Source organism: Pseudoalteromonas sp. L21 (assembly GCF_021728035.1).
In the GTDB taxonomy this organism is placed as follows: domain Bacteria; phylum Pseudomonadota; class Gammaproteobacteria; order Enterobacterales; family Alteromonadaceae; genus Pseudoalteromonas; species Pseudoalteromonas arabiensis.
The window spans coordinates 288,358-346,028 of the sequence record NZ_JAKKCV010000003.1; the positions used below are offsets into that span (position 1 = coordinate 288,358).

Consider the following 57,671-nt stretch of genomic DNA (forward strand, 5'->3'; position numbering starts at 1 on the left):
CGATGACTGACACAATGACTAGACTAAATTTCGCCCCATTTTGGTTAGATTTCATAACGCCTCTTCTTATTATTGTTTATTGTACTTACCCAGCATAACAAAGTTACAGATGTTAACAAGACGTTTGATAAATTAATTCACACTTTGTCAATAACCTTTTGCTCTATCAACCTTATTAATTAGCTCTTCCCCGCAAATTAATCTTTTAACATTAGTCGCGATTTGTTTAACTACACTGTTAATATCAGATAAAGCAGCGCAATGGGGCGTTAACGTAATCTTGTCATGAGACCAGTATGGATGCTTTTTATCTAGAGGCTCCTGAGTGAATACATCCAATGTGGCTGCACGTATTTTATTACTATCTAGCGCCGAAATTAAATCTGTATCAATAACATGCTTACCTCTTGCCACATTAATGACAACCGCATGAGGAGGCAACATCGCTAATAGATCTTCATTAATAATACCCGCTGTATGCTGATTCAATGGTAATAAACATACTAGATAGTCAACCAAAGGAAGCATCTCATTAAGCCCTTGCTGTGTGTGATAGCAGCTAACCTCTGGATGCTGCTTTTCACTGTTTGACCATGCACTCACTTTAAAGCCATTTGCTACTAACTTCATCGCTGCCGCCTTGCCTAACTCGCCGAAGCCTAAAATACCCACATGTTGATGTGCATACGCGCGCTTTGGCTTCCAAGTGCTGGCTGATTGTTTTAAATAATATTCTTTGAGCCTAAGCTTGTGTGCCAATACATGGGTCAACACATACTCTGCCATATCATTTGCAAGATTATCATCAACAATTCTAACAACGGGAACATGCGCTGCTATCGCTGACAAATCGATGCTATCGACACCAGCCCCAAATGAAGACACGGCTTTTAAATTTACCAGCTTAGGCCATAAATCAGAAGGTGCATTCCAGGCAAGCACAAACTCTACTGCTTCATAGTTGGAACACTCAGACCAAAGCTGCACGTCAACCTCAGGTAATAACGCTTGTAATCGAGCAATTAATTGGCTGCAATCTCGACCTGTTACAGCTACAAGTAAAATCATTGTATTCTCCATATTTTGAACCGCTCTCAAAGCGCTCTTTAAAAAGTCACACAACTGCAACCTAACTGTCACAGCGAACTCTTACTCTAACCTCATCGCTGAATGCGTTTATGTTGAGGTTTGTATGATCAGTGTCGATAAAGTAATAGAAGCAAATTTACCACAGTTAGAAAATTCACCAAAAGTAAAAGGCTTAGTTAAAAAAGGCCTCGGTTACTTGCTACACGAGCAGGAATTTGTTGCCTTTGGTGATGCATACCCACATTTACAAGGGCTTGAATTTGTTGAGCAGGTTCTTGATGAGCTAGACTTTGACACACGCTACAAGCCAAAGCAAATAGAACACATTCCCAGTGAGGGTAACGTCGTTATTGTGGCAAATCACCCTATCGGCTCACTCGATGCATTAGCATTAGTTAAGGTTTTATCAAGCGTGCGACCAGATTTAAAAGTGGTTGCCAACCGCATGCTGATGTCTATCACCCCTATGCACTCTTTACTACTCCCTGTTGATAACCTTTCTGGCACCAGTAAAAAGAAAGAACTGGCTAATATCCAACAGCATTTAAAGTCGGATGGTGCGCTATTAATTTTCCCAGCAGGCGAAGTATCTCGCTTAAGCCCCACAGGAATTAAGGACTGTAAGTGGAACAGTGGCTTTTTACGCATGGCCAAAAAAGCCAACGCCCCTATTTTGCCGATTTACATTAAAGCGAAAAATAGTCCTTTGTTTTACGGCACTTCCATGATTTATAAACCGTTAGCGAGTTTGTTGTTAGTAAAAGAAATGTTCAAACAACGTCAAAAATCATTAGAGTTTGAAATTGGTGCTTCAATTCCACCTGAATCATATTTAATTGAAAATTTAAAAGATAAAGAAATCGCGCAGCTAATAAGAAAGCAATTATATCGACTTGTCACTAAAAAACCGCTGCCTTTGAAAACTCAAACACCTATAGCAAGCCCAGAAGCAACTAAAGATCTAAAAAAGGCCATCGAAGAGTGTGAATTATTGGGTGAAACATCAGATGGTATGAAAATTTACTTATATCAATACTGTGGTAGCTCGCCGATTTTCCGTGAGCTAGGACGACTGCGCGAAATTGCGTTTCGGGCAGTCGGGGAAGGCAGTGGTAAACGTCGAGATATAGATAAATACGACATGGATTATCAGCATCTTGTTTTATGGGATGCAAAGCAGCTTGAATTAGTGGGTGCATATAGACTCGCCTGTGCACAAGACATCATTGAGAAACATGGCCGCAAAGGTCTATACACTGACAGCCTATTTAACTACAGCGATGACATGGCACCTTATTTTGAAAAAGGCATTGAACTTGGCCGTAGCTTCGTGCAACCAAAGTACTGGGGTAGAAAGAGCCTTGATTATTTATGGTTCGGCATTGGTGCATTTGTGAATCGCTACCCACAATACCGTTATTTATTTGGTGCAGTGAGTGTGTCAAACGCACTCCCCGAGCAAGCAAAGTCGCTACTGGTTCATTATTACCAACATTATTATGGGGCAGAGCAACTATTGGCGATTCCTAATAATGAATTTCGTCATACCGAACAACAAAAAGAGCAATGTGCTCAGCTATTTATGGGTAATGATATTAAAGAGGACTTTGTTGAGTTAAAACATGTACTCGCCAATATTGGCGCCCAAGTCCCGACCTTGTTCAAACAATATACCGAGCTTTGTGAGCCAGGTGGTGTGCAGTTTTTAAGCTTTAGTATCGACCCTGAATTTAACAATTGTATTGATGGTTTAGTGCTTGTTGATTTAGATAAAGTTAAACCGAGTAAGGCCAAGCGATACTTAGGTCAGTCACGCTAAAAATAATTCCTACCATATTATAAAAACAAAGAAGTCGGCATTTATTGCCGGCTTCTTTGTTTTAAAAATGAGTCTTCAGCTAAAAATATTGCGAAGTGCTGCGTAATAAATTTTTTCAATACACAGTAAATCAGTGATGGGAACATGTTCATTGACTTGGTGGATCGTGTTGTTACAAACCCCACACTCTATAACTTGGGTGTGCTCATTGGCAAAAAATCGCCCATCCGAAGTCCCCCCACTGGTACTGAGTAATGGAAAGTTACCTGTCACTTCAAGCACAGCTTGTTCCAGTTTATTCAATAAACAATCTTGTGATTGATAAGCAGTGTAATAAGACTCACAAGGACGTTCCCATTGAATTTTTATCGTATCGGCAAGATCTGTAAGTGCAAATTGAATTTCTTTTTTCACATCAGTACTTTTATAGCCATGACTATAGCGTACATTAAAAGTCAACTCGCATCTGGCGGGAACTAAATTATCGACTACGTTCGCAATATTAATACCGGTGACTTGGAGAGTAGTCGCTGAGCTAGCTTCATCTTTGTGCCAGCATATTGCAGTTAATCGTTTGACGACTTCGGCGCTTAAGTGTGCAGCATTGACTGTATTATCCGGGTAAGCGACATGCCCTGCTTTACCTTGGATTGATAAACGTGCCGATAAAGCACCACGACGACCATTCTTAATCGTATCCCCAACATGAAGGTGGCTTGTTGGCTCACCCACTAAGCAACCATCGAGCACAATGCCTTGTTTTGCTAATCGCTCAGCGATAAGCAACGATCCATATTCAGCTTCCCCTTCTTCATCCGAAGTAATTAGCCAATAGAAAGTTCCTTGCTTATCCTCGCTTTGAGTAACAAGTTTTTCTGTAGCGCATAGCATAGCCGCCACACCGCCTTTCATATCAGCAGCGCCACGACCATACACAGCACCATCAACAACGTGACCAGAAAAAGGAGCAACTCGCCAATCCCCTTCGGCTGCGGGCACCACATCAATATGCCCAGAAAACGCCACCACAGGGCCGCTACCAAATGAAACTTTAGCAATTAAGTTAGTGACTTGGTTGAAAGTAAACACCTCACACTCGAACCCAAGTTGAGTCAGCTTTGTCGCAAGCCAATCAATCGCCCCCGCCTGTTGGGGAGTGACTGACTTAAATTGGATTAATGTTTGTAATGCTTTAACCACATCGCTGTGTGGCTGTAACTTTGGCGCGAGCTCTGTACTCATAATAACCCCAGCTTTTTCACTATGTAGGGTTATTACAACTCGAAATTATGACTGCTGTGTGAAGATTAAATTAATGATTTCCTTCTTCTATTAAGGTCTCTTGCGTCACTTTAGCAATATCTTTGTCTTCTTCCGTTAATTTTGTACGTTGCCAACGTCCTGTTAAGAACCATGCATAGGTTATGAGTGCCACAAGTACATTCGTTAGAGCAAACGAGTACCAGATCCCTTGCGGACCAAGCGCCGTATGTTTTGATAAAATATACGCAGCTGGGAACTGAATAACACACTGCGCTAACAAAGAAACGATCATTGCATTGAGCATATTTCCTGATGCTCTAAAGGTTGCAACAACACAAAGTTGCACACCGATCCCGCCCCAAGTTAAACACATTTTACGAATGAACTCAGCACCACCTTTAATGACAGACGGATCATCAGGAATGAAAAAGGCAACTAAATATTCAGCAAATAAATAAGCAATTCCTCCCACCAGCGACAACCCAGTTAAGCCCCATATACAAGCAAGTCGCGTTATTTGTGCTGCTCGCTTTGGATTTCCAGCTCCCATGTTTTGACCTACCAAAGTAGACACCGCCATCGACAACCCCATTGCAAGGATCATCACCATTTGCAAAATATTCGAACCTACCCCATAAGAGGCCAATGTGTAGGTGCCAAAGCTGGCAACCAAAAATGACATGATTATCAGCCCAAATGCCCGTGCTGATAACTCAACGGAGCCTGGTGCTCCTAACAAGAAGGCTTGTTTCATATATTGCCAGTCAGGCTTAAAGCTCGACAATTTTAATTGAATACCATGACGGCCCCGCAAAAAGACCCATACGCCAATTAGTGCCGCAAGACTCTGAGTAATAAGTGTTGCTAATGCAGCCCCCATCACCCCAAATCCTGAAAAACGGCCCCAGCCAAAAATCAACAATGGGTCAAGGGCAAAATTAAGTAATACAGTGCCACTAACAATAATAAGCGGAATTTTAGTTTGGCCAATTCCGCGCATTAACGCTTGAAACATTGCGTAAATGAATACAAAAACAACCCCTATAAAAGAGACATGCATAAACTTCAAAGCGTCACCATAAACAGCCTGTTCAACACCAAGTAAAACTAAAAAATATGGGGACAGAAAATAACCAATCAAACCTAACACTGTTGCAGTGACTGTGACCATCAACATTGTTTGTGCAGCAACGTGGTTCACCTTATCCTGTAAGCCTGCTCCCATATACTGAGCGGATAAAATAGCCCCTGCCATTGCAAGACCTGAACCGATGGCTATCACTAAAAATGTGACAGGCATGCTCACAGACACAGCAGCGACTTGATCGGCGCCAAGTCGGCCAACCCAAAAGGCATCAGTAAGCTGATAAGCAGATTGCAAAATATTGATTAAGATGATCGGGATACCCAATTTCAACAGTGCTTTTGCTATTGAACCATGAAGAAATAAATGTTGAGTATCTGTCATTAAACACACCTAAAATTTTAAAAGCAGCTTATTGTATCAGACCTGCCTGAGTTTAAAGTGAACTCGAGTCAACCTTTTTTCTATGTACCTAATTAAAAACTTAATCTAAATCAAAAAATAGCTTCACTTTATTCAAACATTTTTGAAACTTTGATCTAGAACAGGTTTTGTCTTAGCAAGCTCGGTAATAATAGCCTCAACCAAACAAGACAAGTAGTTCGTGGAGAACAGCATGAAAACTAAATTAAGCATTGCATTACTGACTTCATTATTAGCACTCTCTCCTGTTGCAAACGCAAATTTAAGCGTTAACGTGGGTGCGATTAATGTAAACCCAGATAACGACAGCTCAAAAATAAACGAAGCACCGACATTAGGTTTACGTGGCGATGATAATACACAATTAGGTCTTACCATCGACTATGCATTTGATGATAATTGGGTACTTGAATTAGTTGCTGCGACACCATTTAGTCACGACATCCAAGGTACTGGCGGTCTTGCTGGTAACAAAATTGCAGACATCAAGCAGCTACCACCTTCTTTAATTGCGCAGTACCACTTTTTAGACTCAACTTATAAGTTCCGCCCATTTATTGGCGTAGGTATTAACTATACGACTTTCTTTGATGAGCAACCATCAGCAGCTTTAAAAGCAACGCTAGGTACTGATGATGTTGAAGTGAAACTAGACGACTCATTTGGTTTTGCAGCGCAAGCGGGCTTCAACTACATGATGAACGAGAACTGGGGTCTACACGGCATGGTTGCATTAATTGATATTGATACAGATGCAACTGTTTACGCTAATGGCACAAAAGCACTTACATCAACTGTCGAAATCGACCCTGTTGTAGCTATGTTTGGCGTTAAATATAAATTCTAACTTCTTTCACTTAGTGAAAGCCCATACGCACAAAAAGGCCTTTACGGCCTTTTTTTATTTATTGGTTAATTTTTTCTGTTCTAGCATTTCTTTCCAGTGCATAACCTCGGCAGGCAAAATAGGTGCAACCCCTTTAAAGCCAGCAACTTCAAGCATTTCTTCAACACTGACAACACCTTTTTTTCGTTTAAAAACGCCGCGTACATAAGCAATTGCGTGCAAACCTCTATCCGAATGAAACTTTTGTTCAATATAAAAGTATTTGTGATCCCAGCCAACTAAGCGAGTACTTACAGTGTATTTTTGCATTGGCTTGATATCACGAATGTATGTGATAGCTGTGGCATTAACGATCGGGAACCAACGGCGTTTCATTATGTGTTTTAATAAACCCACACGCTCGGTCATCCAAGTGCGAGCTATATCCATCATTGCCAAATAACGTGAATTAGTTAGGTGAAAATTGATATCACAATCGCTCGGTAAGGCTTTGAAATCAATATCAATTGTATCGAGTAACTGTTGATAATCACGATTACGTTTAATTTTAAAAAATAATAAGATAAGTCGAAAGTAGAGATTCACGGTAAAGGTCTAACCAGTTGATAATAACCAAAGTGTATCACAGCATATTGCTAAGGCGAATATTCTGCTCTAATCTGTGCATAAATCAGTATAAAAAAGAATAATCTAATGAAATTGTTAAATTTAGTGTTCCTAATGGCGGCAAGCTTATTCTCTCACTCAGCTTTTGCAGATTTTAGCTACCAAGGGCAAGGCGCATTAAGCTATCCAACCGGCGTAGAAAAAGCGTTTGAATTTGGCTTTGCATGGCAACAAGATGCTGAAAAGTTCACTATTGGCAACAAAACTTATGATATGCCACTCCCTGAATCTTACTCGGTAGCGATTACATTAAGTAAAGATGAAAAACAGATATGGGTTCAAGAGTTTAATAACGGCTTTTTTGAAGGGTTTAATTGGCAAATTGGTGAACACATACTGACACTTAAAAAACGTGACTTTACTGATTCAGTGAAAGGAAACTATGTTATTAGTTTAGACAACCGCGATTATTTCTTCGCCCGTAATAACATCAGCATTGTCATTAAATTTGACGATAATGGCATCAGTAACCTTGTTCTTGATGGTGTAACCAAGGATATGGGCACAAAACAATAAGGCTTAAAAGCAAGCCGCAATAAATGCAGCTTGCTGATTGTCTCTATATACCAGTTTATTAGATAATATTGAAATTGGTATTAGACCTTTACGGTTTTACGATTTATACCGTAATCTCTTAGCTTATTAGCAACCGCAGTATGACTTAGACCTAAACGTTTAGCCAACTGTCGGGAGCTTGGATAAGCAGGGTACAATTTTCGCAATAATGTGGCCTCAAAGCGTTTAACCGCTTGATCTAACGTTCCTTCAAAGTCTGACTCCAAATAACCTAGATCATGAGTGAATGTAGGCAGCTGCAAATGCTCAATTCTAAGTTCGTTGTCATCTAACAACGAGACGGCACGGTAAATCGCATTTTCTAACTGACGCACATTGCCAGGCCATGGATAGTCTTGCAAAAAGCTTAAACAATCATCCGATAAAACAGGCACTGAGTGGCCATTCTGCTGTGCATATTTTTGGATAAAGTGCTCAGCCAATGGGCCTACATCCGCCTTTCTATCACGAAGTGGTGCTATCTCAAGGGTTAGCACATTGATTCGATAATAAAGATCTTCTCTAAATGTGCCCTCTTGCACCATGGCTGGTAAATCTTTTTGTGTCGCTGCAATAATACGCACGTTCACTTTTACTTCGTTTTCATCTCCAACCTTGCGAAAAGTACCGTCTTGTAAAAAGCGCAGTAATTTCGTTTGTAGTTGCGTCGACATCTCGCCAACTTCATCTAAGAATACCGTACCGCCATCAGCCTGCTCTAAAACACCACGTTTAGGGGCGGCATTTTCTTCATAGCCAGCGTAACCAAACAGCTCAGATTCAGCGACGTCATCCGGTAAAGATGCACACGATAAAGCAATAAAAGGTTTAACCGAGCGATTAGATGCATAGTGACAAGCACGTGCCAGCAACTCTTTACCAGTGCCTGTTTCACCGGTAATTAATATCGGCGCTTCAAGTTGTGCCATCTTGCGCGCTTCTCTAACCACACGACGCATAGCAGTACTAAAGTTATGAATAGTCGCGAAACTTTCTTGACCATAACGTCGAAACGCGCTCACTTGCTGGCCTAAGCGACTTTGTGATTTGATATTTATAACCGCACCGGCGAGTACATCTCCCTCAGCTCCTTGTGGAACAGAAATAGGTAGTATGTCAGCAATGAAATCTTCACCTGCCACTTCTACACGGGTTGTTTGGCCAAGTACTTCTTTGCCCTCAAGCCAACGCGTAAAGTTAAATCCTTTCAATAAATTATTGATGTTTGCGCCAATCACTTCATTTTCAGACAACTGTAAGTCGCGACACGCAGCATCATTACATAAACGCACCCACCCTTTCGCATCAATCGAAATGACGCCATCTGGCAGGGCTCTTAATAATGTATTTAGCTCATTATGCTCACGCTCAGAAGGTAAAAATGCGGTTGTTCGGACATCCTTCACACCATCAATTAATCGAATTGATGGCATAATCTTTTGAAATTGCTCAAACTCTATTGGCGGGAAACTGACATACATTCGGCAATTAACCGAATCTACTTCGATACCTTTTAAATCAACCTGATAACTAACCAAAATATTGAGAATCTCTTGGGCGATACCAATTCGGTCGGCACAGTGAATATCTAAACGCATACATCCTCAAAGAACGGGAACCTATAGTAAGCGAATAATACGCTAACTCCCCATGCGAGGGTAGTCTATTGTAAAGATTTTTGGACAAATATACCCAAACGCATTAGTTGTTTGGGTATTTAGTCCACTCAGCACCATCTAATTGTATGTAAGGTTGCCCTTTGATATACATCATTACTGTGTCTTGATTCTCTGCAACTTTGGCTGCGCTCGGTAGGCTGGCAATTAAACGTTGAACACTCACCACACCTGAAAAAACATCCCATTTCATTGCATTACTAATTAATTCAGACAACGCAAAGTAACTCACTGTTTTATCTACTTCATGTAATTCACTGTGCTTTATATCAGGGCCAATAAACTTAACAGCAGCCGGTACAGATACAATCGCTGGGCTGGGTATTTCTCGAAGCCCTGCAAACTGTAACTTATCTCCTTTTAGTGCCGCACCATGCTCTGGTACAACAACTAACATTACATTTCGACCTTCACGTTCAAGCCGTGAAATAAACTGTGCAATATCTGAGAACAACCTTTGCTGCCTAGCAGGATAACTTTCAAGACTATTCATGCGTGAACGTCCAGCTAACTGATTACCATCATGTAAACTAATCGAATTATAATAGAGTGCTCTTGGCTGCGACTGTTCTGCTGCTTGTTCATTTAACCAAGCAGACAAAACCTCACCATCAGAGTAAATAGGCTTACCATCAAACCCATACTGAGCGGGACTAAACTGACTAAAATCGAGTTTAGGAACTGAGACCCCCCCATACTGTCTAATTAAGCCAATAAAATCATCAAAATGACCATCGTGGTTTAAAGCGACAGAGGTCTTAAACCCTAACTCAGCGAGATTACTGAACAACTTACATTGTTTATCAACAGGTTCAAATAGCTCATCTTGGCTGGTTTGGCCACAACTGGCTCGTAAAAGCCGAATAGCAGCAGGGCCACTGTATGACGTAGCTGAATTGAAATCGTTGAACAATATATCAAAATCATTAAAGAGATTACGCGGCTCAACACCAATAGCATTTAAATCAGCCGTAGCGAGGGAGCATATATTAAGCACCACGACATCAAAAGGACGGCCATTGAAAGATGCTGGAAACTGAGTTTTTAACTGTGCTTGCTGCTGATAAAAAGCCTGTAATTGTTGATCTGGCGTTTCAACTATTGATGCATCTGATGCGGCTGTCTTTTCTCCAAGTAAAGGGGACTGGTTTTGTACAACTATCGGTGTACTTAAGCCTTCACTAGGCACTGACATACTCAGCCAATAAGCGTACGCAAACCCAAGCACAGACAAGCTCGTGTACCTGAGCCACTTAGCGCTATACCAGTACACTATACACAGCACAAATAATGCCAAAACTAGCTCAATATTGACCACCCGTGAGACTATTTCAAAAAAGTAACCTAAACTAAAATCTTGAACATTCCCAGCTTGCTTGGTTAATCGTGATATCGGGGGCAGCCATGAATCATGATAAAACAGCGCGATGCCCACGATAACACCTACAATGTGCTTAATACGCGTCAACCATTGCTGCTGAAAAGATACAGCCAAAAAAGCAAAGAAAGCTAAGTTAGCTAAAAAGTCAAATGAGATATCTGAACGACTATATAGAAAAAACTTTATAAGGAAATATAAGTTCCAAACACCTAAACCTGAGAGCCTCACTGGGTATCCTTTTTCTGCTTTTTGGGAGTATACGGGGTCAGTAGTACATGCCTGAATGTTAGTTTTCGATAAACATGCACTATTTTTTTTAGTAATACCTTGCCTACATTACTGAGTAAAACACCGAGTATTAGCGCGATTACAAAGGTAATTAAAAACTGGTTTAAGCTCATGTTTTATCACTTTTAAATTCAACTGAAACAGGTGTTGATAGCGGTCTAATGACTTTTTTAAATTCAGGGGTTTCAGTATTTAAATTAGTAATATCAGCTACTTTGGCATCAAAAATATAGCTAACATTTTCTTTCAATTGCTCTGTGTAGTCTGGTACTTCCTGTTGATTGTAGTCACGTTGAATTCGTCGACACTCTTGCTGTATGTAAAAATGATCAGCAATAATATTTTTCGATGTAAAGAAATCACTCACTTGTAATTTAAACAAGTGTTTAATTGCACTTTCGACATCATGCTCACGGCACGCATGCAAATATAAATAGATATAGCCATCGGCATAACTAAATAGATCCCCCTCTCGTTTTACGTGGAATAAATGCAAGGGGTGAATCGCTTCAATGCGCGGTAAAAGCTGCAACATGACCAACACCCCACTAACACCTAAGTTAGCTGCTGAGTCACTGTGTTTTGACACTTGCTCTGCAAAACGCAGAATAGGTAAATACCCTTTGCTTAATGCACTTTCACTATATTTTAATACATCATCAATTGAATCGGGTAAGGGCCTTGAGAATTGAAACCCCTGTATAGACTGAATTTGTGATAACAGTCTAGATGGCTCCGAAAAGCTATACAAAATCAGGTTTACACCCAAGGCTAAAAACAAACACTCATCTTGATGGCGAATAATGCCATCCACATTCTGAATAACTAATTTTAATTTACGCCCGCATTGTTTACGAAGCAAAAAACACTCTTGTGCTAAAGCAGATAAATCAGTGTAGCGTGTTACTGAAAAAACCAGCGTGGCAGCTTTTCGAGTCAGCGCTGTTTTATATAGTGTGTCGTTATCTTCAACAACTTTGTAAAGAGCAGGAAGCTTAGTGCCTTGTGGTACCGCACTTCGTACTACCCATACTTCATCTTCATCAAGCTCCTGGTGCATTGAACGCTTATCAGCGTGTGCATCTACATCACTCTCAAACACCGATAATTGCTTATTAAGCAACTGTAAATTAATACTTTTAGCTGCAATAACCCCTTCGCTGTGACTCCAAAAATCATATTCTAAGGTACGAATTGAGGCTTCTTGACTCATAAAAATCATGCCATCAAAAAGTGTATTCATACCCAAAAACTGTCGTCGCACACTACTTACATCAGCACCCGAAATTAAAAAGATGACAGTTGCACTTTGAGATATGGCCAGTTCACGATAACAACTTACCTTTTTTATTAACTGCGCTTCGTTGAGCATTGAAATTCGTTCACTATGTAAATGCACAATAACTGTACTACCTTTAAGTTCGTCATAGTGTTTTAGCTCATTAATCACCCGACGTGAAAAATGTAATTTTTTTGCTAGAATTGGATCATAGTGTAAACAAAATGGATATAAGCGACCCTGCTCAAATAACTGATAAAAAACATCACCTTGCTCACTATTAAAGAACATATCGACGTGTTCAGAAAGCAAGAATACAGAGCCTTTGTTATTAGCAAGAATATGCCTAGCTAACTCTAATAACTGATTGTCTAAAGGTGCCAGTAGTGCATAATTTGCACTGCTTTTTAACACCGAATAGGCTGTCATTAACCCTGTAATATTTAAATAAGGCACCAATAAACCCTTGAAAAAGATACTTTAGTACTAGTTTTGGCCGCTATTCTATATATAATGCAGCCCATGTCCACGCTTTATAAACACTTCAAATCTAGTTTTGTCGTAGCGGATACTTTAAATGAATGATTATGCAGTAAAAAAATCAACTATTTTAACTCAATATGACATTGACAATTTGCTCCATCAATTTGGTGGAAAAAACCAAACATATATAGAAATAGTTGATGTAGAAAAAAATCGCCAAACAATCGAAAAATATCCTTTAATTAAAGATATCGCTTTATCCGTTAAAGATACACAACAAGTTAAAAATATTAACAAAAGTACATACTAAATAATGAAAAGAGTTTTTGTAAAAGGTATTAAAGGTGGAACAGGTACAACATCCGTTGTCGCTAATCTTGCTTGCGCCTTAAGAAAATCTAACGAAAACGTATACGTTATTGACCTTGATCCCAAAGGCGATATTGGCTTGCATCTAGGTCTATCGTGGGAACACCAATTAGGGTGGAGTGATTATTCAAGCTTTCATGCTGCCAGCTGCCAATTCCATCAAGATGATGATGGTATTAAATTTTTACCTTATGGCAGTGCTAGCCTCAGTAATTTAAACTTTACCTCAATCATAGAAAGCTGCAAGCAATTAAAAGAATCTGAAAACGCCTGGTTTTTATTTGACTGCCCTGCTCATATTGATGTGGTTGATTACCCCACAACAAAAGAAGATATTTTCCTAGAAATTGTAAACTGCGATGCTATTTGTCACAGTTTTATCTATAAGCGCTTAAATGCACTTAAACACACTACTTCCCGTTGGCAACATTACTTTTTAATAAATCGATTTAACTCTGCCTCTGAGCTTGAATCTGATCTGCTGCAATTATGGCAGTCAGAACTTCCTTTACTCGCGCCATTGTATATCAACCAAGATGAAGTGATAAAAGAAGCAACAGCATTTCGTAATGTCGCCATTAATTGTGCTCCTTACAGTGTTGCCAATGACGACTTTGAAACATTAGCGGGCTGGTTGGTAAGTCGAGCGAGTAATAATGACTAATAAGGTTCGGGTAAGTAACACTGAGCGTATTATGAAATTATGCTTAGGACTTATTTTTACAAAGAGAATTGTTCGCTTTGTATTTTTTAAATTTCATGGTTATTTCAATCAACATAAGATGAGTTTGCTTGGGGCATTCATGATGCCCTTTATAGTGTTATTTTTATCCCTATTTTTTAGGCTTGATAAAAACTGTAAAAACAACATAAAAAAGACGATAAAATATTTCTATCCCCATGTTACACAGCCAATTTTAACGCCATCAAATTGCGTTAGAATCGTGCTACAAAGCTGTTACTTGGTTTTATTTAACACAACCACCACTTCTCAGGCCCACATTGCCCAAGAGCAGCGTAAAACATGGCGTAAGATAATACGCTCAGCACGTATCGTTCGCGTGATGGACAGCAAGCTAGTGCGCTTTTTTAGGCGAGCTTGGCTTATAACGAAGAAGCAGCAGAAATCAAAAGTGTATCAACAAATAAGCACTTCAAGTCTGTGGAAAAATAGCACCTTAAAAGTGACATTTTTCACACTTTTAATATTCGCTGTCGCCATTTTTGTCACTGTGCCTTTTAGTGTAGAAGCACAAGCCGTGTTTATTAGTCTTATTTTGTTGGTTGCCTACTCTTTGCGTCGTGTTGAAGGACAAATGGCAACAATTGCAATGATCACCCTGTCTGTCACCACCTCTACTCGCTATTTATGGTGGCGTTACACAGAAACACTCAACTGGGGAGATCCACTTGCATTAGCATTAGGGTTTGGACTTTTATTAGCAGAAACTTACGCTTGGCTGGTACTAATTTTAGGCTTCTTTCAAACAATTAACCCATTAAGTAGAAAACCAATTCCACTTAGTGAAGATACATCAACATGGCCAACTGTTGATATCTATATTCCAACCTACAATGAACCGTTGAATGTGGTTAAACCAACAACCATTGCTGCACAAAGTATTGACTGGCCGGCTGACAAACTTAACATCTATATTCTAGATGACGGTAAACGCCCCGAGTTTGCTGAGTTTGCAGAAAAAATTGGCGTTGGCTATTTAACTCGGCCAGATAATAATCACGCCAAAGCTGGCAATATGAACCATGCTATGCAAGTGACAAATGGCCAATATATCGCGATTTTTGATTGTGACCATATTCCTGCGCGGTCGTTTTTACAAATGACCATGGGGCAATTTATTAATGACAGCAAAGTGTGCTTAGTACAAACACCACACCACTTTTTTTCTGCGGATCCCTTTGAACGTAATTTAAAAAACCATCGTAAAATTCCTAACGAAAACATGCTATTTTATGGTCTGATCCAAGACGGTAATGACATGTGGGATGCCACCTTTTTCTGTGGTTCTTGTGCAGTATTAAAGCGCAGTGCCCTTGAAGAAATTGGCGGATTTGCGGTAGAAACTGTCACCGAAGATGCGCACACAGCACTGAGAATGCAGCGTGCCGGATATAAAACCACCTATATTAATATTCCACAAGCTGCCGGCCTTGCCACTGACAGTTTATCGGCTCATGTTGGTCAACGGATCCGTTGGGCTCGAGGGATGGCACAAATTTTTCGTTTAGATAATCCATTACTCGGCAAAGGCTTAAATATTGCCCAACGATTATGCTATCTCAATGCCATGCTGCACTTTTTATCGGGAATACCACGTATTGTATTTTTAACCGCACCTTTGGCGCTTATCTACCTGAACGCACAAATTATTTACGCTCCTTTTATCGCTATTTTCTTATATATTGTACCCACCTTGCTGCAAGTGAAAATAACCAATTCACGAGTTCAAGGGAAATACCGTTACTCATTCTGGGGGGAAGTATATGAATCAGTTTTAGCTTGGTACATTTTAAAGCCAACCACAGTTGCACTTATAAGCCCCAACAAAGGTAAGTTTAATGTTACTGAAAAAGGTGGATTAAATAGTACTGACCACTATGACTGGATGATTTCAAAGCCCTATATAATACTGTTATTAGTAAATGTTGTCGGTATGACGTATGGCATCATCAGATTATTATTCGGTGATACGTCTCATATAGGCGTATTGCTAATTAGTATGTTGTGGGCCAGCTACAATATAGTGATCTTAGGCGCAGCAGTCGCGGTAGCAGCCGAAGCAAAGCAAGTACGTAGCTCGCATAGAATAAAAGCTAACTTCCCTGCCGCAATTCGCCTTGCGAACGGACGCACCATCAAAGTTAAAATAACGGATTACTCAGACAATGGAGTCGGCTTAGAAACCGAACACAGTCACTTATGTCGAGTCAACGATAAAGTTGAACTCCTTATGAGTCGTGGCTTTAAGCAGTTTTCATTTGCGACCTACATCTGTAACACCCGTGATAAGCAAATCGGCTTAACTCTTAGAGATTTAAATTTAGAAAAACAAAAGGCATTTATTCAATGCACATTCTCACGCGCAGATGCTTGGCTTGATTGGCAAGAAAACTTTAAACACGATAAACCTTCATACAGTTTTTCGAAAGTGTTTTATACTAGCCTCAGAGGCTTTAAGAATTTGATTTTCCACGCACCAAGTGAGTTGAGACCCTTAATTAATTTTATAACGAAGGTACTACACTTTGTCGTGTCTTTATTACCTAAAAAACCAACAAAAGTATTTACACCATCATGATAAAACCACTACTAACACTATTACTCGCTGCAATATCACTGAGCCTGCCACACTGGGCTATGGGTGCTGAGCCGCTGTCTAATAAAGCTATTTTTGATGATGGTTACCCTGAACAAGCACCTGTAGAGAGCCTAACCTTAAGTTTTGAACGTTTAGGCTTAAAAAAGTTTAAGCTAGACGGTGTTAGCCAAAGCACTCGCATCGACTTTACAAACCGACTAGACAAGCTGGGTAAACAGTTGATGCTTAACTTTTCATACACGCCCTCCCCTTCATTGATTAGCCGCGTGTCACATTTAAAAGTTTTCTTCAATGAAAACCTCGTAACCGTATTACCCATTGATGATAAAACTAATCCAATTAAGGTAAAAACCGAACATAGCGTGCCGCTCAACCCAAAACTGATTAAAGATTTTAATCAAATTCGTTTTGAGCTAGTTGGTTACTATGACTTGGCATGTCAAGATGATTTCAGTAAAGCTATTTGGGCTGAATTAGATAAAAGCAGTTCCATCACACTGGGCCGCCAATCACTTGCACTCGAAAGCTTACTTGAATATTTTCCCGCACCTTTTTTTGATAAACGAGATTACACTCAGCTTAATTTACCCTTTATTTTTGCCTCCCAGCCAAATGAAGAGACGCTTGAGGCAGCCGTTGCACTTTCAAGCTTTTTTGGTGCCCAAGCCAAGTGGCGTTATGCTGGATTTCCAGTGCAAATAAATGCAACGCCTGTTGAGCACAGTGTAGTGTTTGCAACCAATACAAACAAACCAGACTTCTTATTAAATTACCCTAATGTTGAAAAACCAACGGTTGAGATTATCAGTAGTCCAACACATAGATACGCCAAAGTGTTACTAATTCTAGGCAAAGACGCTGCACAACTAAAGGAAGCTGTGGTCGGTTTAATGTTTGGCCACAAAGTGATGACAGGACGTAGTGCAACCATTGATGCCATTGATAGTTTACCGCTTCGAAAAGCATACGATGCGCCATTGTGGGTCCGTTCTGACCGTGCTGTTACATTTGATGAATTTATTGAATACCCGACACAGCTTCAATCAGCAGGTTATCGAGGTCAACCTGTTAATTTAGATCTTCGCTTTGCACCCGATTTATTCACGTGGCGTGAAAATGGCATCCCATTAACGTTAAATTACCGCAATACTCCTGTAGAACAAGGCATGCTGTCGCGTCTAAACATGCTTATCAATGGCAAATTTGTTGACGGTTTCACGCTTAATAATAAACACAATGAGAATGTAACCACACAGACTCTATTACCATTAATTTCAACAAGTACACCAAGTCAAACGCACCAAGACTTCGAATTAACGGGGCTTGATTTAACAACTAACAACCAACTGACTTATGACTTTAACTTTGCATTAGTTAAAACAGGAGAGTGTAGTGCGATTCCAGCAGGCGGTGAGTTCGGTGTTATTGATGGCAGCTCTAGCATTGATGTGAGTGGTTTTCATCATTACATTTCATTGCCTAATTTACGTGCTTTTGCCAATAGCGGTTTTCCTTATACCAAATACGCAGATCTTCATCAAAGCGTGTTAATAATGCAAAGCAACGCCCCTGTTGAGGCAATTAGCTTATTACTCAACTTTGCAGGCCGTTTGGGTGCAATGACAGGCTATCCAGCCCACCGTTTAGATATTCAATTTCCTAATTCAAAAAACGAACTTACCGATAAAGACATTATCATCATTGGCAAGCCTGATTCACTTTTAGCTGAGCTTTCACAGAACAGCTCTTTAAGTGCTGTGATCAATAACAATCAGCGTATTGTTAATCAAGCCATCTATAACGGTGCATATGACACTCAAAACTCTGAAAAAATTAAACTAAATATCAGTAGTCTAGGCCGCTTAGCAATAATTTCTGGTTTCCAATCTCCATTGGACTCAGAACGCTCAGTCGTCTCTATGATCGTCTCAGACAATAGTGCATATAGTTTATTGAGCGACGTACTTATGAACGCAGAGAAAACAGCTCAAATAATGGGTAGCTCAGCCATAATAAACCGTCAGGGAATCAAAACCATAAAAACTGATGAGCAATACTTTGTTGGCCATATCCCTATTCATACGCTGATTTGGTTTCACTTTTCTGATCAACCCATTTTACTCGCCATATTATCGATTATTACATTACTGCTGATTTCGTACATGTTGTGGCGACTACTTCTGTTACTGACACAAAAGCGTTTGTCTGAAGGAGATAAAGCATAATGAAATTTATGGCTTATTTAGCGATTAGTATCTTACTAATAAGTAAAGCTTTTGCAGCGCAAACGTGTGCAGCGTGGCCGCAATGGAATACGTTTAAAACACACTTTATTTCACCACAGGGGCGCGTTATTGATTTAGGCAGCCAGTTCGATATCACCACCTCTGAAGGTCAGTCATATGCGTTATTTTTTTCCTTAGTCGCCAATGATAAAAGCACCTTTGACTCACTGTTAGATTGGACAGAAATTCACCTCTCTGAAGGCGATCTAAGCACTCGTCTACCTGCATGGCAATGGGGGGTTGAAAAAGGGGAAGGCAAAATATTAGACTCTAACCCTGCCGCTGACTCCGATTTATGGATAGCTTACACCTTGTCGCAAGCCGCAAAACTATGGCAAGAAAGACGCTATGCAGTTTTAAGCTCAGTACTTGCGGAGCGAATTATTCGCGAAGAAACTGCCCGCATACCTAACTTAGGCTTAACACTTCTGCCAGGACCTAGTGGCTTTAAGAAGCAAGGTTCATGGAAATTAAACCCAAGCTATGCGCCGTTATTTATTTTAAAGCAGTTTGCTGAGCTTTATCCGCATTCACCTTGGCAACAGCTACATGATAACTCAGCTAAAATGCTGATTAATACAGCACCAAAAGGCTTTAGCCCCGACTGGGTCAATTACAGTGTTGAAAAAGGCTTTTACCATGACAAACGAAGCCCAGCTGTAGGCAGTTTCAATGCTATTCGTGTGTATCTTTGGGTAAGTATGATGGCCGATGATGCCACTTACAAAAAAGAACTTATCCAGCAATTCGCGCCTATGGCCGAATATATTATCGAATCGGGGAAAGTACCGTTAGAAGCAGATGCTCTTTCAGGGAAAACATCAGGCACAGGTCCGAGTGGTTTTACTGGGGCTTTACTCCCTATGCTCAAAACCATGCAAGCATCACAATTAATAACCACACTGCAACAACAATTAATGATGGATACCCGTTTCACAACAACTCGCTACTATGACAGTGTACTGTACTTGTTTGGCACCAGCAGTCTAAACGAACGCTTTAAGATTGATAAAGAAGGAAACTTGATAACGAATTGGAGCGCTGAATGCCAATAAAGTGGCTCTTTGCTGTCATTATCGCAAGCCCTAGTGTCTTTGCGCTTTCAAGTAACGATATTGATACTCAGTCGATTGATTGGTTAATTAGCCAAGTACAATTAGGCGAAATTGAGCAAGATACACAGCTGATGTCTGACAGCTTAGAAAAACTGTTAAGTATCGCCCCCCAAAACACCCAAGTTCAGTGTGCACAGGTGCGTGTTTTGTATGCACGAAAAGAAACTGAACGAGCACGTAACTTATTGGTAAAGCTAACTCAAAAAGCACCCCCTTGTGTGGAGAGCTTAACAATGCTGGAAAAAGTCAGTAATGAAGAAAAAGCAACGATTGCACAGGCCCGTTTACGCGCACGCGCAGGGCAATACAATGATGCTGTAAAAATTTACAATCGCTTGTTCAAATCAAACTACCCTAATATTGAGTTTGAACTTGAACATATAAACTGGCTTGCCCAAGACGAAAACCAATACCAACAGGCCTTACGAGGATACCACTCATTAATGAAACGCTACCCAAACAGCGGTCGTTTTGAGCTTGCTTATGCTCGTCATCTGTTAAAACAAAATCCTGCAAATAAAGAAGCACTGACACTTTTGAGCCATTATGCTCATAGTAATCAATACAGTGTTGAGGCTGAATTTACATGGTTAAATGCACTTCAAGATATGCCTCTGAACAAAAGTACCGAACATGCTTATGAACGATATTTTGCTGCTTACCCTAAAAGCAGCAAAGGGCACGTGCAATTTAGCGACTTTAAAAAAGCATATAAAGCTGAACGTGAAAAGCTGGCTGATCCTGCTTACCAGACATGGCTAAAAGGCAATGTAGAGCTTGAAAAACGCCGTTTTGTAAAAGCTGAAGCATTGTTCAATAAAGCCCTAAAAGGCCGACCCACTGATCCTGAAATATACAACAGCCTAGGACTACTTAATCTTAGACAAGGCAATAATGCTCAAGCCTATCATTTTTTTAAAAAAGCTGAAAAATACAGTATTGATACAAATCGCATCACAGTACTCAAAGGCCTAGCAAATACGGCGCGTTTTTGGCAATACATAGACGAAGCAAAATCAGCGATGTCTATGAAAGAGTTTAAACGTACAACATTAAAGCTCGATTTGGCTGATACCCTCAATGAGGATCCGAACACGGTCATGTTTTACCGTGCGCAACTTGCCGAAGCTACCGGCGATTACCAAACGGCCATGAAGCTGTACAAACATGTGCTAAAAAGTGATCCATTACAGCAATCAACCCTCAGAGCCATGCTTATTTTAAGCGCTGCAGATGGTAACTATGCACGTAGCCATCAATTTTATAATGGCTTAAGTAAACAGCAACAAGCGCTGATTGCCGCTGACTATACGCTCCTTGAAACCCAGCAACTACGGGCAAGTGCCGATGATTTAACAGCGAAAGGCAAGCTGGATGAAGCTGTAGATATGCTACTTATGGCAATAAAACAAAGCCCTCGCCAAAGCTGGTTATATTATGATCTCGCTAATTTATACCAACAACAGGGGTTGGTTGAGCACGCAAAAGCGCTCTATAAAAAAACCTTATGGCAATTTCCACTGGATGCAGAACTCAGATACAGTCACGCGTTATTTTTACGTTCGCTCAATGATTATCAAGGCGCGCTGGCGACACTGGATTACATTCCAACTAACGCACGCACAGATGAAATTAACGTTCTTGCTGAGCAACTGAGTATTAACACCAAGCTCGAGAAGCTTGCAGAAAATAATACTGCCACCAATAAAGCAACTATTATTTATAAACTCACAGAGTTAGAAGCCCAACCGTTAACACCATTAATGCAAGCAGAGCTTGCCACTCAATGGCTCCAAATTAATGAGCAACAATATGCAATGAGGCAACTTAAAAAAGCGCTTAAACGCGACTCTAGCCTCAGCCCATATTGGCATATGACGTATGCTGATCTGCTTATTAATAACGATGATCAAGCAGGTGTAGATACGTGGTTTAGTCATTACCAACTGCCCGGCAATGCAACAAACTCAGAACAATCGCAATGGCTTGCGCTACAAATAAACTACATTAATCGTTTTTACCAAGGCCAAACGCGAATAACAAAATTAACAGCGCTTGATAATCAGTACAGTGAAAATCCACAACTTAATGAAGCACTGATTAATGCCTATATAGAGCAAGGTGAAACTCGTTTCGCTATTTCTCGCTACCAGCAACACACCGCAATGGGACACACAGTCACCACCGATACTGCACTGACGATTGCAGCACTTAGCCGTGAGATGCAAAATAACACCTTGGCTGATCGTATTGTTGCAGAGCAAATCAACCAAGTAACGTATCAGGAAAGCTATCGACAACAGCAGCTAATGGCGGCACTTAGCCAATTTGAAGATCAAACAACGGCTCTTAACCTAGCCAAACAGTTGTTAGCAAAATCTAATAATAATCAAGAGCTTTACTATCAGGCAGCAGCTGTAGCAGAGACTAAGCAACAAACACAGCTTGCAAAAAACTGGTATCAAGCGGCAATCGCAGCAAACACCATCAATAGTCGTTTAGCTAATGAGCAGTATTACAGCCTGTATACACTTGATGATGACGCTCCATGGTATGTCAATAATGCGAAACGCCAATTACAGCGTATTGAACAACAAGAACAAGCGTATATTACAGCGGCAATAAACCTTAGCAGCCAAACTAGCACACAAAATGAGTCAACCTTAGGCGCGGGTGCAACGCCTATCGAGGCAGGCTTTCCTCTTTGGGGCGGTACAGGAATTATAAAATTGGGCCCGATGACAATATCGAGTCAAGAAACCCGTTTTGATGAAACCTTTGCGGGTAGCCGCTATGGTCAAGGGGCACTCTGTATCTTTGACTGTCCACTGTTAAGCATTGAACCCGAACAGCAAGGCATGGATATTGGCTTTGCTTGGCAGAACGAGCAATGGCGCTTTGATGTCGGCACGACTCCACTTGGCTTTCTAGTCGAAGATATCGTGTGGGGTGTGAGTTACAAAGGAAGCTTTGGCGATTTCGGTTATGGAGTCACCTTCAATAAACGCCCTATTACTAGCTCTGTTTTATCTTATGCAGGACTTGAAGATGTCTTTACTAATCAAGTGTGGGGCGGCGTTCGAGCAACACAATTGCAACTGAGCTTATCACATGATCTAGGACTAGATTGGGGCTTTTGGGGAAGCACCAACTACCAGCTTTTAACCGGTAAAAACGTCAAAGATAATCAAAGCTACAGTTTAATGGGTGGCAGTTACTATCGGTATATTCGACAAAGAAATAAAGAGCTGAGCATGGGTTTAAACCTATTACATTGGTCATATAAACACAATTTAAGTGAAGAAACCTGGGGACATGGTGGCTATTACAGCCCGCAAAGCTATTTAGGCGCTTCACTGCCAGTTATTTATGATCAACGCATTGGCCATAATTTTGTTTATCGTTTACGTGGCGGCGTATCTTGGTCAACTACAACCACCGATGAAATTGAATTTTTCCCTAATGATCCTGTTTTGCAAGCACAAGCTGAAGCACAAACAGCTATAACGGGGGTTGTACCTTATTTTGAAGAAGACACTAGTCGTGGTATTTCTTACAATCTAGGAGCCAGCTTTGAGTATCGTTTTACGCCACATTGGTTTTTTGGTGGCTATTTAAATCTTGATAGAGCTGATTTCTACGAACCAAATTATGCACAACTTTATTTTAGATACTACTTTAAGCCTGTTTATAGTGAGCTAATCTTCCCTGGAAAACCTGTCATACCTTATGCAAGCTACTAAATACAAGACCTCCGGCCTGTACCTACCGCAAGCACTTCCCCTGACTAGAAGGTCTATGTATACTGTAGCGCACTTGTAGCTAGGATAAGGGTGTGTCCCTTACCTTCAAGTTCAAAACTTGAGCAACAAACCATTATCTTAGCTGCATCTAAAACATGGCCACCCGTTCATTTAATAAAAACTAGAACGACCAAAGCAAAAATAATAAGGCCTCAATAAAAACTTAGAGTTAGGAAGTAAATATGAGTTCATTACCTAAAGCAGGTGACTTTTTAGGGCATCCTAAAGGGCTGTTCCTGTTGTTCGGCACAGAAATGTGGGAACGATTCGGTTATTATGGCATGCGCGCTATTCTAGTATTGTACTTAGTTGCACTTGTTCAAGAAGGTGGTTTCGGCTGGTCAAATGCTGATGCTTTGAGTCTTTACGGTACTTTTACAATGGCTGTTTATATCACACCACTATTGGGTGGTTGGTTAGCAGATAACGTTTTAGGACAACGTAAAGCTATTATCCTTGGTGGTTTACTAATGGCTGCCGGCCATTTCACAATGGGTATTCCACACGGTTACCTTGCAGGCCAAGAAGAGAACGTTTTTTATATTGGCTTAACCTTACTTTGTTTAGGTAATGGTTTATTTAAGCCAAATATCTCTACTATGGTGGGTGACTTATATAAAGAGGGTGATCAACGTCGTGATGGCGCATTCACTATCTTCTACATGGGTATCAACCTAGGTGGTGCATTAGGCCCACTTATTGCGGGCTATGCTGCCGCAGCAATGGGTTGGCAATGGGGCTTCATCGTAGCCGGTATCGGTATGGTGATCTCTGTACTTATGCAACTTGCATTAAGTAACAAATACTTAGGCGATATTGGTGTTGTTCCATCAGCTAAGCTTTCACAAGCTCAGTCTGAATCAAACACTAAAGAGCCACTTACTAAAGTTGAAACTGACCGCATTAAAGTTATTTTCACCATGAGTGTATTCAGTATCATTTTCTGGATGGGCTTTGAGCAAGCAGGTGGTTTAATGAACCTGTTCGCTAACGATTACACTGACCGTATGCTATTAGGCTTTGAAGTACCTGCTTCATGGTTCCAATCATTAAACTCAATTTTCATCATCGTTTTTGCACCGTTAGTTGCTATCGTTTGGTTGAAGCTAGATAAGCGTGAGCCTAACTCACCTGTTAAGTTCGCTATTGCACTTATTTTCTTAGCACTTGGTTTCATCACAATGATTTTTGCTCTAATGACACAAGGTCAAGGTGACAACCTGCAAATTAGCATGATGTGGCTGGTTCTTTTCTACCTTTTCCATACCTTAGGTGAGTTATGTTTATCACCCATTGGTTTATCAATGGTGAGTAAACTTGCGCCATTACGTTTAGCATCAATGCTTATGGGTATTTGGTTCTTATGTACAGCTGTTGCTAACAAGATTGCAGGTTTCGTAGGTTCATTCTTAGGTGAAGGCGAAGAAGCTGTTGATAATGCAATGGGTATTTTCATCGGCTTAGGTGCTACAGCAATCCTATCTGCTGTCATTATGTACTTACTGAGCGACAAGCTAGTTAAGTGGATGCATGGTGCCGAAGGCCATCATGAGCCGCAAACAACTGAACACATTCTAGCTGAAGAGCTAGAAGTAACTGCCGAAAAGCAGTAAAAAATATTCCCCCACAGCGCCCGCTGTGGGGTTTTTCTTTATTAATGCTATATCGCTGTCCGCAATACTGATACTATGATTTGATAATAGTTTGTATAGGTTTGGAAGTGATACAGTGCGCTTTTTCAATCAACTCTTAATCATTTTTTTTACCACATTACTGCTTGTAGCCTGTGGCGGCGATAAAACAACGAAAGAGGTTGCCACCACCCCAAGCCAGTCTGGTTTAATTATTTCAGTCAGTTCAGGTTTTTCCGAACAATTTGCTAATGGTAGTGTACGCCTGAATGCAGATAGTAATACCGTCTCTACCGATACGACTTTTACCTATACTGAAACAGCAGCAACCACAGCAGATATTGAGCAAAACATTGTCTCTGCAAGACATACTTTCAGACCGAATAATTTAGTATTCTCTAAATCATTAACCCTTTCTATAAAACTCCCCCAGCAACAAACCAACCTCGCATTTAGTATTGTTATGCTACAAGATGAGCAGTGGCAACCTCTGACAACCAATTTCAACGAAGAGGGCTTTGCGGAAAGTGAAATTACCAGCTTTGGTACCTACGCATTAATGTCGCGCAGCATTCCTGCAATCAGTAAAACAATTGGCGAACAATGTGTTGATACAGCAAGTTCACAAACAGTGCGCTTTATTCATGTTGCTGATTTACACGCGCGCTTTGGCTTTAAAGAGCACTTATTCAGCCGTATTCGTAGTTACTACGATAATGCCAAACTGGAAAACCCAAACACTTTGTTCACCAATGGTGGCGATGATTATGAAAAAGGCACCGTAGCCGAGCAAACTTCACAAGGCTTAGCCACGGTCGAGGCAATAAAAGCCATGGCCTTTGACGTACGCGTGATTGGTAACCACGACTATGCATGGGGACCAGAGCAATTACTTGATTTTGCTGATGACGATAATGCCATCGTGCTTTCAAGCAATACTGACTATGAGGGTAACAGTGATACGCCGTTTGCCGGTGTCGATTTTTCAGTTGTGCAAGTAGGTTGCCTTCGCATCGGTTTTTTTGGCATGACTTCCGTGCCTTGGAATGAACTTGATGAACCTATTGAAGACGAGCCAATTCCTGATTTTATCGCTAATTTCAAAATGAATTGGCAATGGCAAGAAGTGGCTGAGCAAATTGTTAACCAGTACCGCCAAGATGTTGATTACATGGTCATGGTGAGTCATTTAGGTGAAGGCACAGACACTCGCATTGCGCAAAACGTGGCGGGAATTGATTTAGTACTGGGTGGCCACACCCATGGTGGTGAAAGCTATCAAACCTTAGATAATGGCAGTATTGTTATTCAGCCAAACTTTTTTGCACAAGGCCTAACTGATCTCACGTTAACCTTTAACCTTGAAGACAATACGCTCGCTGATGTTGATTACAATACCGTACCAACAACCAGCATTACCAATTTAGATGAGCGCACGAAAGCCGCCATCGATGAAATCATGGGCCGCTACGCCCCTGATGCAAATACCGAAATTGCCGTTTCAGAAAATTACCCAAGTGCAGAAGAACTCATTACTATTACAGCCAAAGCCACGATGCAGCAATTCCCTGCTATTGATGCCGCACTGCTAGATGCAAGCCAAGTGCAAGATCGCTGGCTTCCAGGCACCTTAACTCAAGAAGACTTTCATGCGGCGTTTAAGGTTGAACGTCAGCCATCGAATACCCCAGGCTTTAATTCAATGTATCAAGTCGCGGTGACTGGCAGCCAATTAAAAACCATGCTTGAAAGCCAGCCTGAATGGGTCGCTTTAACGCCTGATAACATCAGTGATGCAACCACATACCAAGTTGCTCTATTTAAAGGCCCTGCGCTCAATAGCGAATTATTCTTCCCTGCTCTGCCAAACTTAGACGCGCAATTAGTCGCTGAAAGTTGGTGGCTGCTTGATAACTACGCACGAGCACGCACTAGCCAATGTTTATACATCGACACTGATAACACACTTAACGCCTGCAAAACTGACGATGCAGTGACAGTATGGAATTTTAATAATCCTGAGCAAGGTTTTAGCAGTGACTTTGGCCCTGCAACACTTAGCTTTTATGACCCTGAAGAAAAAAATTGGGGGCCAGAGAATAGCCAATTTGCAACCACTACTGAGCTTGCAGTTGCTGATTTACCAAGTGGTGCCTCAGGTGTATTGGCGTTTTCTCGCCACAGCCCAAGCCAAGGCTTAACACTTACAGCCAATAGCCCTGCAAATGGTGACTACCAAACTGACGGGTTTATTTCAGATTACACGCTGGTGATGGATGTGCTTTGGCCAGAGCAAAGCACCAATGAATGGCGTGCATTACTACAAACAGATCTCACTAATAGCAATGATGCAGACCTTTACGTTAACCGAGATAATGCCATCGGTATCGCCACGCGTGACAGCGGTTATTTTGGCGAGCTTTTGGCAAACAGCTGGCACCGTATTGCCTTTGTGTTTTATGCTGCCCCAAACAATGGCGCACTAAAAATTTACCTTGATGGCGAGCTCATTGGTATTAAAGACGAAGGCGAAGTCAATGAGCGCTGGGCAATCAACAGTGCAGCGTTACTTTTAACCGATAATGACTACGAAACTAAACCAGGGTATTTAAATGCACTCCTCTTTGCAGGTCGCGCTATGACAGACGCCGAAATTGCAAACATGGGTAGTGCGCAGCAGCAACTCAACTTCACGCAGTCTACTCGCACCTTAAACCAAGTAGTTGAGCGACATTATCAAGCTGCACCTCAAATTATGAATAACCCTTGGTTACAACAGCGCAGTAAGTTTTTTAACAAAGCACGCCAAACTGTAAACTAATCTATACATTCAACTTAATAAAAAAGGCCGTCCAAGGCCTTTTTTTACGCCTGAAAAATCTATTACTTTACCTTTAAATACATATAGATAAATTAAAAACAACATACCAAACACTTGCCTAAATGGTGACCCATTCACCGCCTCAGATAGTGCAATAGCTAAAATTAAAATCATTGTCCCATTTAATTTACAAAGGGGGCGTTAGCTAAATAACGCCGAGATCTTCCCCTTATCGGTTTTCTGGTTAATCATCCGCTCATTACAGAACAATAATTCTTTTTTAGCGCAGTGCTTATAATTGCGGGAGTAATGACAATGAGCGAAGTAAATAATCCGTTAGGCCTAATGGGCATTGAATTCACTGAATATGCAACACCTGATGCAGATTACATGGACAAAGTGTTTACTGATTTTGGCTTTTCTAAGCTAAAAAAATTCAAGGGTAAAGACATTGTTTACTACAACCAACATGACATTCATTTCTTACTAAACAATGAGCGTGAAGGTTTTTCTGCTGAATTTGCTAAAAGCCACGGCCCAGCAATCTGTTCTATGGGTTGGCGTGTAGAGAATGCACAAAAAGCATTCGAAGTTGCTGTTGAGCGCGGTGCAAAACCAGCAACAGACTCAACACATAAAAATTTACCATACCCTGCTATCTACGGTATCGGTGATAGCTTAATCTACTTCATCGAACAGTTTGGTGATAAAGGCTCTATCTATGAGTCAGATTTCGAAGACTTAAGCGAGCAAAACATTGTTGAAGACAAAGGCTTCATCCGTATCGACCATTTAACCAATAACGTATATAAAGGCACGATGGAAACATGGGCTAACTTCTATAAAGACGTATTTGGTTTTACAGAAGTTCGTTACTTCGATATTAAAGGTCAAAAAACAGCGTTATTATCTTACGCACTTAAATCTCCGTGCGGTACTTTCTCGATTCCAATCAATGAAGGTAAAGATAACAACAACAACCAAATCGATGAGTACTTAAATGAGTACAATGGTCCGGGTGTACAGCATTTAGCATTCCTTACTAACGACTTAGTAAGCTCACTTGATAAGCTTGACCAATCAACGATTGCAACGCTTGATATCATCCCTGAGTACTATGACACCATTTTTGACCGTGTGCCTTGGGTTAAAGAAGACAAAGAGAAGATCCGTAAGCACCAAATCTTGGTAGATAGCCAAAGCGAAAACTGTTACTTACTGCAAATCTTCTCGAAGAACCTATTTGGTCCTATCTTTATCGAGATGATTCAACGTGTAGATGACGGCGGTTTCGGTGAAGGTAACTTCCAAGCACTCTTCGAATCAATTGAACGAGATCAAGAGCGTCGTGGTGTAATCTAAAGCACCCTGATGTCTAAAAAGCAGCGTGTGGTTTGGGTATATTCACACGCTGCTTTTTGTCGTTTTAAATTCTGTTTTAAACTAACTGTTTAAATTGCGTTGATTGCCTCCATATAGATAACTAATAAATCAGCGCGAACAAATAAGGAAAGAGTATGAGCCTAATTAACGAAACCCACGATATTAATCTAAAAAGCTGGGTTGCATCTGCTAACGAAGCGAACTGTGACTTCCCAATTCAAAACCTTCCTTTTGCAGAAGTACGTCGTAAAAATTCAGACGAAGCGTTCCGTGGCGCTGTAGCAATCGGTGACCAAGTTATCGATTTAGCAAAAGTAAACGAACTTGGTTTATTCTCTGGTGATGCACAGGTTGCCGTTAAAGCAGCAAGCCAAGCTACATTAAATGAATTCATGGGTCTTGGTCAGCAGTATTGGTCTGCACTTCGTCTTGCGCTATCAAAAGCACTTCGTGAAGGTGCTAGTGAGCAAGCACAATTAAGCGAAGCACTTATCGCTCAAGCAGACATCGAATTTGCGCTGCCGTGCCGTATTGGTGATTACACTGATTTCTATACCTCTATTTACCACGCAACAGCGGTAGGTAGTTTATTCCGTCCTGATAACCCACTTCTACCTAACTACAAATGGGTACCAATTGGTTATCACGGTCGTTCATCATCAATTGATGTTTCAGGTCAAACGTTCCACCGCCCTAACGGTCAAACCAAAGCGCCAGATGCAGAAGTACCATCATTCGGCCCTTGTAAACGCCTAGACTACGAACTTGAGTTAGGTATTTACCTTGGTAAAGGTAATGAACTAGGCGATGCAATTGCCATTGAAAATGCGGAAAACCATGTATTTGGTTTCTGTGTATTTAATGACTGGTCTGCACGTGACTTACAAGCGTGGGAATACCAGCCCCTTGGCCCATTCCTTGCGAAAAACTTCGCATCGACGGTATCACCTTGGATTGTTACGACAGAAGCGCTGGCACCATTTAGAACAAACTGGACACGTGACGAAAATGATCCACAACCAATGGACTATTTAGAGTCAGCGCATAACCGTGAGTTTGGTGCATTCGATATCAAAATGGATGTGCAACTAGAAACTGAAAAGATGCGTGCAGCTGGCGAAGCACCAACACAGGTATCTAAATCAAGCTTCAAACATTCATACTGGACAGTGGCGCAAATGGTCACTCACCACACAGTAAACGGCTGTAACTTCCAACCAGGCGACATGTTAGGTTCGGGTACGCAATCAGGCCCTGAGCATGAAGAAGCTGGTTCATTACTAGAGCTATCGCGCGGCGGCAAAGAAAAAATCACTCTTGCTAATGGCGAGCAACGTGCTTTCTTAGAAGACGGCGACAACGTAATTATGCGTGGCTGGTGTGAGAAAGAAGGCTTTGCACGCATCGGTTTTGGTTCTGTTGAAGGAACAGTACTGCCTGCAAAATAACGGTATAACAGCATAGTTAAGGGCCATTTGTGCCCTTTTTTGCTGCTTTTTTTCTTGAGTTACAATTTTTTTCTGGCTTTTTTAGTTCAGATTGTTATCTTAGCTCGGTATTTATCCAATTTTTGCACGCCATGTTTGTTAATATTAAGTCCTTTTATCGTACGTTTTTTCCAGCTAGACAGCTGCTGATCCGTCAAAATGGCGAAGTAAAACACCTAGTATTAGCACCTTGGGTTCAACTAACTGCATTACTTGCTTTATTAACAGCTGTGACGTGGTTAAGTGTTTCTACTCTGCAAATTATCTCCCAAGCCGATAAAATTACAGATATAAAACAAAGCCAGCTTAGCGAACAGCAAGCATGGCAAAAACAGCATCAACAACAACAAAACGAATACACTAAGCAGCTTGAGCAGCTAGCGGTACTTGAACAAAAACAAGCTTTACTGCAAAGTATGCTTGAATCTTTGCCTGAATCGATGAGCACAGATACAACAACGGATGACTCAGCATCGCCTATATTGCCAACCAAGCAGCATACTGAAGAATTTCATGCACCATTGGAAGATGAGCCAAATCAAGCCAATCGTTTTAACGCTGTTGCAGAGCGCTTTGCGCGTCTTGATGCTAACTACAACCGCAGCTTTGCCTTACTCGATGAACAGATAACACAACGCCATGCGGCAATTATCGCCATGTTAGAAGGAGCTGGTTTAAACGAAACGTTTGCTTCAGAAGCGCTACATGAGCAAGCAGATACAGCACAAGGTGGACCACTCGATTTATTTGATGAATCAAAAATTCCCGCTGAGTTTTTAGCCGTTGCAGATAAACTCCTCACTCTAAATAACCTAGAAAACCTGTTAAGTGAGTTACCACAAACGCTTCCGGCAGCAGATTACTATATTTCAAGTAGTTTCGGGCTTCGTAAAGACCCGATGAACGGTCGTCGTGCATTCCATAAAGGTGTCGACTTAGCAGGCTGGCATAAAACAGAGATTTTCGCCCCTGCAGATGGTACTGTACTTCGTGCAGGCCGCAATGGTGGTTACGGTAACTTTATTGAATTACAACATAAAAATGGTTTCGTAACCCGCTTTGGTCATTTAAATAAAATTAAAGTAAAAAAGGGCCAAGCCGTTACTAAAGATGATGTGATTGGTTTGATGGGAAGTACTGGTCGCAGCACAAGTACGCATCTACATTACGAAGTTCTAGTTAATGGCAAACATGTCAACCCTGTAAAAATAACAAAGGCGCTTACTCGTGTTCGGTAAAAAAAAACAAACAACAACTAGCTCAACAAACTCATCGTTAAAAAGAACAAACCTTACCCCTTCAATTATCGCAGAAGACATGCGTCTAACTGGCTCTATCACCAGCCAAGGTGAAGTACAACTTGATGGTCGCATTGATGGTGATCTGCGCGTTAAGCATCTTGTAATAGGCAGCTCAGGTATGGTTGAAGGTGTTGTTGAAGCTGATAGTGTCGTTGTTAAAGGTAAAATTATCGGCTCATTAATCGCAAATAAGGTCGTTATAGAAAGTACTGCTGAGGTCCATGGTGATGTGTTTCACGACACATTGAGCATCGAAGCAGGTGCAATTATTGAAGGTAGCCTTAAGCACCGTCACGAAGAAGATAACATTGCGCCTATCAAGCCAGAAAGCGAAGAGGGCTCTCCCTCTTCAATCCTTGCAGATGATGACAATGATCTCTCATTTGTGAATAAACAGGCCGCCGATAAATCCTAGCCCTTCTTAGCTGTTACATACATTGTGATATCCGCGGTGAATACTAATTCATCGTGGTTATTGTAGACCTTCACCGGTACAATCAAATCTTGCTTTTCTAGCCATTCTCTTGGCACATCTATCTTTGCGATAGCACGCATATCGGTGTCAATTTTTGCTAAATAATTAACCGTCATCCCTTTTGGTATCCAGCGATGCGTTTTTGCAGGTACGGTTGCATCAACCATCAAGCCAGCGCATAGCTCAGCCACATTACACTGTGCGATTGCATGGATAGTTCCTATGTGATTATGGATTGCCCGGCGATTTTTGACGGTTGCACTGCAATACCCTGCTGTTAAATCTGTGATTAATGGCTTTATTGAGCCAAAATAAGGAGCTTTAAAACACACAGCCTTACTAAACAGCCAGTTACCTTTTGGCAATGACTGACATCTAGACCAAATTTTTAATAATGATGATTGTGAACTCACGACAGTGTATCCATTATTTTTATTATGTAAGTGAAAAAACTAACACATCAGACCAGATAGCGAAATGGAAATTTTATGTTAGCAAACCTTCTTTTCCTAAATGACTACGTATGTACCTCAGATAAATAGATATCAACGCTTTTCTTTTCTTTAACGGGCACATAAAATATTGCTTTAAAGGAGAGCTAATGCAGTCACAGCACAGAAACCTGAGTTTATTATTCATCCTTGGCCTATTGGTCATTTTTTGCCCTCTAGGTATTGATATTTATCTTCCAGCATTCCCTACCATTGCTGAACAACTCAATGCATCAGAAAAGCAACTTCAGCAAACAGTGGCTATTTTTATGCTAACAGTGGGTCTTGGTCAGCTAATTGCGGGACCACTTGCCGATAAGTTTGGCCGTAAGCCTGTGGCTATTACCGGTGTTACGATTTATGGTCTAGCGGCATTCGGGGCCTATTTGGCTCCAGACTTTACCACGTTGATGATCGCAAGGGCATTACAGGGCTTGGGAGCATGCGCAACTTTTGTCGTCGCTTTTGCAATAGTCAGAGATAAATTTGGTAGCGAACGTAGCGGTCAGATCATTACTTACTTAAATGGTATCGTTTGCTTTATTCCTGCCCTCGCCCCTATTCTAGGCGCTTGGTTAACCGTGCAATTTGGTTGGCGAATGAACTTTTTATTTATGGCTGGATTTGCGCTTGTCAGCTTGTGTATTGTTTTATTACTCTTCAAAGAAACACGCCCAACAGATAGTGTTTACAGAGGCCATATTCTCGACCTAAGACGCTTTATACCGATTATTTCTACACCGCTGTTTTTATTTCATAGCTTAATTTGTTTAGTCACGATGTCGGCTATTTTAGTCTTTGTGACCCTCGCGCCAGGCTGGCTAATCACTGAACTTGATGGCAGTGTGGCTGACTTCACTTTTTGGTTTACCTGTAATGCTGCTTTGAGCATTCTTGCCAGCTTTATTATGCCCATGTATATCAAAAGACAGCCCAAACGTGCTTTAAAAGCTGGACTTTTATTATTAGTGTTATCCGGGTGTATTATGCTTGCTCTTAGCCAACAACGCTCAGCCTTAGCTTTAATGTTTCCTATGTTTATTGCCGCCTTTGGCTATGCGCTAACACTCGGCTCATCTGCAGGGCGAGCGCTAAGTTTATTCCCAAAACAAGCTGGAACAGCTTCTGCACTAGTGGGTCTTATGCAAATGAGTGGAGCAAGCTTTTTAGTATTTTTAACCCAGTTACTGGAGCTAACAACGCCAGTATTGATTAGCCTGCACTTTCTAATGCTCATTCCATTTGCCTACTTACTTTTTAAATACAAACAATTATCATAACAAGATGGGTAAATAAGAATTATTATACTCTATTTACCCGTTTAGCCTTCCCGTTATAACTAAATGCTATTAAAGAACTGTTTCTAGAACATTTTATTCCGATTTTTAGTATAATTAAACTTGTACCTGCGTAGTTATTAAATTATTGTTTATACAAGTTAACAAAAGGTTAACCTTAATACACGTTTGGGATACAAAATATGAAAAAGAATAAACTAGCTTTAGCGTTAATCATCAGCGGATTGTGTGCAGCAGGAACAGCCAACGCAGCAGATGATCGTTACATCATCCAAGTAGACAATAACAAAAAAGGCGTTGTGAAAGCACTCGCAAAAAAACTGGGCGGTGATATCAAAGTTGATGGTAATGGTTTTATTGCAGCACAATTCTCCGGTCACGACCTAGCAAGTATAAAAGGCTTGCTTAACAACCCTCACATTAAACTAATTGAAGAAGATCAAAAGCGTATACCTATGGCAGTATACAATGACGATGCTGGTAATCCTATGCAGCAGCAGTTAACACCTTACGCGGTTTATCAATCACAGGCTGATCAGGTGACGTTTGATGCGAATGCGGGCATGAAAGTGTGTGTAATTGACTCTGGCCTAGATGCAACCAATCCAGACTTCATTTGGGGCAACATTACAGGTGATAACGACAGTGGTACTGGTAACTGGTTCGATAATGGCGGCCCGCACGGTACTCACGTAGCGGGTACTATTGGTGCTGCAGATAACAATATTGGTGTTGTCGGTATGGCACCGGGTGTAGCAATGCATATCATTAAAGTATTCAATGCTGAAGGTTGGGGTTACTCATCAGATTTAGCGCACGCAGCGGATTTATGCTCTCAAGCAGGTGCGAATATCATCAGCATGAGCTTAGGTGGCGGTGGTTCAAATAGCACCGAATCTAACGCGTTTGCTAATTTCACAAATGCTGGCGGCTTAGTTGTTGCTGCTGCTGGTAACGATGGCAATAGTGTCCGTTCATACCCTGCTGGTTACCCTTCAGTGATGATGGTGGGTGCCAATGATGCAAACAATCAAATTGCCGACTTTTCACAGTTCCCTAGCTGTACTTCAGGCCGTGGAAAACGTGCAACAACAGACGAAACAATCTGTGTCGAAGTAACCGCAGGTGGGGTTGATACACTTTCTACTTACCCTGCAGGTATGGCAACGTCAGCTAGCTTAGCAGCTGATGGCGCAGGCTTTGCTACTTCATCAATGGAAAACTCAGGGAATGCATCAGGCACGGCTTATTACATGGGTACTGCTGAAAGTATTGATGCGGGCGCAGCGGGCAAAATTTGTATGATTGACCGCGGTAATATCTCGTTCTATGACAAGGTAAATAACTGCGAGAACTCAGGTGGTATCGGTGCTGTTATCATCAATAACGAAGCGGGTATGTTATACGCTACATTAGGCGATACAAATGATACCAGCATTCCAGCTGTAGGTGCTGCACTTGAAGACCGTTCAGCGCTTCTTTCAAGCACAACGATTGATATCGCAATTGGTACCAGTGATTATGGTTTCATGAGCGGTACATCAATGGCAACACCTGCTGTTTCAGGTATTGCAGCACTCGTTTGGTCTAATCACACGGAGTGTACTGGTACAGAAATCCGTGATGCCCTTAAAGCAACAGCAGAGGATCAAGGTGCTGCAGGTCACGACGTGTACTTTGGTCACGGTATCGTTAAAGCGGCTGCAGCAGATGCATATCTCACAGCAAATGGTTGTGCTGGCGGCAATGATGGTGGCGGCACAACACCTGGCAGCGATGCTATCAATCTTTCAACATCAGGTTATAAATCAAAAGGCACTGCCTATGTTGATTTAAGCTGGCATGGTGCAGCAACAAGTACTGTTGATATCTATCGTAATGGCAGCAAACTGGGCTCTATGGCAAACACCAATAGCTACACAGATACCATTACAACTAAAGGCGGTGGCTCTTACACTTACCAAGTATGTGAAGCGCAAAGTACAACTATTTGTTCAAATAACAGCACTGCTAATTTCTAATCTCCTACCCTACGAGATAAGCGGGCCATGATGCCCGCTTTTTCTTTTTCTGTAAGCTTGTTAGAATCAGCTATCCATCTTTTTTATCTTATGCCAATGATTAATCCCGAATTTTTGCTCTCGTTTCTCGGCGCCAGTTTTTTGATTGCCGTAGCTCCTGGGCCTTCTAACGCATTTTTAATGGCACAAACCTTTGCCAATGGTAGAGCAGCGGGCCTGCAAAGCGCATTCGGATTTGCACTTGGCGGCGTTGTGCACACCTTTTTTGCCGTCATTGGGTTAACAGCCATATTAAAGGCATCTGCAGTCGCTTATACCACAGTACAATACTTAGGTGCTGCATACCTTTGCTATTTAGGGTTAATGACCTTAAAAAGTACTTTTAATCAGCCTGAACCACATTGCGACGAAAAACCTCATGTCAGTACCAGTAAAAAGCAAAATGTGATGTTTCAAGCCATGATGACCGAAGTACTCAACCCTAAAGTAGCTTTGTTTTTCATTGCCTTTATTCCACAATTCGTCGATCCGAGTTTATCATCAACGACATTTCAACTCGCATTTTTTGGCCTACTCTACCCACTTTTTGCTTTTCCAATCGACTGCACGTATATTTATTTCGGCGATAAAATTGCCAGTTACTTTCGTGAGCATCCACAAACCCAAATTTGGATTGATAGGATCACTGGGCTGGTCTTTATAGCCTTAGCAATTAACCTACTAATTTAAGAGCACTTATGGAACAAAAACAACAAGCCTTACCTGCCAAGAAAAATATCGCCCTTGTTGCCCACGATGGTAAAAAAGCGGCACTGCAAGCGTGGTGTGAAAAGCATCAAGGTATTTTAAGCAAGCACACACTGTATGGTACAGGTACAACAGGCCATTTAATCGAGCGCACAACAGGGCTTGAAGTCATTAAATTATTAAGTGGTCCAATGGGTGGCGATCAGCAGTTAGGTGCTAAAATTGCTGAGCATGAAGTGCATATGTTGGTCTTTTTCTGGGATCCACTCGCATCACAGCCGCATGATCCAGATGTAAAAGCACTCCTACGTTTAGCCGCTGTGTGGAATATTCCTGTCGCCTGTAATGAGGTCAGTGCCGATATGCTTTTAAGCTCACCCATGATGGAGAGCGAGCTTAATCGCACGCTACCTGATTACGAGAAATACTTAGCAACACGCCAAGTTACGTTGTAGTCTTTATAAATGAGCACATTTAGCGATATAGCTTATGTGCCCATTTAGTCAAGCCAGCAGTGACACTGCCAAAGTGATCCCCATTGAGCATCTTAATTCCACCTAAGTGAGCTTTTAACGCCGCTTTAATCAATGGCGACTGAGCACTGCCTCCAGTTAAATAAATGACGTCAGGTGTTGTACCAGCATCCGCTATAGCTTGTTTAGCTAGCGTTACTATCTGGCTTATAGAGTCATCTACCGCTAAAGATAGATCATTTAACGTCAAGCACTGACTTAACTCTGGGTCTAAAAACCCTAAATCAGTGGTAAATTCGTTGCTTGACGAGAGTGCAATTTTTGCCGCCTCACCCTGCTGTACTAATTGGTGGCCTTGCTTATTTTGTTGCAAATGAATTAAGCGCTTAAATAACTCAGGCTGTTGCACTTCACGTAGTTGTGTAACAAGGTCTCGATGGTGTGCATCACTGTAAAACAAGCTTTGTAGATTAACATCATTGATTTTACAGGCTTGCCAAAACGGCTGATTAGGCAGTGGAAGACCCGATTTAAACTCAGTGCCTAAACCAAGCAACGGCATTAACCCGTGAAAGCTCAGCGCGATATCTAAGTCATTACCGCCAACACGTTTCCCGCTGTGAGCTAAAAAGTCGTTATCACGACACTCACTTTGTCGAAAGCTCGGCCCCATTTGTACAAATGAACAATCGCTGGTACCCCCGCCAATATCTACAACCAATACTTTTTGGTCTTCCTGCAATGAAGTTTCATAATCAATCCCTGCCGCTAGCGGCTCATATAAAAACGACACCTCTTTGAATCCAGCACGCTTTGCTGCTCGCTCCAAAATTCCTAGTGCTTGTTGATTAGATTCTTCACCACCAACTGATTGAAAGTTTACCGGTCGTCCAATGACCGTTTCTGTTAATGACTCTTGCAGTGATTGCTCGGCGCGCTGTTTAATTTTTAAAATCATCGCCGTTGCAATGTCTTCAAAAAAGTTAATTTGTCCTTGTTTCAAGCCAACCGCGCCAAAAAATGACTTAGGTGATTTAACAAAATAACCTTCCTCAGGAAACTGCACATATTCACTAATGGCTTCACGACCAATAAATAAGGTCTCATCGCCTGCTTGGATATCTAAGTCGGATTTAACGCGAGGTAAAGTATTAAGGAGCGCTTGACGCTGAGTTCTAAAGTCGTGCTCAAATTGGCTCCCAGCTAAGTGCTTTGCTACAAAATCAACAACCAACACGCTGTGATGAGTATAAAGTGTTGAAGGTAAATAGTGTTTGCCTTGCTCAAGTGGCACTAAAGAGACTTGTTGCTCATTATTCATTACACCGATTGCGCAATTAGAGCTACCATAATCAAAGCCTGCAAACATCGTCTTACCTATACATCAATAAAAAGGCCGCGAAATTTACCATAATTACAGCTGTTTTTGAATGTTTAAACTTATAAGGCACTTCGCTCACGTAAAAAGCTGGCGAAACGTGGTAGTCCATGTTTGGTAAAACCATGGTATTTGTAGGTAACGGTACTGCCTATTGCCGGAGGAAATTGCCGCTGATGGTCTGAAAACCCCGAGCCGATTTTAAACTCTACTCCTTCAGCGCTACGCACCTTAAGTGCACCTAACATATTCTTATACTTACCTTTTCCTGGCAAATGCGCAATAACAATTGCCTCGGCATCAAGATAGGGTTTAAGCTTTAATAAAGCGTCACTGCGCCCAGAGCGATGCACCGCAGACGCTAAATGTAGCATCACTCCTTCAGCACCCTTTGCTATTAAATCATCCATGTACATACTAAGTTGATGATTATTTTCAAAGTGTTTTTGTTCTACTGCGATTATGTGCTTAACGTTTAACTGCGCTACCAACCCTAGATAATTTTTATAACGCTCGCTAAAAGGGAGGCTAGAGTCTGGCATATCAAAGACCATATAACTTACATTCTGCCAGTCATTATCAACGGGAAGCTGTGTTCGAATAATGCCACTCAGGTTAGCGAAGTCTTGCCGTTTGCTCCAAAGTTCGCCATCTAGCCAAACCTTAGGTAAAGGAGCTGTAAACCAAGCAGGCGCATTAATCGTATTTCCTGCGCGGGTTAGGAATTGAGTGCCAGTCCAGATTGCACGTACACCATCGTACTTTTCACTCACGAGGTAATCACTGACAACAACACTATCAGCGTCATATACTTTAGCGAGTTGAACTTTTGGTGTTGCCACAGCGATTGCTGTAAATAGGCTACAGCACAGTAAAGTAACGAGTCTGCGAAATAGAAAGCTCATAAATGCATCCCTGCAAAGAATCATTTTCTAAACTATAGCTTATTTTGTACCCATTTTAGAAGATCTTTTAGATTCTCGAACTTTCCTGCCGCTTTACTAAAATCATGCTCTAATGTGAAGTGGTTTGGTACAGCAAACACAGGCACGTTTGCGTTACTTGCAGCGCTTACACCTGTGAATGTATCTTCAACTGCAATTGCTTCATCTGCCTTAATCTGTAAGGTATCAAGAGCGAGTTGATATGGATCGCCTGCAGGCTTGGGATTTATCACATCATCTTTCGTGACTACACAATCAAACCAATCAAAAATGCCATAGCCTTTTAAAATAGGATACGCTTCATCTTTAGCACTGCCTGTTACTAACGCCATTTTTAAACCGCTCGCTTTAATTTCTTCTAATACTTCTTTTGCGTAAGGCATAAACGCTGGCAAATTCGAGCTTACGAAGCGACCAAATGCAGCATACTTATCATTTGTTAATTGTTCAGGGCTAATCGTAAGCTGATATTTTTCAACCACTTCTTTTGCGGCTTCAAGGGTCGGTCTGCCTGAAAAGCGTTGGCAAAATGTAGCCTCATCATATTGCACGCCAAAAGGCGCGAGTAAATCATTCCAAATATTAAAATGCACACTTTCAGAATCAACCAGCGTGCCATCCATATCAAATAATACTGCTTTTAAAGTCATCCTCATTCCTTCAAAGTTAAAGTAAAAAGGTGCCATTGGCACCTTTAATTAATTCAGCGTGATTATTCAGTTAAGCCCGCAGGTGGCTCCGCAAAGGCGTCTTCGCCTGTTTCGACATCAACTAGCTCGTAGCCACGTTGCTTTCTAACCACTTTTAAAACTGGCTTAGAAAACGCCGTTTTTAAACGATCAGCGTCAGCTTCTAGCTCTTCAACTGTATTGCCAAAAGGCGCTGCTCCAGTTTCTGACCAGTTAGTCACTTTACCATTTAAGTTATATTCAACTTCATGAATTTGATATTGTGCCGCTTCATCTTTTGTTGCTTCACAAAAAATCACACGGTAGTTCCAAAATCCAGCCATAGCTATTCTCTTTCTCTTAAATTAATCCTGCCACTTTAGCAGTTACCAACGCGATTATAAACGAAAAAACCCGCTATACAGCGGGTTTTAATAGGACTTATTATTTCAGCTTAGAAGAAGCTTACTTTGAACTCAGCACCGATGTAACGCTCTTCGTTCACCATTGCTGTGTTGTTATTGAAGTCGATAGCACCGATTGATTGTTGCTCGTCGAACATGTTACGAACGAATGCTGATACTTCATATTCGTTGTCGCCTTCAGCCCAAGCATAACCTGCACGTAAACCCACTTCTGTTAATGGCTTGCCTTCAAACTCAACTGACTCGTATAAGAAGTAGTTGATTTCGCTACGGTAAGACACGTCAGCGTAAGTGAAGAATTCACCGTCAGCAACTTCACGGCTATAACGTAATGTGACGTTAGAGATCCACTCAGGTGCGTGCGGTAGGCTGTTACCATCTAAGATAGCACGGTCTTCAGGACCAAATGCGCCCGGTACTTGGAATGTTGGATCTGTTACAGTACATTGTGCACAAACAGCAACGGCTAAATCTTTATCTTTAAGCTCAGTGTTGTTGTAGCTTAAGTTAAACGTCGCATTTAGGTTATCAGTTAATACCCACTCAGTGTCTAACTCAAAACCATAACCAGTTGTCTTATCAGCATTAACTAGACGGTTGAAGTTTGCACCACCACCCACAGCTGTTAATTGTTGGTCATCCATTGTGTAGTAGAACACAGTCGCATTTACACGACCACGGCCATCGAGTACGTCTGATTTAATACCTGTTTCAAAAGATGTTACAGTTTCAGACTCAGCAACAGTTACTTCATCACCGAATAAGATACGACCCTGAATACTTGGGGCACGGAAGCTATTAGCAACACGCGCGTACCAGTTTACCTCGTCGTTGATCTTGTAGTTAGCAGATAAATCCCAGCTAACGTGATCGTCACTTGGGTTTTCTGTTAAGAATAACGCACCGCCACCAGCAGGGCTTAAAGTACGGTTTGCTGAGAACTCTTTCTCGTCATCAGAGTAACGAAGACCCGCTGTTACTTTTAAGTCATCAGTGATTGTGTAATCTAATGAACCGAATACCGCCCATGCCTTAGTATCTTGCTGCTGGATAACATAACCGTTTAACTCACCCGGTGTTGCACCATATGTGTCGTAGCTGAAGTTTTCGATTGTTAGCGCTTCGTCAAAGTAGAATACACCGACTTGGAAATTTACGTCACCAGCATAGTTACTTGATAAACGAAGTTCTTGCGTGTATTGGTCTTGATCTGGAATACCGTCAGCACTTTCAGAAGTGAACGGAATAAAACCTGGGCCCATAGGTGCTGTCGGGTCGTCTGCATTAAAGAAACCGTAACCACCGTCGATGTCAGCGCGAGAATAGATTTCAGCACTTTCCCATGCAGAGATTGACGTAAGTGTTAAATCGTTGATGTCCCACTCAAGCTTTAAGCTTGCGCCTTGTGATTCAACTTGCTGTGTCGCACGTGAAGCTGCATCGTGGAAAACCACATCGTGTTCAAAGCCATCAACTAAATCGTTTGTACCCGCTTTGATTGCGTTACCACGGAATGCAATTGGCTTACCGTCCATATCACGCGTGTGGTAGTTGAATAAACCTGTGAAATCATCACCTTCATATAAGAATTGAACACGAGCCGCTTTTTCAGTGTAACCACCTAATACGTCATCTTGCTCAAACCCTGGTGCGCGATTATCAATGTAATCGTCTTTTTCTTGCCAAAGTACAGAAACACGTGTTGATAAACGGTCTGTTAGGCCACCGCCAACAGCACCTTCAAAATCAACTGCGCCACGGCTACCGTAAGATACTGAACCATAGCCTTCAAATTCTTGTGATGGTTTAACTGTATCAAATTTAACAAGGCCAGCCGGCGTGTTACGACCGAATAATGTACCTTGTGGGCCGCGTAATACTTCTACGCGAGCAACGTCAAATACAGGGAAACCTTTTAAGATTGCGTTTTCTTGAACGACTTCATCAACCACTAAAGAAACAGGTTGAGAAGCATTCAAATCAAAGTCTGTGTTACCTAGACCACGAACATAAAAGCGTGGGAATGAACGACCAAACGAAGATTCGATTGATAAACTTGGGATTTTCGCATTCATAAAGCGAATATCCATACCAGCTGAGCTGTAAGCATCTAAGTTATCACCTTGCAGCGCAGATACTGCAACAGGTACTTCCTGAGCATTTTCCACACGCTTACGAGCAGTGATTTGGATAACTTCTAATTGGTTGTTTTTTGCTGCTGGTGCTTCGTCTGCAGCAAGAGTTGAAAATGAAGTACCTGCTACAGCAGAGAACAACGTTGCATTGATTAGGGTTGCTAACGTAGATCTTTTCATTGCTTTCATGTCGGGTTTTAACCTTTTTTATGCACTCTTATTCAACGGTGATGATGTTGCGTCAAATCATTTGACGGGCTCGGCCAATTTTTCGCGCCTTATAATAAGCTGCGCGGACCTCTAAATCGAGAGTGCAAAACGAGGTAAAGAGGCTGAACGAACGCTGACGATTATAACACTTTATGACACTTTTACTGCATTAAAAATTATAAATATACAATTTTTTTACAACAATTAGCGGCAACATCAAAGCATTTAGAAGAAATTATGCAACTATTTTACACTTTAGCGGACATATGTCCTGTTCATTATATAACAACGATGTGTAGAGAATCCACACAACTGAGAACTACTTTCATTTGCGACAATTTTCATTACGAACCTACTACACGAGCAAATTCTGGGTTGGCTAATTCACAATTATGCTCGTTCAGCAAACCTAACATCGCCATATTTAACTCTTCAATTATTTCCATGTAAAACGCAAAATCGACTGTCTCTACGTAGCTTAGTACATCGATTTGTAAAGCCCAAGGCGTAAAACCTTTAAATCGTACTCGACAAGGCTCATCGGCAATATGTTCATGCTCTTTAAGTAGTGCACGAACAGACGCCATAAAAGCATGTAAGTTTTGCTGCTCTGTTTTTGCGCTGAGCATTAACTTAGGTCGATATGAAATGCGTTCTCGCTCAGAAATATTTTCAAGCTGCATATCCACAAACTTAGCATTCGCTACATAAATTACCGAGCGATCAAGTGTGCGTATACGTGTTGCCCTCAGGCCTATCTCTTCAATTGTTCCGAGGTGATTGTCAAACTTACACAAATTACCAATTCGTACAGGTGCTGATGTATAAAGCGTGATTGCTGCAATGATATTTTCAACCGTTTTTTGTGCAGCAAGTGCGATAGCAAGCCCACCGATACCCAGACCAGCAAGTAAGGTCGTCGCGTTAAAGCCCAAATTCTCGAACCAGACAAATAACATAATAATCACGATACTGGTTTTTATGACGTTACTCACAGGCCTAAGCAAGAAAACAGCATGAGGTTTATCTTGGCGAATAAAACGCTGGCTCAAGCGATGTTTCGTAATATCAACAATACGTAAAAACACCCAAGTCCATGCTAAAAGCAAAACCGTGGCGCCATGAATTACGGCCAAAAAAGCAATGGTTACATTAGATTCATCACTTAACGAACGCGACATTATTACTGCTATTAATAAACAGATTGGTCCATTGATAAAATCAACAATGTCTTGCTGTATGGGAAACTTTAAGTGCACTAAAACAAAAGAAACGAGTCGTGTTAACACAATTGCGACGAGTACAAAGAAAATAAAAGAACATGCAAAGTAGACCCATTGCCACAGCATTACACCTAAAAATTCAAAACTTGGTAAAGACTGATATAGCCACTCTCCTATGCGGTTATACCCATACTCTTTGATTAATAGGGGGATTTTGCTCACTGTCGCATTGGAAATTTTCCAAATCGTTTGCGTCCCTTGTTTATTTGGAACACGCTGTAATAAGATTTGCACTTTCCCTTGTGAAGTGGAAATTTCACCGACAAGATCGCGATAACTTGGTACCGCTTCATTTTTTTTGCCGTCAGGCTTATTACTCAGGTTATCAATATCAACCCATAAAGTTCTATCTAATATTAAAGATAGATTTTCAGCCAGCTTCATCTGACCAATGGCAGCAGCATCTTGCGGTAAGTTACGATAATCGAGGTAGTGACTAGCTAATTCAAAGTCGCGTGCCCGTGCAGCGGTTAAAAAACCATACATTGTATTTCGCGGAGTAATTCGATTGAATTCATCGAAAAATAAAGCCTCATCAGCTTGCTGACTAGTAAGTGAGCTCCCTGCCTCTGCACTCGTCACTTCTTTTTCTTCATCAGTTTTTTCTTTATCATTTTTATCAATAAGTGACTTTACAGTGACCTCTGGCGTACTCATAGCGTATGCCTTACTCCCTACTGCGGCCATACAGATAACCAATAGGTAACACATGACGCACAAAAAAGTAGTGGCTAAATTTTTCACTCTCTCATCCTTGTAGCAAGATAATGAATAGACTCAAATTCATAATATTAGATTAGAGCATGCTTTTTTAACTGTACAAATATTAATTAAATTCCTTTGCTTTAAGTAGCTTAAATGTTAGATCTATTAAAACCTGTTAGCCCCTCTAACCTAGGCAAAGGAACTTTTTATGCATATTTCAAATTCGTTGATTCCACATTGGTCATCACTATTTATTCATGGCGTGATTGCGATAATCTTCGGGCTTTGTGGCTGGCTTGCACCCGAGGCATCACTTGCTGTGTTGATGTTTATTTTTGCTGCTTATTTCTTTGTAGATGGCGCAATTCGCGCATGGCTGGCTTTTGCTTCTAAAAAAGACAACCCATTGTGGTGGATGCTACTTATTGGCGGCCTTATCTCAATTGCTGCGGCATTAGTCACTTTGTTTGCGCCCAATGTTACCGCTATTTTAATGTTATATTTTATTGCGGCATGGGCTATCGCAATGGGGGTAATTGAAATCATTATCGCTAGTAAGCTTCGCAAAGAAATCAATAATGAGTGGATTTTAATTGCCAGTGGTGTCATATCCATCATTTTTGGTGCTTACTTAATGTTTAACCCTGGCGCAGGTGTCCTAACCTTACTTTGGTTAGTAGCCACTTACGCCATTGTGTTTGGTACCATGATGGTACTGCTCGCATTTAAGCTTAAAAAGCTCAATGAACAAGCGTAAAAAAAGCGGCTAAGCCGCTTTTTTTATTTTTGTGTACTTCGACGTTTTAAGGCAATTTCGCCATCAATATGAATGTCGCGCTGCGGGAATGCGATGGTAACATCGTGCTCAGCAAACACTTTATATATACTGAAACGTAGCTCACTTCGTACCTGTCGAAGTGGCGCTTCTGATTCCGCACATACCCAAAAGATAGCACTAAACGTTAATGAACTATCTGCAAAGTCATCAAATAAGACTGATGAGGCGGGTGTTTTTAAAATAGCCGGATGCTCATCCAAAATTTGCTTAATCAACTTTTCAACCAACACCACATCTGAACCATAAGCAACACCGACATTAACGGATGAGCGCGCATTACGATCAATCAGAGTCCAGTTAGTTACGGTATTTTCAAGCAGTTGGCTATTAGGCACTAACATATGCACACCATCGTTACGACGAATGCGTGTAGAGCGTGTGTTAATTGTTTCAACAACCCCTTTCGCCGTCCCTACTTCTAGAAAGTCACCAATACGTATTGGTCGCTCCCACATGAGTATCCAACCGCTAATAAAGTTATTAATAATGTTTTGTGCACCAAAACCGACACCAATAGCAATTGCACCAGAGACAAAAGCAAACGCTGTTAATGGAATATTGAGTACCTCAAGTGAGGTAAACACAAGCACCGCTATCGTAACGACAAGATATATACGGGTGAATAAATGAACAGCATCAGGGCCTAGGTTTTTTGCAAGTAATGCTTTTTTAATTAATCGACCTATCCACGTGACCACAAACCACATTAAAAAAAGCACCAAAGGCACTTGAATAATTTTTAGCACAGTAATTTGCACATCGTTGTAAGTAAACAATACAAACGATAATGCAGATTGCAGATCAGCAAGGCTCATAAATTAACATTCCTAGAAAAAATGAATTTGGTTCAGTTGTGACTAAGTTTAGCACGGCATAATAAGTGAAAACTTGGTAAATACTAAGTTCTTTATGCACGAAATGCGCTAATTATTAACTATTTTTGAACACAGATGCTATATAAACAGTGAGAGCTATAAGTAGCATGAGGAGAGCACAATGTCACAAATGACACTTACACAGAAACTAGCAACACTCCAGCCAATGGTTGATTTAAACTTGTTTGAGTCGAGCTTAGATTACAGAAACCGCATTTTAAACTTGCTTGCAGAACAAGAAAACACGTTAGCACTGATCAACAAAGAGTTCGGAAATGCGATGCCTGAAAACTTCGGCTCGGAGAAAAAGTTTGTACTCGGTTATAATTGATTCATGCATAACCGTCGATGTATAAATCACATTAATTTTTCTTATTATTACATTACTAGATAATAAAGCCGTCCGATTTATAGTAAGACGGCTTTTTTGTGCATTTTTGAAACACTTTATTCCCGTTTTGCGCTCAACCATCCTAATAAACCGATAGATTTAATTGTTTCTAGTCTAAAATTTGGTAATTTAAAAAAGCTCTCATCATTGGTGTATTCTCTCGAATAATGAATGTACCAAGCACATTTTTAAATTGGAGTTCTCATGCATAAGACCCTGATAGCAACAACGATTGCTAGTGCACTTTTACTTTCAGCTTGTAGTTCACAGCAAGCTGACACGCAAACTCAAGTTGAAACTGCTGCTGAAACACAAACAGCTAATGTTACCAACGTTCTTTTCAAGCCAAGCCCTTTACAATACATGGCTCCTGAGTTTGATAAAATTTCAACCAAAGACTACGAGCCAGCATTTGAAGCGGGTATTGCACAGCAAAAAGCTGAAATTGCAAAGATTGCAAACAACCCTGAGCCTGCAACATTTGAAAATACCCTTGTTGCAATGGAACTATCTGGTGAGCTATTAGACCGCACTTCTGCGGCATTTTTTAATTTATCAGGTTTGATCTCTGACAGTGAGTATCAACGTATCGCCGCTAAAATGGCGCCTATTATGTCTGCTCATACTGATGATATTTACCTAAACAAAGCCTTATTCGCTCGCGTGCAAAGTATCTACGATGACAAATCATCTTTAAATGCTGAAGATCAACGCCTTGTCGATTTTTACTATAAAAAGTTTGTTAACGCGGGTGCAAAGCTTAACGAAACTGAAAAAGCAAAAATGCGTGAAATCAACGCGGAACTTGCCAAACTTTCAACAGAGTTTTCACAAAATATCTTAAAATCATTCAAAGAAGATGTGATTTTAGTAACAGATAAAAGCGAGCTGGCTGGATTGTCTGAGGCTGAAATTGCAAGCCTTGCGGCTGCGGCACAAAAAGCAGGTAAAGAAGGTTACATGATCACGCTTGTCAACACGACTCGTCAGCCTATCTTACAAAGCCTTGAAAATCGTAAGCTACGTGAAAAAGTGTGGACCACTTCTGCAACTCGCGCACAAGCAACTAATGGCCCAATCATTCTTAAAGAGACTAAGCTACGCGCAGAAAAAGCAGCATTACTGGGTTACCAAGACTGGGCTTCGTATGTGATGACAACACGTATGGCGCAAACAACAGAAAACGTTTACGGCATTCTTGATGACTTAGCACCGAAAGCGGTTGCCAAAGCAGAAGCTGAAGCAGAACAAATCCAGCAAGTAATTAAAAAGTCTGGCAAAAACTTTGCCTTACAACCGTGGGATTGGGCATTCTATGCTGAAAAAGTACGCCAAGAAAAGTACGACTTAGACCCTGCGTTAGTTAAGCCTTACTTTGAAATGCAATCAGTGATCCACGACGGCCTATTCTTTGCGATGAATAAACTGTACGGCATTACCTTTAAAGAACGTACAGACTTACCTGTTTATCATGAAGACGTAATGGTATTTGAAGTATTTAACGAAGATGGCAGCGCTATCGGCCTATTCTACATGGATCCATATGCACGTGAAGGCAAACGCGGCGGTGCATGGATGAGCTCTTATGTCAGCCAAAGCGGTCTAAAAGACACCATGCCGGTAATCTACAACGCACAGAACATTCCTAAGCCAGCTGACGGCCAACCTACACTCATGACCTTCTCTGAAGTAACAACCATGTTCCATGAGTTTGGTCACGCTGTTCATGGTTTATTCTCTGACGTTAAATACCCTAGCCTCGCCGGTACTGCCACAGCACGTGATTTTGTTGAATTCCCTTCACAAGCAAATGAAGACTGGAACATCGAACCGACTGTACTGGCAAACTATGCCAAGCATTACAAAACAGGTGAGCCAATTCCAAAAGCATTACTTGCAAAAGTACTCGAATCACAAAAGTTCAATCAAGGTTTTGATACAACTGAGTACTTAGCCGCGGCACTGCTTGATATGGAATGGCATTCATTTGGTGTTGATGCTGATATTACAGATGTGCAAAAGTTTGAACATGATGCATTAGACAAGCACGGTATTGCCTACTACCCAGTACCGCCTCGTTATAAGTCTTGCTACTTCAGCCACACATTCGCTGGTGGTTACTCAGCAGGTTATTATGCGTACCTTTGGACTGAAGTATTCGCAGCAGATGCGTTTGCACACATGACAGAAGAAGGTGGCTTAACCCGTGAAAATGGTGATAACTTCCGTAAAGAAGTGTTATCAAAAGGTAACAGCCGCGACTTAATGCAAAGCTACATTGAATTCCGTGGTCAAAAACCAACAACAGACGCACTATTAAAGCGTCGTGGTTTAGTTGAGTAATAGTTAAATTATTCGCTAAGTGATGAAAGCCCGCAATTATTGCGGGCTTTTTGTTATAGTGCAATTTTAGAATCAATTACCATAAAACATGACCTACTTATTTGCTGTTACCCTGCTTTGGGCCTTTTCGTTTAGTCTTATTGGTGTTTATTTAGCAGGACAAGTCGATGCATGGTTCAGTGTGTTGATGCGTATTGGCTTAGCCACCTGCGTATTTTTACCTTTTCTGCACTGGCGTAAAACCCCTAAAGCTTTAGCACTTAAACTGATGGCAATAGGGGCGGTGCAGCTGGGTGTGATGTACAGCTTTTATTACCATTCGTTTTTGTACCTCAGTGTGCCTGAAGTGCTGTTATTCACGGTTATGACACCGCTTTATATCACCTTATTAAACGATATTCTTGAAAAACGCTTCAATGCTAAATTCTTGCTTGCCGCCATGCTGGCCATTGTCGGAGCAGTCGCTATTCGTTACGAAGGCATTGATGAAAACTACCTGCTTGGAATGCTACTTGTGCAGGCTGCCAATATTTGCTTTGCAACAGGACAAGTGACCTATAAACGATTAATGCAACACGAACACATTGCGCATTCTCGTGTGTTCGCATGGTTTTTCATTGGTGCACTCATCGTCGCATTAGTTTGCTATGGTTTATTTGGTGATACCAGTAAGCTCCCTACCACAACCACACAATGGGGTGTCCTGATTTACCTCGGAACAATTGCCTCTGGACTTGGTTATTTTGCATGGAATAAAGGCGCGACTATTGTCAATGTGGGTGCGCTCGCAGTAATGAATAACCTACTGATCCCTGCGGGGATTATTGTCAATATTGTTATTTGGAACCGTGATGCCGACATTCTCAGATTAAGTATTGGCGCAGCCGTTATACTGTTAGCTTTAATTGTGAACCAAGCCATTGTGAAAAAATAAATTAAGCTTACTGTCGTTTTATTGTCATTAATGATGATTAAGGTGATGCACTCATTTATTTTAAAGGATGCGAAAATAGTGAAACACATACCCTTACTGACTAGTTGCTTATTAATAGGCGTTCTTGCTGGTTGTGATGATGATGTAGAAGTTGTCGAAAAAGAAGTTGTTGTCACAAATACTGATGTTCAAGTTGTTGAAGTTCCAACCCCCATTGTCGTAGAAGTGGCGCAGGGCACCAATATTCAGCTTGGCACTCGCCCAGACTACCTCATTGATGACATGGCAGACAGTACACTAAAAACAAAACTAGAATCGTGTAAAGAAGGCCCCTTTTACCGTACTGATTTTTCAATCGGTCATCGAGGAGCGCCTATGCAATACCCTGAACACACTAAAGAGTCTTACATAGCTTCGGCTCGCATGGGGGCTGGCATTGTCGAGTGTGATGTCACCTTTACAAACGATAAAGAATTAGTATGTCGCCATTCGCAGTGTGACTTACATACCACCACGAATATTTTAGCTATTCCAGAGTTAGCTGCAAAATGCAGTGAACCTTTTACTCCAGCAGATCCTAACAGTGGTACGCCTGCCTCTGCTAAATGTTGTACTAGCGATATCAGCCTCGCAGAGTTTTTAACCCTTGAAGGCAAAATGGATGGTGCAAACACCAACGCAACTAATGTGGCTGACTATATGAAAGGAACGCCTAGCTGGCGCACTGATTTATATGCAAATACAGGCACCCTAATGACACATAAACAAAGTATTGCATTGTTTAAAGAGTTAGGTGTAAAAATGACTCCTGAACTTAAATCGCCAGCAGTTAGCATGCCTTTTGATGGTATGAGCCAAGAGCAGTACGCACAAAAAATGCTCGATGAGTACATACAAATGGACGTGCCCGCTAATCATGTTTTTCCACAGTCATTTAACTTAGATGATGTAAAATATTGGATAAATAACAATCCAGACTTTGCTGCTCAAAGTGTTTACTTGGATGGTCGTGATAGTGATGCAGGCTTTGATCCTAATAATCCTGACACTTGGCAACCCAGTATGGCTGCACTTTACAGTGACGGTGTTAAGATTATTGCACCACCAATCTGGATGCTATTAACCATTGATAACGACAATAACATAGTGCCTTCACAATATGCAGTTGATGCCAAAGCGGCAGGCCTTAAAATCATAGCATGGAGTTTCGAACGCTCAGGCCCGTTAAATAATGGTGGCGGCTATTATTATCAATCAGTTGCCGATGTTATTGATAACGATGGCGATATGATGACCGTGCTTGATGTATTAGCCAAAGATGTTGGTGTCATAGGTATCTTCTCTGATTGGCCTGCAACGGTTAGCTATTACGCGAGTTGTAATAACATGCCTGCCAGTATTTAAAAGTTTTACGGCTACAGTCGTTTATTTTATCGTGCTCGGTTAACATAGAGTTTTATTTAGCCGAGCATTTTATGATCATTCAACACCATAGCCACGATATAGCCACCCCAACAGGGCCAATGCGCACCAGCGTTTATCGCCCAGTAGATGAAGGGAAGTTCCCTTGTATTATTTTCTATTCAGAGATTTTTCAAGAAACTGCGCCAATCGCACGCGCTGCTGCAATACTGGCAGGTCATGGTTTTGTGGTATTAGTGCCCGAAGTGTTTCATGAGTTAAACCCTATAGGTACTGTACTTGCCTACGATGATGCGGGTAAGGATAAAGGCAATGCCGACAAGTGGGCTAAACCAATTGAGAGCCACGACAGTGATACTGAAGCCTTAATTGCATTTGCACGCACTCAAGATTACTGCACAGGCCACATCGGTGCGATGGGTGTCTGTATTGGTGGTCACCTTGCATATCGCGCAGCGTTAAACTCTAATATTAAAGCCGCATTTTGTTTATATGCAACAGATATACACAGCGATACCTTAGTGGCGCAAGCAGGTAATAACTCGTTCGAACGCATGGCTGATATCAAAGGTGAAATTCACTTTGTCTGGGGTAAGCAAGACCCACATGTACCAAAAGAAGGCCGCCTTAAAATTTACCAACAAGCGGTGGCAACAGGAATTAATTACCAGTGGCAAGAAGTTAATGCCCAACACGCCTTCATGCGCGATGAAGGCGAGCGTTACGACCCTGCCCTTGCCATCAGCATGTATCAACAAGCCGTTACTTTATTTAATCGAACGCTTGTTTAAATCGCCAGCGTTGCCACTTGATTAGCGAAATAGTCCTTTAGGTAATCAAGTAAAACACGCAATTTTTTGCTTCCCGCTGCCCCAGGCGGGAACACACCATAAAGCTCAATATCTGCGGTTTTGTAATCCTCTAATACTGTTCGCAATAAGCCAGCCTTAATCCTAGGAAGTGCATCATAAACAGGGATTTTAGCTAAGCCATGTCCCGCTTCAACAAAAGCAGTGCGTGCTGCGGCATTGTTAGTACTTATGCCACCACTGACTGCTATATCAAAACGACGCTTGTCTTTTTCAAGAGTCACAATAGCGCTGCTTGGCTGGTACACGACCCAAGTATGCACTGCTAAATCAGCAATGCTCTTTGGTATGGGGTGTTTTGTAAAGTAATCAACTGAACCACATAAGCATGTTGCCATGCTTGCCAGCTTAGTCGCTTGTAAGTTTGAACTCTCAAGCGCAACCCCTCGAATAGCCAAATCATAGCCTTCTTTGATAACGTCAACCACATCATCACTCAGTTGTAAGTCTATGTCGATTTTAGGATACAAACGTTTAAACTGAGCCAGCGCGGGCACTACAAGTTGTAAGCCGACATTCACCGGACAACTCAGTTTAATTACCCCAACGGGCTCACTTTTTAAGCTCTCAAGATGCAGATTAGCTGCCTCTGCGTGCTCTGTAATGGCCTGACAACGTTCGTAATAAGCCATACCCGCCTCTGTTAGTGTCATAGTGCGGGTTGAACGATTTAATAAGGTGAGTTGCAATTGCTGCTCTAGCTTTTTTAAGTGATAACTCACCACAGCTCGCGACAAGCCTAGTTGCTGAGCCGCTTTGGTTAAGCTACCTTGCTGCACAATATGGGCAAACACCACCATACTTTTTAGTTGCTCGAACGATACTTTCATATGGATTCCTAATATGGCCTGAATAATTGTATCAATTATTAAACCAATGAAGTCAAGTTTATCTGCGTTGTTTAACTTAGTTTTCATCCCTATAGTGTTATCAACGATGTTTAAAACTCACAAAAGGATTCACTATGTCAGCTAAGAAAATTTTAATGGTACTTACTTCACACGATGAATTGGGTGATACAGGTCATAAAACAGGTTTTTGGGTAGAAGAGTTTGCAGCCCCCTACTACGCCTTTGTTGATGCTGGTGCAGATGTAACCCTTGCATCAGTAAAAGGCGGCCAACCTCCCGTCGATCCAAATAGCGCCGCACCTGACGCTGCCACAGATGCAACCAAACGCTTTGAAGAAGACAGCGCAGCAAAAACCTTGATGGCAAACACTAAACCATTGAGCGAGATAAATGCAGAGGAATTTGACGCTGTATTTTACCCAGGCGGCCATGGTCCATTGTGGGACTTAGTTGATAATCAGGACTCTATTAGTTTGATTGAACAATTTTTAAATTCAAACAAGCCTGTTGGCGCGGTATGTCATGCAAGTGCTGTATTACTCAATGCGAAAAATGCAGCAGGTAAATCAGTCGTGTTTGATAAAAAAGTTACTGGCTTTAGTAACTCTGAAGAAGATGCTGTACAGCTTACCAATGTGGTACCGTTGCTCGTAGAAGATGAGCTAATCAAACAAGGCGGTCACTACCAAAAAACCGATGACTGGGGCGTACTTGCCATTGAAGACGGTTTATTAATCACAGGACAAAACCCTGCAAGTTCAGAGCTTGCAGCGAAAAAACTGCTAACTAAACTAGGTTAAAAATCACAATTCATTATTCAGTAAACACCTTGTACGTCAAGGTGTTTACCTTCACTATTAATAAGTTATACTGATTCGGTCGAATTGATTTAAGAGCCTTCAACCATGACTGAAAAATCAGCTGCCAAACTTCCCCCTATCAGTAGCAAACGGTTTGCTATTTTGGGCATCATGTTACTTTGTGTGGTGCTGCAAATTGCCAACTCACTCCCTGGTGTAAACCTTAACGTTTTTGGCATATTACCTCGTCAAATATCTGGTGTGTCTGGCGTGTTCTTTGCCCCCTTTTTACATGGCGGCTGGGCGCATCTGGTCAGTAATTTAGTGCCTTTTGCTATTCTTGCGTGGCTGGTATGCCAATACAGCGTAAAACGTTTTTGGCTAGTCTTTACTGGCACTGCACTGCTTGGTGGGCTACTCGTTTGGTTATTCGGCCGTAGTAATATTCATGTAGGTTTGAGTGGCGTAATTTATGGTTTATGGGGTTATCTAATCTGCTATGGCATCATGCACCGCTCATTCAAAGCAATTTTAATCAGCATTGCCGTCGTTGTACTTTACAGCGGCTTGATTTGGGGAGTATTCCCGCAGCGTATTCATATCTCTTTTGAGAGCCATTTATTTGGTGCTATAAGTGGCGCGTTTATAGGTTATCTGATGGCAAAGCGTGATAAAAAATACAATAACCTATGATTAAAAAGCGCTTTCGCTTTGAAAAAGGTCGGCAACTTTCGGGCTACGACAAAATGCTATTGTGGCCAATTAAATTTGATGTTTATATATTGCGCTTTCCTGAAGGTAGCGAAGTGCCTGCGCACACTGATAAGGTAGCGGCGGGTAAACACTTTCGGCTTAACATTGTGCTCAAAAAAGCGCGAACTGGTGGCGAGTTTATTTGTGCACAACCAATTTACGAAAGTGCTCGCATCAAATTATTTCGGCCCGATGTCTGTGAACATCAAGTCACTAAAGTCATTTCTGGTAACCGATATCTACTTAGTATTGGCTGGATCAAAAACAATTAACTACGCAGTGCCATTGTGATCATCACAACACCATGGTCGGTGCTTTGGTCATCATAAGCAAACTGTGGGTTGATCAAGTGCTGATCATAGGTGTGATAATCAACGACTTCAAAAAAACTGCTGTGAAACCCTGCATCAAATTCCCTTGAAAGCAAAATATAGTCAAACACTGAACTACTACTGCCAAAGTAATGGGTTGCCTCTCTGTCGCTTTCGGTCACTACATGACGCTGATAAAGCTGCCAACTATCCTGTAAGGTAAAATGTGAGCGATACGCACTATTTTGACGATTTTCAGTAAGCCGTGAATTATCGGCAATTAAATGATTGAGTACACCGTCATGCAACTCATTATTAAAATCCCCCATCACAATAACAGGGTTATTTGTTTGCGCTCTGCGATTGATGACTTCTATCAAAAATAGTGCAGCTTCACTGCCACGCTGTATGCTTGATGCCCAGCGCCCTGCTACCTGATCTTTTAACTGCTTAAGTAAGTTTTGTTGCTCAGTGCTGGTGTCATCGTATTCGTTATCAATCATGCTACGCTTTGATTTAAAGTGCAGTACATAGCAATCAACAATGCCAATATGTGGCACATCTATCGTAGCGCGAACAATATCACGACTAAAACGAAACCCTTTGAGCCCCATTTGCGCTGCGTAATCTGTGTCATACTCCACCTTGGCAACAGCCACTATTTTAAAGCGTGAAGCAATCGCAACAACAGGATCACGATATATAAACTCATCAATAATAGTGGGTTCATCAACGACAGCAAAATAAGGATAACCTTGTTCGCTTACTTGCTGTTTTAGAGCATCAATACTAAACACTTCTTGGAAACCAATGATATCAGGCTGTTGGTTTTCAAGATAATCGGCTAACCAGCGCTGTTTTTTTGCCCATTGCTGTGCACTATAAATACGCTGGAAATCATAAAATGCATTCGGTGGCGCTAAATAATTATAAAGGTTAAATGTCGCCACCTTTATTTGATTATGCTTTATCACAGGCCACCTTATTCATGTAACCATTCACGTGCAATGCTCGCATCCTCAAAATACTTCACTTCACCACTGGTAAACCAATTACCCACCTTGCTAGCCACTTGTTGCCATTTCGCATTTCCTAATAAAGCAATGCGGCAAAACGCCTTGTTATGCTTAAGCCCCAGCTTTAAATCATCCCATGCTGCTTGAAGCTCCCATCCCTCTAACTCTGTAATATCAACATAAGCTCTGATTTTTGCGTGAGGAACTGACGCTAGTGCATTTTCAATTAAGGGAGTGAGTTTTGTATAGTCATCATGAGTGAGTTTTCCAACGACTTTAAAAGTTAAATAAAACGTACTGCCAACGCGCTCTAAACCAATTGCTAAACCGTGTTTTTTCATACCATCCTCCTTAATATTTATAATTTGATTACTCTACTTCCCTTGCTCACGTTGATCAACTAGGATGGTAGTCTCGTAGTGACATTCACAAAAGCACAAATAAAGGAGTTTCAATGAGTAATAACGACAGTTATACGCCGCCTAAAGTGTGGCAGTGGGATGCCGAAAATGGTGGCGAATGGGCTAAGACAAATCGCCCAATTTCAGGTGCTACCCACCAGCAGGATCTACCTGTGGGTGAGCATGCATTACAACTCTATTCACTTGCTACACCAAACGGTCAAA

The 57,671-nt window shown here is 41.3% G+C and carries 48 protein-coding genes (2 of these 48 only partly in view); 29 read left to right on the forward strand and 19 right to left on the reverse strand.

Annotated elements, in window-relative coordinates; translation table 11 throughout:
- Together L3V41_RS19930 and L3V41_RS10200 are read right to left on the reverse strand one after the other, a co-directional pair.
- Positions 1 to 55 carry the start of a hypothetical protein gene (locus tag L3V41_RS19930; protein ID WP_267135597.1) on the reverse strand. It extends 80 nt beyond the left edge of the window, so 55 of the gene's 135 nt are visible here — the first part of the coding sequence; its start codon is at positions 53 to 55; the stop codon falls past the left edge of the window.
- Between the two features lie 92 nt (positions 56 to 147).
- Positions 148 to 1,068: a glyoxylate/hydroxypyruvate reductase A gene (locus L3V41_RS10200; protein ID WP_237115034.1), complete on the reverse strand. Its 921-nt coding sequence runs from the start codon at positions 1,066 to 1,068 to the stop codon at positions 148 to 150.
- A gap of 124 nt (positions 1,069 to 1,192) precedes the next feature.
- Between L3V41_RS10200 and L3V41_RS10205 the strand changes: the two genes are divergently transcribed.
- Positions 1,193 to 2,908: a lysophospholipid acyltransferase family protein gene (locus L3V41_RS10205; RefSeq protein WP_193988572.1), complete on the forward strand. Its 1,716-nt coding sequence runs from the start codon at positions 1,193 to 1,195 to the stop codon at positions 2,906 to 2,908.
- Positions 2,909 to 2,983: 75 nt separating this feature from the next.
- Here the strand turns inward: L3V41_RS10205 and dapE are convergent, their stop codons facing one another.
- Both dapE and L3V41_RS10215 read right to left on the reverse strand, forming a co-directional pair.
- Positions 2,984 to 4,150 (reverse strand): succinyl-diaminopimelate desuccinylase, encoded by a 1,167-nt coding sequence (gene dapE / locus L3V41_RS10210; RefSeq protein ID WP_237127658.1) that lies wholly within the window; start codon positions 4,148 to 4,150, stop codon positions 2,984 to 2,986.
- 70 nt (positions 4,151 to 4,220) lie between these two features.
- Positions 4,221 to 5,639 (reverse strand): MATE family efflux transporter, encoded by a 1,419-nt coding sequence (locus L3V41_RS10215; RefSeq protein WP_237127659.1) that lies wholly within the window; start codon positions 5,637 to 5,639, stop codon positions 4,221 to 4,223.
- A gap of 232 nt (positions 5,640 to 5,871) precedes the next feature.
- Between L3V41_RS10215 and L3V41_RS10220 the strand changes: the two genes are divergently transcribed.
- Positions 5,872 to 6,525: an OmpW family outer membrane protein gene (locus L3V41_RS10220; RefSeq protein WP_062570503.1), complete on the forward strand. Its 654-nt coding sequence runs from the start codon at positions 5,872 to 5,874 to the stop codon at positions 6,523 to 6,525.
- Between the two features lie 54 nt (positions 6,526 to 6,579).
- On the opposite strand, the gene L3V41_RS10225 is transcribed toward L3V41_RS10220, so the two are convergent.
- A complete protein-coding gene (locus L3V41_RS10225; RefSeq protein ID WP_062570502.1) occupies positions 6,580 to 7,110 on the reverse strand; it encodes an acyl-CoA thioesterase in 531 nt (176 codons plus the stop codon).
- A 108-nt stretch (positions 7,111 to 7,218) separates the two neighbouring features.
- Here L3V41_RS10225 and L3V41_RS10230 point away from each other — a divergent pair, with 108 nt between their 5' ends.
- A complete protein-coding gene (locus tag L3V41_RS10230) occupies positions 7,219 to 7,707 on the forward strand; it encodes a hypothetical protein (RefSeq protein WP_062570501.1) in 489 nt (162 codons plus the stop codon).
- An 80-nt stretch (positions 7,708 to 7,787) separates the two neighbouring features.
- Here L3V41_RS10230 and tyrR read toward each other — a convergent pair whose 3' ends face one another.
- The 3 genes from tyrR to bcsE form a co-directional block, all read right to left on the reverse strand.
- Positions 7,788 to 9,344: a transcriptional regulator TyrR gene (gene tyrR, locus L3V41_RS10235; RefSeq protein ID WP_062570500.1), complete on the reverse strand. Its 1,557-nt coding sequence runs from the start codon at positions 9,342 to 9,344 to the stop codon at positions 7,788 to 7,790.
- Positions 9,345 to 9,447: 103 nt separating this feature from the next.
- Positions 9,448 to 11,031, reverse strand: coding sequence for a cellulose biosynthesis protein BcsG (gene bcsG / locus L3V41_RS10240; RefSeq protein ID WP_237127660.1), 1,584 nt, complete (start codon positions 11,029 to 11,031; stop codon positions 9,448 to 9,450).
- Positions 11,032 to 11,200: 169 nt separating this feature from the next.
- Positions 11,201 to 12,826, reverse strand: a complete 1,626-nt coding sequence (gene bcsE, locus L3V41_RS10245) for a cellulose biosynthesis protein BcsE (RefSeq protein WP_237127661.1) — start codon at positions 12,824 to 12,826, stop codon at positions 11,201 to 11,203.
- A 121-nt stretch (positions 12,827 to 12,947) separates the two neighbouring features.
- Between bcsE and bcsR the strand changes: the two genes are divergently transcribed.
- From bcsR to L3V41_RS10305, 12 genes are all read left to right on the forward strand, one after another.
- Positions 12,948 to 13,163 carry a BcsR/BcsP family cellulose biosynthesis protein gene (gene bcsR / locus L3V41_RS10250; RefSeq protein WP_062570498.1) on the forward strand — a complete coding sequence of 72 codons (216 nt, stop codon included), beginning with the start codon at positions 12,948 to 12,950 and terminating at the stop codon, positions 13,161 to 13,163.
- A gap of 3 nt (positions 13,164 to 13,166) precedes the next feature.
- Positions 13,167 to 13,886, forward strand: a complete 720-nt coding sequence (gene bcsQ / locus L3V41_RS10255) for a cellulose biosynthesis protein BcsQ (protein ID WP_237127662.1) — start codon at positions 13,167 to 13,169, stop codon at positions 13,884 to 13,886.
- Complete coding sequence (gene bcsA / locus L3V41_RS10260; protein WP_237127663.1) at positions 13,879 to 16,542, forward strand: UDP-forming cellulose synthase catalytic subunit; 2,664 nt, start codon at positions 13,879 to 13,881, stop codon at positions 16,540 to 16,542. The genes bcsQ and bcsA overlap by 8 nt, the downstream gene beginning before the upstream one ends.
- Complete coding sequence (gene bcsB / locus L3V41_RS10265; protein ID WP_237127664.1) at positions 16,539 to 18,788, forward strand: cellulose biosynthesis cyclic di-GMP-binding regulatory protein BcsB; 2,250 nt, start codon at positions 16,539 to 16,541, stop codon at positions 18,786 to 18,788. The genes bcsA and bcsB overlap by 4 nt, the downstream gene beginning before the upstream one ends.
- A complete protein-coding gene (gene bcsZ / locus L3V41_RS10270) occupies positions 18,788 to 19,903 on the forward strand; it encodes a cellulose synthase complex periplasmic endoglucanase BcsZ (protein ID WP_237127665.1) in 1,116 nt (371 codons plus the stop codon). Before bcsB ends, bcsZ begins: the two co-directional genes overlap by 1 nt.
- The gene (locus L3V41_RS10275) at positions 19,894 to 23,706 is read left to right on the forward strand and encodes a cellulose synthase subunit BcsC-related outer membrane protein (protein ID WP_237127666.1); all 3,813 of its coding nucleotides are present in this window, start codon (positions 19,894 to 19,896) and stop codon (positions 23,704 to 23,706) included. Before bcsZ ends, L3V41_RS10275 begins: the two co-directional genes overlap by 10 nt.
- A gap of 242 nt (positions 23,707 to 23,948) precedes the next feature.
- Positions 23,949 to 25,379: a peptide MFS transporter gene (locus L3V41_RS10280; RefSeq protein WP_062570492.1), complete on the forward strand. Its 1,431-nt coding sequence runs from the start codon at positions 23,949 to 23,951 to the stop codon at positions 25,377 to 25,379.
- Positions 25,380 to 25,494: 115 nt separating this feature from the next.
- On the forward strand, positions 25,495 to 28,218 hold the full coding sequence (locus L3V41_RS10285) for a metallophosphoesterase (RefSeq protein WP_237127667.1): 2,724 nt from the start codon (positions 25,495 to 25,497) through the stop codon (positions 28,216 to 28,218).
- A 315-nt stretch (positions 28,219 to 28,533) separates the two neighbouring features.
- Positions 28,534 to 29,580, forward strand: a complete 1,047-nt coding sequence (hppD, locus tag L3V41_RS10290) for a 4-hydroxyphenylpyruvate dioxygenase (RefSeq protein ID WP_055021474.1) — start codon at positions 28,534 to 28,536, stop codon at positions 29,578 to 29,580.
- 155 nt (positions 29,581 to 29,735) lie between these two features.
- Entirely contained in the window at positions 29,736 to 31,049 is a 1,314-nt protein-coding gene (fahA, locus tag L3V41_RS10295; protein ID WP_237119480.1) for a fumarylacetoacetase, read from the forward strand.
- A 131-nt stretch (positions 31,050 to 31,180) separates the two neighbouring features.
- Positions 31,181 to 32,326 carry a M23 family metallopeptidase gene (locus L3V41_RS10300; RefSeq protein WP_062570797.1) on the forward strand — a complete coding sequence of 382 codons (1,146 nt, stop codon included), beginning with the start codon at positions 31,181 to 31,183 and terminating at the stop codon, positions 32,324 to 32,326.
- On the forward strand, positions 32,316 to 32,804 hold the full coding sequence (locus tag L3V41_RS10305) for a polymer-forming cytoskeletal protein (protein ID WP_062570489.1): 489 nt from the start codon (positions 32,316 to 32,318) through the stop codon (positions 32,802 to 32,804). The genes L3V41_RS10300 and L3V41_RS10305 overlap by 11 nt, the downstream gene beginning before the upstream one ends.
- Here L3V41_RS10305 and L3V41_RS10310 read toward each other — a convergent pair.
- The gene (locus tag L3V41_RS10310; RefSeq protein WP_062570488.1) at positions 32,801 to 33,277 is read right to left on the reverse strand and encodes a hotdog fold domain-containing protein; all 477 of its coding nucleotides are present in this window, start codon (positions 33,275 to 33,277) and stop codon (positions 32,801 to 32,803) included. The genes L3V41_RS10305 and L3V41_RS10310 overlap by 4 nt on opposite strands.
- A gap of 188 nt (positions 33,278 to 33,465) precedes the next feature.
- On the opposite strand from L3V41_RS10310, the gene L3V41_RS10315 reads away from it, so the two are divergent.
- The 4 genes from L3V41_RS10315 to L3V41_RS10330 all read left to right on the forward strand — a co-directional run bounded on the left by L3V41_RS10315 (position 33,466) and on the right by L3V41_RS10330 (position 37,876).
- Positions 33,466 to 34,635, forward strand: coding sequence for a multidrug effflux MFS transporter (locus L3V41_RS10315; RefSeq protein WP_237127668.1), 1,170 nt, complete (start codon positions 33,466 to 33,468; stop codon positions 34,633 to 34,635).
- A gap of 200 nt (positions 34,636 to 34,835) precedes the next feature.
- Positions 34,836 to 36,674, forward strand: a complete 1,839-nt coding sequence (locus tag L3V41_RS10320; protein ID WP_193988557.1) for a S8 family serine peptidase — start codon at positions 34,836 to 34,838, stop codon at positions 36,672 to 36,674.
- Positions 36,675 to 36,770: 96 nt separating this feature from the next.
- Positions 36,771 to 37,403 carry a LysE family translocator gene (locus L3V41_RS10325; RefSeq protein ID WP_062570796.1) on the forward strand — a complete coding sequence of 211 codons (633 nt, stop codon included), beginning with the start codon at positions 36,771 to 36,773 and terminating at the stop codon, positions 37,401 to 37,403.
- Between the two features lie 8 nt (positions 37,404 to 37,411).
- A complete protein-coding gene (locus L3V41_RS10330; RefSeq protein WP_062570485.1) occupies positions 37,412 to 37,876 on the forward strand; it encodes a methylglyoxal synthase in 465 nt (154 codons plus the stop codon).
- Between the two features lie 19 nt (positions 37,877 to 37,895).
- Here the strand turns inward: L3V41_RS10330 and yegD are convergent, their stop codons facing one another.
- The 6 genes from yegD to L3V41_RS10360 form a co-directional block, all read right to left on the reverse strand.
- Positions 37,896 to 39,263 (reverse strand): molecular chaperone, encoded by a 1,368-nt coding sequence (gene yegD, locus L3V41_RS10335; protein WP_237127669.1) that lies wholly within the window; start codon positions 39,261 to 39,263, stop codon positions 37,896 to 37,898.
- A 71-nt stretch (positions 39,264 to 39,334) separates the two neighbouring features.
- Positions 39,335 to 40,177, reverse strand: a complete 843-nt coding sequence (locus L3V41_RS10340) for a DNA ligase (RefSeq protein ID WP_228074435.1) — start codon at positions 40,175 to 40,177, stop codon at positions 39,335 to 39,337.
- Positions 40,178 to 40,209: 32 nt separating this feature from the next.
- On the reverse strand, positions 40,210 to 40,866 hold the full coding sequence (locus L3V41_RS10345) for an HAD family phosphatase (protein ID WP_062570482.1): 657 nt from the start codon (positions 40,864 to 40,866) through the stop codon (positions 40,210 to 40,212).
- Between the two features lie 62 nt (positions 40,867 to 40,928).
- Complete coding sequence (locus tag L3V41_RS10350) at positions 40,929 to 41,228, reverse strand: hypothetical protein (RefSeq protein WP_062570481.1); 300 nt, start codon at positions 41,226 to 41,228, stop codon at positions 40,929 to 40,931.
- A gap of 110 nt (positions 41,229 to 41,338) precedes the next feature.
- Positions 41,339 to 43,633: a TonB-dependent receptor gene (locus L3V41_RS10355; RefSeq protein ID WP_062570480.1), complete on the reverse strand. Its 2,295-nt coding sequence runs from the start codon at positions 43,631 to 43,633 to the stop codon at positions 41,339 to 41,341.
- A gap of 365 nt (positions 43,634 to 43,998) precedes the next feature.
- Positions 43,999 to 45,594, reverse strand: coding sequence for a mechanosensitive ion channel domain-containing protein (locus tag L3V41_RS10360; RefSeq protein ID WP_237127670.1), 1,596 nt, complete (start codon positions 45,592 to 45,594; stop codon positions 43,999 to 44,001).
- A gap of 256 nt (positions 45,595 to 45,850) precedes the next feature.
- Between L3V41_RS10360 and L3V41_RS10365 the strand changes: the two genes are divergently transcribed.
- Positions 45,851 to 46,399, forward strand: coding sequence for an HdeD family acid-resistance protein (locus tag L3V41_RS10365; RefSeq protein WP_062570479.1), 549 nt, complete (start codon positions 45,851 to 45,853; stop codon positions 46,397 to 46,399).
- Between the two features lie 23 nt (positions 46,400 to 46,422).
- On the opposite strand, the gene L3V41_RS10370 is transcribed toward L3V41_RS10365, so the two are convergent.
- Entirely contained in the window at positions 46,423 to 47,295 is an 873-nt protein-coding gene (locus L3V41_RS10370; RefSeq protein WP_237127671.1) for a mechanosensitive ion channel domain-containing protein, read from the reverse strand.
- Between the two features lie 181 nt (positions 47,296 to 47,476).
- Here L3V41_RS10370 and L3V41_RS10375 point away from each other — a divergent pair, with 181 nt between their 5' ends.
- The 5 genes from L3V41_RS10375 to L3V41_RS10395 all read left to right on the forward strand — a co-directional run bounded on the left by L3V41_RS10375 (position 47,477) and on the right by L3V41_RS10395 (position 53,236).
- Entirely contained in the window at positions 47,477 to 47,686 is a 210-nt protein-coding gene (locus L3V41_RS10375; RefSeq protein ID WP_062570477.1) for a hypothetical protein, read from the forward strand.
- A 264-nt stretch (positions 47,687 to 47,950) separates the two neighbouring features.
- The gene (locus L3V41_RS10380; RefSeq protein WP_237115019.1) at positions 47,951 to 50,089 is read left to right on the forward strand and encodes a M3 family metallopeptidase; all 2,139 of its coding nucleotides are present in this window, start codon (positions 47,951 to 47,953) and stop codon (positions 50,087 to 50,089) included.
- A gap of 88 nt (positions 50,090 to 50,177) precedes the next feature.
- Positions 50,178 to 51,023 (forward strand): carboxylate/amino acid/amine transporter, encoded by an 846-nt coding sequence (locus L3V41_RS10385; RefSeq protein WP_062570475.1) that lies wholly within the window; start codon positions 50,178 to 50,180, stop codon positions 51,021 to 51,023.
- Between the two features lie 78 nt (positions 51,024 to 51,101).
- Positions 51,102 to 52,427, forward strand: a complete 1,326-nt coding sequence (locus L3V41_RS10390) for a glycerophosphodiester phosphodiesterase family protein (RefSeq protein ID WP_237127672.1) — start codon at positions 51,102 to 51,104, stop codon at positions 52,425 to 52,427.
- A 71-nt stretch (positions 52,428 to 52,498) separates the two neighbouring features.
- A complete protein-coding gene (locus tag L3V41_RS10395; RefSeq protein WP_237127673.1) occupies positions 52,499 to 53,236 on the forward strand; it encodes a dienelactone hydrolase family protein in 738 nt (245 codons plus the stop codon).
- On the opposite strand, the gene L3V41_RS10400 is transcribed toward L3V41_RS10395, so the two are convergent.
- Positions 53,233 to 54,144 (reverse strand): LysR family transcriptional regulator, encoded by a 912-nt coding sequence (locus tag L3V41_RS10400; protein WP_062570473.1) that lies wholly within the window; start codon positions 54,142 to 54,144, stop codon positions 53,233 to 53,235. The genes L3V41_RS10395 and L3V41_RS10400 overlap by 4 nt on opposite strands.
- A gap of 134 nt (positions 54,145 to 54,278) precedes the next feature.
- On the opposite strand from L3V41_RS10400, the gene L3V41_RS10405 reads away from it, so the two are divergent.
- The 3 genes from L3V41_RS10405 to L3V41_RS10415 all read left to right on the forward strand — a co-directional run bounded on the left by L3V41_RS10405 (position 54,279) and on the right by L3V41_RS10415 (position 55,990).
- Positions 54,279 to 54,965, forward strand: coding sequence for a type 1 glutamine amidotransferase domain-containing protein (locus L3V41_RS10405; RefSeq protein WP_193988546.1), 687 nt, complete (start codon positions 54,279 to 54,281; stop codon positions 54,963 to 54,965).
- A 105-nt stretch (positions 54,966 to 55,070) separates the two neighbouring features.
- On the forward strand, positions 55,071 to 55,658 hold the full coding sequence (locus L3V41_RS10410) for a rhomboid family intramembrane serine protease (RefSeq protein WP_237127674.1): 588 nt from the start codon (positions 55,071 to 55,073) through the stop codon (positions 55,656 to 55,658).
- The gene (locus tag L3V41_RS10415; RefSeq protein ID WP_237127675.1) at positions 55,655 to 55,990 is read left to right on the forward strand and encodes a 2OG-Fe(II) oxygenase; all 336 of its coding nucleotides are present in this window, start codon (positions 55,655 to 55,657) and stop codon (positions 55,988 to 55,990) included. The genes L3V41_RS10410 and L3V41_RS10415 overlap by 4 nt, the downstream gene beginning before the upstream one ends.
- On the opposite strand, the gene L3V41_RS10420 is transcribed toward L3V41_RS10415, so the two are convergent.
- Positions 55,987 to 57,003, reverse strand: a complete 1,017-nt coding sequence (locus L3V41_RS10420; RefSeq protein ID WP_237127676.1) for an endonuclease/exonuclease/phosphatase family protein — start codon at positions 57,001 to 57,003, stop codon at positions 55,987 to 55,989. The two genes, L3V41_RS10415 and L3V41_RS10420, sit on opposite strands and share 4 nt — an antisense overlap.
- An 8-nt stretch (positions 57,004 to 57,011) precedes the next feature.
- The gene (locus tag L3V41_RS10425) at positions 57,012 to 57,386 is read right to left on the reverse strand and encodes an STAS/SEC14 domain-containing protein (RefSeq protein WP_062570468.1); all 375 of its coding nucleotides are present in this window, start codon (positions 57,384 to 57,386) and stop codon (positions 57,012 to 57,014) included.
- Between the two features lie 113 nt (positions 57,387 to 57,499).
- Here L3V41_RS10425 and yghU point away from each other — a divergent pair, with 113 nt between their 5' ends.
- Positions 57,500 to 57,671, forward strand: the beginning of a protein-coding gene (gene yghU, locus L3V41_RS10430; RefSeq protein ID WP_062570467.1) for a glutathione-dependent disulfide-bond oxidoreductase. Its footprint extends 668 nt past the window's final position; only the first 172 of its 840 coding nucleotides appear in the window; the start codon lies at positions 57,500 to 57,502; the stop codon falls past the right edge of the window.

Bases quoted from the DNA above. Each gene is read 5' to 3' on its own strand.
- L3V41_RS10345 (WP_062570482.1), bottom strand. From the start codon at position 40,866: ATGACTTTAAAAGCAGTATTATTTGATATGGATGGCACGCTGGTTGAT.
- L3V41_RS10320 (WP_193988557.1), top strand. From the start codon at position 34,836: ATGAAAAAGAATAAACTAGCTTTAGCGTTAATCATCAGCGGATTGTGT.
- bcsR (WP_062570498.1), top strand. From the start codon at position 12,948: ATGAATGATTATGCAGTAAAAAAATCAACTATTTTAACTCAATATGAC.
- L3V41_RS10365 (WP_062570479.1), top strand. From the start codon at position 45,851: ATGCATATTTCAAATTCGTTGATTCCACATTGGTCATCACTATTTATT.
- dapE (WP_237127658.1), bottom strand. From the start codon at position 4,150: ATGAGTACAGAGCTCGCGCCAAAGTTACAGCCACACAGCGATGTGGTT.
- L3V41_RS10325 (WP_062570796.1), top strand. From the start codon at position 36,771: ATGATTAATCCCGAATTTTTGCTCTCGTTTCTCGGCGCCAGTTTTTTG.
- bcsA (WP_237127663.1), top strand. From the start codon at position 13,879: ATGACTAATAAGGTTCGGGTAAGTAACACTGAGCGTATTATGAAATTA.
- tyrR (WP_062570500.1), bottom strand. From the start codon at position 9,344: ATGCGTTTAGATATTCACTGTGCCGACCGAATTGGTATCGCCCAAGAG.
- L3V41_RS10300 (WP_062570797.1), top strand. From the start codon at position 31,181: ATGTTTGTTAATATTAAGTCCTTTTATCGTACGTTTTTTCCAGCTAGA.
- L3V41_RS10385 (WP_062570475.1), top strand. From the start codon at position 50,178: ATGACCTACTTATTTGCTGTTACCCTGCTTTGGGCCTTTTCGTTTAGT.
- L3V41_RS10315 (WP_237127668.1), top strand. From the start codon at position 33,466: ATGCAGTCACAGCACAGAAACCTGAGTTTATTATTCATCCTTGGCCTA.
- hppD (WP_055021474.1), top strand. From the start codon at position 28,534: ATGAGCGAAGTAAATAATCCGTTAGGCCTAATGGGCATTGAATTCACT.
- L3V41_RS10330 (WP_062570485.1), top strand. From the start codon at position 37,412: ATGGAACAAAAACAACAAGCCTTACCTGCCAAGAAAAATATCGCCCTT.
- L3V41_RS10415 (WP_237127675.1), top strand. From the start codon at position 55,655: ATGATTAAAAAGCGCTTTCGCTTTGAAAAAGGTCGGCAACTTTCGGGC.
- yegD (WP_237127669.1), bottom strand. From the start codon at position 39,263: ATGTTTGCAGGCTTTGATTATGGTAGCTCTAATTGCGCAATCGGTGTA.
- L3V41_RS10355 (WP_062570480.1), bottom strand. From the start codon at position 43,633: ATGAAAGCAATGAAAAGATCTACGTTAGCAACCCTAATCAATGCAACG.
- L3V41_RS10400 (WP_062570473.1), bottom strand. From the start codon at position 54,144: ATGAAAGTATCGTTCGAGCAACTAAAAAGTATGGTGGTGTTTGCCCAT.
- L3V41_RS10205 (WP_193988572.1), top strand. From the start codon at position 1,193: ATGATCAGTGTCGATAAAGTAATAGAAGCAAATTTACCACAGTTAGAA.
- L3V41_RS10215 (WP_237127659.1), bottom strand. From the start codon at position 5,639: ATGACAGATACTCAACATTTATTTCTTCATGGTTCAATAGCAAAAGCA.
- L3V41_RS10280 (WP_062570492.1), top strand. From the start codon at position 23,949: ATGAGTTCATTACCTAAAGCAGGTGACTTTTTAGGGCATCCTAAAGGG.
- L3V41_RS10405 (WP_193988546.1), top strand. From the start codon at position 54,279: ATGTCAGCTAAGAAAATTTTAATGGTACTTACTTCACACGATGAATTG.
- L3V41_RS10340 (WP_228074435.1), bottom strand. From the start codon at position 40,177: ATGAGCTTTCTATTTCGCAGACTCGTTACTTTACTGTGCTGTAGCCTA.
- L3V41_RS10275 (WP_237127666.1), top strand. From the start codon at position 19,894: ATGCCAATAAAGTGGCTCTTTGCTGTCATTATCGCAAGCCCTAGTGTC.
- L3V41_RS10370 (WP_237127671.1), bottom strand. From the start codon at position 47,295: ATGAGCCTTGCTGATCTGCAATCTGCATTATCGTTTGTATTGTTTACT.
- L3V41_RS10350 (WP_062570481.1), bottom strand. From the start codon at position 41,228: ATGGCTGGATTTTGGAACTACCGTGTGATTTTTTGTGAAGCAACAAAA.
- bcsQ (WP_237127662.1), top strand. From the start codon at position 13,167: ATGAAAAGAGTTTTTGTAAAAGGTATTAAAGGTGGAACAGGTACAACA.
- L3V41_RS10410 (WP_237127674.1), top strand. From the start codon at position 55,071: ATGACTGAAAAATCAGCTGCCAAACTTCCCCCTATCAGTAGCAAACGG.
- bcsB (WP_237127664.1), top strand. From the start codon at position 16,539: ATGATAAAACCACTACTAACACTATTACTCGCTGCAATATCACTGAGC.
- L3V41_RS10425 (WP_062570468.1), bottom strand. From the start codon at position 57,386: ATGAAAAAACACGGTTTAGCAATTGGTTTAGAGCGCGTTGGCAGTACG.
- fahA (WP_237119480.1), top strand. From the start codon at position 29,736: ATGAGCCTAATTAACGAAACCCACGATATTAATCTAAAAAGCTGGGTT.
- L3V41_RS10230 (WP_062570501.1), top strand. From the start codon at position 7,219: ATGAAATTGTTAAATTTAGTGTTCCTAATGGCGGCAAGCTTATTCTCT.
- L3V41_RS10380 (WP_237115019.1), top strand. From the start codon at position 47,951: ATGCATAAGACCCTGATAGCAACAACGATTGCTAGTGCACTTTTACTT.
- bcsZ (WP_237127665.1), top strand. From the start codon at position 18,788: ATGAAATTTATGGCTTATTTAGCGATTAGTATCTTACTAATAAGTAAA.
- L3V41_RS10200 (WP_237115034.1), bottom strand. From the start codon at position 1,068: ATGATTTTACTTGTAGCTGTAACAGGTCGAGATTGCAGCCAATTAATT.
- L3V41_RS10395 (WP_237127673.1), top strand. From the start codon at position 52,499: ATGATCATTCAACACCATAGCCACGATATAGCCACCCCAACAGGGCCA.
- L3V41_RS10375 (WP_062570477.1), top strand. From the start codon at position 47,477: ATGTCACAAATGACACTTACACAGAAACTAGCAACACTCCAGCCAATG.
- L3V41_RS10360 (WP_237127670.1), bottom strand. From the start codon at position 45,594: ATGAGTACGCCAGAGGTCACTGTAAAGTCACTTATTGATAAAAATGAT.
- L3V41_RS10220 (WP_062570503.1), top strand. From the start codon at position 5,872: ATGAAAACTAAATTAAGCATTGCATTACTGACTTCATTATTAGCACTC.